Source organism: Bradyrhizobium sp. UFLA06-06 (assembly GCF_054820065.1).
Map to the genome: position 1 here is coordinate 1 of NZ_JADFUD010000031.1, position 57,671 is coordinate 57,671.

Below are 57,671 nucleotides of genomic sequence, written 5' to 3' on the forward strand. Positions count from 1 at the left end.
GCCCCCAGAAGCCACGCAAAAAAATGCCTGACACTGGCCTGCACCCGCGCACGCCCAATTGCGCAAAGCCCTCGCAAACGGGAGAGGTGCAGCCAGTCTGCCGCGAGACCGATTCAACCTGACTTGATCTTGCTCTAGGCCCGGGAGAACCGGGCACATTGCCGCTCATGTCAGAAATCGGTTGGCGTCCCAGTGTGGCGACGATAAGGATGCAATTGCAAGTATTTGAGACCTCCCAAGTCCTTGAGACCTCCGAAGGCGCATGGCATCCCTCGACTCCGTCAGTATAGCGATCCTGCTCGGTGCGGTGCTGGTGATGGCCGGCATCCTGTCGAGCCTGCTGGCCTTGCGGTTCGGCGCCCCCTTGCTGCTGGTGTTCTTGCTGGTCGGCATGCTGGCGGGCGATTCCGGTCCAGGCCGGCTGCAGTTCGACGACGTCCGCACCACCTATCTGGTCGGCTCGGTGGCGCTGGCGCTGATCCTGTTCGACGGCGGATTGAAGACGCGGTTTGCCAGCATCCGCACCGTGCTGGTGCCCTCGATGGTGCTGGCGACCGCCGGCGTGCTGTTGACCGCGCTGATCACGGCGCCGGTCGCCCGCTTTGTGCTCGACCTCAACTGGACCGAGTCATTGCTGGTCGGCGCCGTCGTGGCCTCGACCGACGCGGCTGCCGTGTTCCTGCTGGTGCACACCCAGGGCCTGCGCCTGCGGCCGCGCGTCGGCGCGACGCTGGAGGCGGAATCCGGCACCAACGATCCGTTCGCGATCTTCCTCACTTTGATGCTGGTCGAGTTCATCTCGATCGGCCAGAGCTCGGCCTCGCACATCGCGCTGGAGTTCATCCAGGAGGCCGTGTTCGGCGCCATCATCGGGGTGATCGGCGGCCGGCTGGTGGTGATCGCGCTGAACTATGTGGCGCTGCCGCAGGGCCTGCATGCGCCGTTCGTCACCACCGCGGCATTGGTGATCTTCGGCGGCTCGCAGATCGTGCATGCCTCGGGATTCCTCGCGGTCTATCTCGCCGGTATCATCATCGGCAACCGGCCGACCCGCGCGCATAATTCGGTGGTGACGTTCCTCGACGCCGCGACCTGGCTGGCGCAGATCGTGATGTTCGTGCTGCTCGGCCTCTTGGTCTCGCCGCATCGCCTGCTCTCCAGCGCCGGCGGCGCCGTGCTGGTGGCGTTCGCGCTGATGCTGGTGGCGCGGCCGCTGGCGGTGCTGATCTGCCTCGCACCGTTCAAGTTCAACTGGCGCGAGAAGGTCTTCATCGCCTGGACCGGGCTGCGCGGCGCGGTCGCGATCTTCCTCGCCTCGATCCCGATGCTGGTCGGGCTGTCGAAGGCCTATCTCTATTTTGACGTCGCCTTCGTCGTCGTCATCATCTCGCTGCTGTTGCAGGGCTGGACGCTGGCGCCGGCGGCGCGGCGGCTGCATGTCGCGCTGCCGCGCGCCGAACGCGGCCCGCGCCGTGTCGAGCTCGATCTGCCGGGCCAGCTCGAGCAGCAGCTGGTCGGTTATCCGGTGCGGCCGAAGAGCCTGTACTTCCGCCGCGGGTTGATCCCCTCCTGGTCGAAGCCGACGCTGGTGATCCGCGACGAGCGGATCCTGACGCCGACCGAGGCCGATCCGGTCGCGCCCGGCGACTACATCTACCTGCTGGCGCCGCCGAAGCGCGCCGAGGCGCTCGATCGCTTCTTCGTCGACATGGCGCCGTCGAGCGCGCCCGATCCGCATCTGCTCGGCGACTTCATGGTGTCGGCGGAGCATACGCTCGGCGAGCTCGCCGAGATCTACGGCGTCAAGGTCGACGAGCACCAGGCCAAGCTGACGCTCGCCGACTATTTCGACGTCAATCTCGACCGCGCGCCGAAGGAAGGGGCCGAACTGGCGCTCGACGAGATCGTGCTGGTGGCGCGCAGCATCAGCGGCGGCCGCGTCAACGTCGTCGGCCTGCGGTTGCCGGAGGAAGAGGAAAAGGTCGCGCCGCAAACGCGGATGCAGATCGTCAAGCGCAAGCTCGCCGATATCTGGGCGTCGGTGGCGGGGGTCTGAGCCGCGCCGTTACGTCTTGCGCAGGAAGTTCGAATCCGGGGCGAACTTCTTGATCATGTCGGACAGCCCGTCGTCCGGCGGACCGGATGGGCCCTTGGACGCTGAGTCCGGCTTGGGCTCGCCTTTGATTTTCTGACCGGAAATCTCGGCCAGCGCCGCGAGCAGCGTCTCGTCGAGATTGTCGGCAGGTGTCTTCCCAGGTGGTGTCTTCGCAGGTGGTGCCGGTGGAGAGGCAGGCGCGACGCTACCAATCTCGGGCTCGCGTTTCGCCGGCGACGGCGCGGGCTCCAGCGCCGGTTTGGGGGTGTCCTTGGCGTCCGCCCGCCGGACGGCGGCCTCGCTGACGGCGGCGATCAGCGATGCTTCGAGATCGGCGGGCGTGTCGGCCGGCATCGGCGGCGGTGCCGCTGGCATTGGCGGCGGCGAGGCTGGCACTGGCGGCGGCTCGGCGGGTTTGGCGTCCCGGGGGGCGCGACCGAATAGCGGTTGCCGCTGGCCCGCCGCCTGCGGCCGGCTGTCGGTTGCCTCGCCGGGCTCCTTGTTAAGCTCCTTGTTAATCTCCTTGGCAGGCTTGAAGAGACCCGCACGTTCGGCGGCGATCCTGGCGGAAGCCTCCTCGACCGTGGCGAGCAGGGACGCTTCCAGCGCATCGGCGGAATTGCTCGGCGAAGTCGCCGGCTTGGCGGCAGGGGCGGTCACCGGCTTCGGCGCTGGCCGGGGCGGCAACGGCGGTGGCCGCGATGCTTCGACTGGCGCGGGCGGCAGCGGGACCGCCTGACCGTCGCGGGCGCGCGCGATGATGCCGTCGACGATCGCCGCCAAACGGCCCTTGTCGGGGGCGGCCAGATAGCTCGCCGCCAGCTCATCGACATATTGCGGGCCGTAATCGGCGAGCACATTGGCGATTTGGGCGAGGTCGGGATCGCTCTCGACCAGCCGCCGCCACGCCTCGCGATCGTAGGGCGCGTCGTTGTTCTTGTCGGGCCAGGCCACCCGGCGCGGCTGACGCTGCCCGGTATCCTGGCCTGCGACCGGGTCGAGGGTCGGCGGCTGCAGCCCGTCGCTGAGGTGAGGCGGGGTAAATCCCGAGGCCCCGGCCGGCACGGCAGCATCGGCCGGACGCCGGCCCCGCTCGGCGACCTGCAGCGCGATCAGGCCGACGCCCATCAGCAGGAAGCCGAGCGCGGCCCACGAAATCGTGGCGCACAGCAGTCCGCCGATCAGCAGCAACACCCAGCCAGTCAGTCGCACAATTCAACCTTCCCCATGCCCGATCGGACGTCCCGATGGGGGCCTAGCAGACAAGATAGGCTATCTTATGCCGACTTTCGGAAAAACGGCCAGCTACGAGCCCGCCGTCAGCACCTTGACACCGCCGAACGCGGTCACCTGGCCGCGGCGCAGCATCACGATCTGGGTGGCGAGTTGGCGCAGCTCGGCCGCGTCGTGGCTGACATAGACCATCGGGACGCCGGCTTCGTCGCGCAGCCGGACCAGATAGGGCAGGATCTCGAGCTTGCGGCTTTCGTCGAGCGCGCCCAGCGGCTCGTCGAGCAGCAGCAGCCGCGGCTTGGACAGCAGCGCCCGGCCGAGCGCGACGCGCTGGCGCTCGCCGCCGGAGAGCTTTCCGGGACGGCGGTCGAGCAGGGCGCCGATGTCGAGTAGGTCGACGACGCGCCGCTGTTGCGCGGGATCCTCGGTGAGGCCGTTCATGCGGCGGCCGTAGTCGAGGTTCTGCCCGACGTCGAGATGCGGAAACAGCCGCGCGTCCTGGAACACGTAACCGATGCGGCGGCGCCAGGTCGGGACGTGGATGCCGGTCGCGGTATCGTCGACGGTCTCGCCGTCGATCACGATGGTGCCGCGGTCAGGACGCAACAGCCCCGCGATGGTGTTGATCAGCGAGGTCTTGCCGGAGCCGGACGCGCCGAACAGGCCGGTGACGCGGCCCTCGCTCGTGAACGAGGCCGCAAGCGAGAACTCGCCGAGCTGCTTGGTGATGTCGACGCGCAGCATGGCTATTGCCCGTGCAGGCGCGCGGTGGCGCGACGCGCGAACACTTCAGCCGCGACCAGTGCGCCGACCGCGAGCACGATCGAGATGATCACGAGCCGCGCGGCGGCGGTGTCGCCATCCGGCGTCTGGATCAGCGAATAGATCGCCGACGAAATGGTCTGGGTCTCGCCGGGAATGTTGGAGACGAAGGTGATGGTCGCGCCGAACTCGCCGATCGCCTTGGCAAAACCGAGCACCATGCCGGCCAGCACGCCGGGCAGCGCCAGCGGCAGCGTCACGGTTGCGAACACCCGCCAGGGCGCGGCGCCGAGTGTCTCGGCCGCCTGCTCGAGGCGGCGGTCGACCGCCTCGATCGAGAGACGGATCGGCCGCACCAGAAGCGGAAACGACATCACGCCGCAGGCGAGCGCAGCGCCGGTCCAGCGGAACGCGAACACGATGCCGAGATGGTCGGCCAGCCAGCCGCCGACCAGGCCGCGCTTGCCGAAGGTCAGCAGCAGCAAATAGCCGGTGACGACGGGCGGCAGCACCAGCGGCAGATGCACGGCGGCATCGAGCAGCGACTTGCCCCAGAAATCGCGCCGCGCCAGCAGCCAGGCGAGCGCGATGCCGAACGGGGTCGCCACCAGTGTTGCGACGACGGCGACCCGCAGCGACAGCAGGATCGCCGTCCATTCGGCCGGCGAGATCTCGAACACTAGCGTCTGTCCCCGAAGTTCGTATGCAAGTGCGGCTCCTCAGTTACGAACTTCGGGAACAGACACCAGTAAGAGTCAATAGGCCAGTGCCGCTGATCGATTTGACGTTCCTCACGGTGCGTGCGGGCTATCACTGGAGGAACGTCAAATCGGCGGCACTGGGCTTACGTCGTCGGGCTGATCAGGAACTTGAAGCCGTACTTCTCGAGGATCGTCTTCGCCGTCGAGGAGCGCAGGAAGGCGAGATACTCGGCGGTCTCGCCCTTCGCGGTCGTGGTCGCCGCGACCGGATAGATGATGGCCGGATGGGTGTCGGCCGGGAAGGTGCCGACGATCTTGACGCCCGGCTCGACCTTGGCGTCGGTCGAGTAGACGATGCCGAGCACGGCTTCGCCGCGTGCCACCAGCGTCAATGCGGCGCGGACGCTCTCGGCCATCGCGAATTTCGGCTCGGCCGCCTGCCAGGCGCCGAGCTTCTCCAGCGCGGCCTTGGCGTATTTGCCGACCGGCACGGCCTTGACGTCGCCGGTCGCGATCCTGCCGTCGCCGGCGAGCTTGGCGAGATCGAAGCCGGGTCCGATGTTGACGTTGTCGATCTTGGAATCCTTCGGCGCGATCAGCACGATCGAGTTGCCGAGCAGGTTCACCCGCGTCTGCTCATTGATGTTCTTCTGCTTGATCGCATAGTCCATCCAGTCGGTGTCGGCGGAGACGAACACGTCGGCCGGCGCGCCCTGCTCGATCTGTTTTGCCAGTGCCGAACTCGCGGCATAGCTGGCGGTGACCTTGACGCCGGTCTTGGCGGTGTAGGCTGCATCGATGTCGTCGAGCGCATTCTTCATCGAGGCGGCGGCAAAGACGGTGAGCGTCTTGTCCTCGGCGCTCGCGGGCGAATGCATCGCGCCGAGCACGATGAAGAAGGCGGTGAAAAGTCCGGCAAGTCGTGACATGGAAAGCGCTCCGTGCGAGTTCACGCGCGAACCGGCGCGCAAATCAGGCGTTGGGTGAGGTCTGGCCTGCGACGGACGGAAGCGCTGTTCCGCTGGTCCCCGACGGACTTACGGTCCTCAGGGATATCGCACTGCAAACATAGCAGGCTGAGGCTTACGGTAAAGGCGACCCTTTGTCTAACGCGTCCTATTCGTCCGACGGCTGGATCGCGATCGACAGCGAATTCTCTTTTGAGCCGCTGACCTGCAGCACGAAGGGGCTGGCGGCGAGGTCATATTTCACGGTCTTGCGGATACCGTCGCAATCGGTCGCGCCGCTGAACGCCTTGGGCTTCAGGAAATGCCCGTCCTGCACCAGGTCGACCCAGGCCCCGGCCGACAGGCTGACGGTATAGATCCCGGCCTTCGGCGCGGCCTTGAAGCTGGTGAAGCCGGCGAAGGTGCCTTCCTTCGGCGCGCGCTCCGGCGGGATCGGCAATTTGGCGTCGCCGGGGGCCACCAGCGCCAGCGTGATCGCGGTCGCCGGCAGCGCGGTCTGCTCGCTTCCCGATACGACCTTGGCATGATCGGGCGCGGTCAGCGCGGCGCGTGCGCGCTCGATCGACCATTTGAACTTGTCGCAGCCGCTCGGCTCCTCCGCCGCGAAAGCGGGAGCCGAGACGAGCAACAGCGATGCCGCGAGGAGCGATTTGCGCATGTCTGGTCCATTGATGATGACGGATAAATAGATCAGCCGCCCCGATCCATCGCCCGAACGCGCTTACGGCGCAACGGCACGAGATCATATCGCAGTTCGAAGCGGCCGGCATAGCCGCCTGACGAAGATGTTATTGCCCTGGCAGTTGCTGTTTGCTGTCGGGTGCGTTCAGCACGGTCCTGCAGTCCGCCGGCATCTGCGCCAGCGTCATCGGCGGGCGGGGTTTCGGCGGCTTCGGCGGAGGCTTCGGGTGCAGCACCGAATCCTTGAACCAGAAGGCGAGATCGGACGGCTTGCAGCCTTCGCCCTCCGCTTGCGGCTTCTGTCCCTCGCAGCCAGGGCTGCCGGGCGGACATCGCATGCGAATGTGGAAGTGGTAGTCGTGGCCCCACCACGGCCGGATCTTCGACAGCCAGCCGCGATCGCCCTTGGCCTCGCGGCACAGCGCCTTCTTGATCGCGGGATTGACGAAGATGCGCTGCACCGCCGGCTCCCGCGCCGCGTCGCGGATGACCAGCACATGGCCCGGCGTGAAGACGCGCGGATCGATGTCGAGCCGGTCGTCGCGCACCATCATCACCGCCGACATCTCCTCGCGGTCCTCGCGCGACAATTTGCGATCGGGCATCGGCGTCAGCCAGATATCGGCGTCGAGTCCGATCTGGTGGCTGGCATGACCGGAGAGCGCGGGGCCGCCGCGCGGCTGGCCGATATCGCCGACCAGGATACCCGGCCAGCCGGCGTCCTTGTGCGCGTTGGCCGCCAGCCGCTTGAGCAGCGCGATCATGTTGGGGTGACCCCAGTAGCGGTTGCGCGACAAGCGCATCACCTGCCAGGTCTCGCCGTTGAGCGGCATCTGCGCGGCGCCGGCGAGACAACCCTTGGTGTAGCCGCCGATCGACCGGGTCGGCAGCGCCGCCGGCAAAACCTTGCGCGCGAACAGCTGCTTCGCCCCGATCTTTGGATCGTCAGGGTTGGCGAGCGGCGGCAGCGGCTGTGGATTGAGCGAGCCCCTGTCCTGCGCCCGCGCGGAGATGGTGCAGGCGACGAGGGCTAAGATCAGGAGTGGGAACAGACGCAGGCGGGGTGTCATGCGGATCACTCTGTCGGCGCAAGGCTAGCATGGATTCGGAGCAGGCGGACCGCGCTTTCATCCCATTCGCTTGATCGCCCACAGGGTGGATTAAGATTACCCGCGGCTTCCAGGCTCCGACGTGAGCCACGCCACTTTACAAGCGCACGTTGTGGGCGACATCATGTCCGCAATAATTTCAGGGTAGGCGTAATTGTGACAAGCGTATCGTGCGTACGGCCGGCATTTGCCGCCGCGATAGCTGCGTCGATATTGGCGCTCTCCCCGGCGCGGGCCGACGTCGTCGTTCACATCGATAAATCATCGCAGCGCATGGCGGTCAGCGTCGACGGCGCGAGACGCTACAACTGGCCGGTGTCGACCGGCCGCCGCGGCTATGGCACGCCGAGTGGAGTGTTCCGCCCGCAGATGCTGGCGCGCCGCTGGTACTCGAAGAAGTACTATAACTCGCCGATGCCGCATTCGATCTTCTTCCATGGCGGGTTTGCCATCCATGGAACATACGAACTCACGCGCCTTGGCGGGCCGGCCTCGCATGGCTGCGTGCGCCTGCATCCCTCGCACGCCGCAATGCTCTATGGATTGGTCGAGCGCAATGGCCGCGGCGGCACGCGGATCGAGATCACCAACTAAGGTACGATTCGGCAAAAATGCGAAGGCTTAAGCGCACCGCGGCTTAACCGCACGATAACCCTGCCGCACGCTGACAAACATTGGTGCGCTTGAAGCGTCTTCGGCGCATTCATTGTGCAATCGCGCGCCGGTTTACGCTTCCTTCACCAAGCGCAGGCGCTTCCATGCTGCGATTCTGTGCCGTGCGCCGCTGGCGCGCCGCAACCAAACTCACGCCCGGCGTGAATTCGCCTGCAAAGCAGGCATGCAAGGCTTCTCAGGCAGCGCAGCTACTCGCCAAGAGATACCAATTTTTCAGAGACTTATCGCAGATATATCGCCGAACTGGAATGCGCGTGGGGCGTGCGATACCGATGATGCGGCCGAAGAAAAACACCAAGAAACCGAACCAGGCCAAACTGTCCCGTCCTCGGGGCCGTCGGCCCACACCGATGCCGAAAGTGTCGGGCAGATCGCGCCGCCCCGCGGTCGAGATCGGCGAACTGGTGCGCCAGCGCGCGCAGGCCGAGGCCGCGATCGCCGAGGCGCGCAAATCCAACGCGCGGCTGCGTGAGGCGATCGACATCCTGCCGCAGGGCATCGTGTTCCTCGACCCCGAAGGCCGCTACACGCTCTGGAACAAGAAATACTCGGAAATCTACAAGCGCAGCTCCGATCTGTTCGAGCACGGCGCGCGCCTCGAAGACACCATCCGCGTCGGCGTCGCGCGCGGCGACTATCCCGAGGCTGCCGGCCGCGAGGAGGCGTGGATCGCCGAGCGGCTCAAGAAGATGTACCAGCCCGGCGAGCGGCACGAGCAGGTGCTGGCCGACGGCCGTGTGGTGCTGATCGAGGAGCGGCTGACCTCGGATGGCGGCATCGTCGGCCTGCGCGTCGACATCACCGAACTGAAGCAGCGCGAGGCGTCGTTCCGCCTGCTGTTCGACGGCAATCCGGTGCCAATGATCCTGTGCGTGCTCGACGGCGAGCGGATCCTCGCCGTCAACGACGCCGCGATCGCGCATTACGGCTACGTCCGCGCCGAATTCGAGCGGATGACGATCAGGAGCCTGCAGGCGTTCGATGCCGAGCTGCCCTGGGCGGCGGGCCGCAGCAGCGACGAGCAGGCGGCGCGGACCTGGAAGCATGTGCGCGCCGACGGCACGCTGATCGACCTTGCGATCTATTCGCGCCAGCTGATGCATGGCGACCAGCCGGCGATGCTGCTCGCGCTGATGGACATCACGGAACGCAAGCGCGCCGAGGCGCGGCTCGCCTTCATGGCCCAGCACGACAGCCTGACCGGCCTGCCCAACCGCAATCTGCTGCGCCAGCAAATGGACGAGATGCTGCAGCACACCCGCCGCTCCACCGACAAGGTCGCGGTGCTGATGCTGGGCCTCGACAATTTCAAGGCGGTCAACGAGACGCTCGGTCATGGCATCGGCGACAAGCTGCTGCGCGCGGTCGCAAAGCGCCTGCGCTCGACGCTGCGCGAGGAAGATGCGCTGGCTCGTCTCAACTCCGATGAGTTCACCATCGTGCAGGGCGGCGTGATGCGGCCCGAGGACGCGGTGCTGCTGGCGCGGCGGATTTTGGACGCGATCGGCGAGCCCTATCTGCTCGAGGGGCATTCGGTGGTGATTGGCGCCAGCATCGGGATCGCGATGTCGCCCGGCGACGGCGAGGATTCCGAAAAGCTCCTGAAGAGCGCCGACATGGCCTTGTCGCGCGCCAAGAGCGAATTCCGCGGCACCTTCTCCTTCTTCGAGGCGGAGATGGACGCGCGCGCCCAAAGCCGCCGCAAGATCGAGATCGATCTGCGCGATGCGATCCAGAACGAAGGCCTGCGGCCCTATTACCAGCCGCTGGTCGATCTTGCGACCGGGCGCATCACCGGCTTCGAGGCGCTGGTGCGCTGGCCGCATCTGGAGCGCGGCATGATCTCGCCGGGCGAGTTCATCCCGGTGGCCGAGGAGACCGGGTTGATCAATCCGCTGGGCGCGCTGATGCTGCATCGTGCCTGCATGGACGCGGCGCAATGGCCTGACGACGTGCGCGTCGCGGTCAATCTGTCGCCGCTGCAATTCCGTACCGGCAATCTGCTGGCGCTGGTCACCGACGCGCTGCGGCAATCCGGCCTGCCGGCGCGGCGGCTCGAGCTTGAGATCACCGAGACGCTGCTGCTTGAGAAGAGCAGCCAGGTGCTGGCGACGCTGCATGCGCTGCGTGCGCTCGGGGTGCGGATGTCGATGGACGATTTCGGCACCGGCTATTCGAGTCTCAGCTATCTGCGCAGCTTTCCGTTCGACAAGATCAAGATCGACCAGTCGTTCGTGCGCGACCTCGGCGCGAACCCGGACGCGCAGGCGATCGTGCGTTCGATCGTCAGTCTCGGCATCGGGCTCGGCGTCACCATCACCGCCGAGGGCGTCGAGACCGAGGCAGAGTTGAGCTGCCTGCGCGCCGAAGGCTGCCACGAGGGCCAGGGCTTTCTGTTCAGCCGCGCCCGGCCGAACGCCGAGGTTATCAGCCTGCTCAAGGCGCAGCGCGTCGCGACCGCGCTGGTGGCGTAGGCTGGACCGTTGCCACAGCGTCATTGCGAGGAGCGAAGCGACGAAGCAATCCATCGTCCCGCATACGCTGAAGCATGGATTGCTTCGCTGAGCCTGTCATCCGGCGGCGCTTCGCGCCGACCGGGTGGCTCGCAACGGCGATGAGCAGGTATCAGCGGTCGGTTTTCCGCCTTAGATGATAAGTCAGCGCCAGCGCCACGCAGTGGCGCAGCGCGGCCTCCGGCAGCTTGCCCGCGACATCGAGCAGGATGGCGCGGTTGCCGCTGTAGCTGAGCTCGGGATAGAGCTCGCGGAAGGTCTCGACCAGATCAGTCTGGCAGTGGAAGTAGACCGCGACCCGGTCGGCGGCCGGCTTCACCTGATCGATCCGGACCGTGCTGCCGCTGCCGGTCTCCGGCGTGAGGTAGCTCGGCTGGCCCCATTTCAACGTCTCTTCCAGCGCGCCGACGCCTTTGGTCGCCTTCGCGGTCTCGAAGATCAGGCGCCGCAGCGCCAGCAGCCTGGCCTTAACCGGGGCAGGGTAAGCGTCGAACAGCGCAGCGGCCGGTTTCGGGCGCGACCGTGATGCCGCCTTGCTGGTCGATGTTGCCGGCTTGCGCATGGTGGGCTCCGCGAGGAGGACGTGCCACCTCTATCTACCACAGCGCCTTGAAGGTCATATAGACCGCCATCAGCGAGACGAAGACGATCATCGCGCGGCGCAACCGCGCGCGGTCGATGCGGTTGGCGGCGCGGGCGCCGAGATCGGTGCCGGCGAGCAGGCCGACGATCACGCCCGCGAGCACCGGCCAGGACGCCAGCGAGCCCTCGCTCCAATAGATCCAGGCCGAGGGGATCGTGGTCGGGATCAGCGACATCACGAGGCTTACCATCTGCGCCTGATGCTGCGGCATGCCGAGCACGGCGCTCAGTCCAACCACGGTCGCCAGTCCGCCGCCGATGCCGAGAAAGCCCGACGACAGGCCTGCCAGCAGCCCGACTACGAGCAGCGCCGGCCAGGATATGTCGCGCGCTGTGCCTTTGCCGTCATGCTTCGCCTCGTCGCGTCCGCCGCGCAGGATCAGCATCGCGTCGAGCACGACGAGATAGGCCACATAGGTCCAGCGCAGTGCGGGCTCGGCGACATGGTTGGCGGCGAGCGCGCCGGCCGCGCCGCCGGCGACGAAGCCGACTGTCAGCAGCGCGATCCAGCGCAATGGCGTGCGGTTGCCGCTTTGCCAATAGCGCCTGATCCCGGTGAGGCTGGTCGGCGGCACTTGCGCGACCAGCGAGATGCCCTGCGCGACATGCTGCCCGGCGCCGAGCAGCAGCACCGAGAACACGACCAGTCCGCCGCCGGGGCTGACGCCGAGCAGCCCGGCGGTCAGACCGCCGGCGAGGCCCGTGGCGATGCCGGCGAGGAGGTCATGGACGATCACCGCATCCCCCGTCAGCGCCTGGCGGCAAGGCCGGCGAGGAAGATGTCGAAGGCGTGCATCGCCTCCGCGGTCGAGACGGTCTCGCCCCACAGCCGTTGCAGCACGATACCCTGGAACATCGCGACCATCGCCCGCGCCGCACCGCGCGGCTGTACGTGAGGATCGATCGCGCCGCTCTTCTGGCCGCGTCGCAGCAGGTCCACGATCAGGGCGATCGGCTGACGGATTCCGCTCACCACCTGGTCGCGGACCACGTCGTCGCGCAGCGCCTCCGCCCAGAGCTGCAGCGCGACGCGGCGGGCGCGCAGGCCTTCTTCCTTCTGCAGGTCGCCGAGAAAGGCGCGGGCGATCGACCGCAGGCTCTGCAACACATCGTCCGACGGATCCTTGAGTGCCAGCAGCGCGCTGTCGCGGCCATGGCGGCTCTCGCCGATCGCCTGGATCAGCTCTTCCTTGCCGGTGAAATGCCCGTAGATGCAGCCGGCGCTGAGCCCGGACTGCTTGATCACGTCCTGGATCGTGGTCTGGTGAAATCCCTGGCGCGCAAAGCAGATTTCTGCCGCCTGCAGGATCTCCTCGCGGCGGATCGCCAGCGTCTCGGGTTTCACCTTCGGCATTGTCGGGTCCTTGTCAGGTCGCAGCCGGCCGACGCGGCGGGCTTGACGATCATTCGCCGTCTTTATAAAGAACGAATATTCGTTTTGTAAAGAGGGAGGCTATCGGCATGATCGGCTTTGCAAAGCTTCTGTGGCATCCGGGCGCGGCTGAGATGGCTCACGTCGAGCTGCCGTCGACCGGCGCGCGGATCGCGTTCCTGCTCGCGTCGTTCGCCATCGTGCTGCTGTTCGAGGCCGCGTTTCCGCTGTTCAGCTATGCGCGCGGTGACCGGCTGCGCAATATCGGCCGCAACGCCGCCGTCACCGTGATCTTTGTCGGTGTGAACCTGCTGCTCAGCCCGCTGTCGCCGCTGGCCGCGCAATGGACGCTGGATGCGAAATTCGGCCTGTCCTGGTGGCTCGGCCTGTCACCCCCGAGTCAGCTGCTGCTTGGAATCGTGGGGCTCGACCTGTTCGCCTATTTCGCCCACGTCTCGATGCACAAGCTCGGCTGGATGTGGCGCTTCCACCGCATGCACCATGCCGATCGCTTCGTCGACGTCACGACGGCGTTCCGCGAGCATCCCGGCGAGACGCTGTGGCGGATCGGCTGGCACATCGCCGGCGTGGTCGTGTTCGGAACGCCGGCCTGGGTGCTGGTCAGCTATCTGACGCTGTCGGCGCTGAACGCCCAGTTCGAGCACGCCAATATCCGCCTGCCCGAGCGGCTCGACCGCTGGCTGCGGCTCGTCTTCGTGACGCCGAACATGCACAAGATGCATCATTCGCGTCATCAGCCGGAGACCGACAGCAATTATTCGAATCTGCTTTCGATCTGGGACCGCCTCGGCGGCACCTATAATCGCGGCCCGCGCTTCGCGGAGCTGCGCTATGGCCTCGACGGCTTCGACGATCCCGAGAAGCAGTCGCTGCGCGGCCTGCTGAAGATGCCGTTCATGCGCGATTGGGGGCGGGCTGGGGCAGGGCCGGACAAGACGGATCGATCCGTTCCGCCGCCCATGTTGCCGTGGCCATGATCGCGGCCTGGTCCTGCTGCGTCATAGCTCCGAGGCGTATGCTTTCTGTCCCGTCATCCTGAGGAGCCGCGTAGCGGCGTCTCGAAGGATGGATCGGCCCCGCTGGTGGCCGTCGACCCTTCGAGGGCCGCTGAAGAAGCGGCCACCTCCAGCGGCAAAGGCGAAGCCTTTGCGCGGGGGTGACGGATGACGGGTATTGTGCCTATGACAAGGCAAGATCAGGCCGCATTGCGCAGTCCGGCGAGGAAGGTGTCGACGCTGTGCGACAGCGCGGCGGCGTGATCGCCGAGCTGGCCGGACGCATCCAGCACATTGCCGGTGAGGGCCCGCGACTGGCCGGCGGCCTCGCTCGCGCCGGCGATATTGGCGGAGACCTCGACGGTCCCGGTGGACGCCTGCTGCACGCTGCGGGCAATCTCCCGCGTCGCCGAGTCCTGCTGCTCGACGGCGGCCGCGATCGCGCTGGCGATACCCGAGATCTCGCGGATGGTGCCGCTGATGTCGCCGATCGCGCTGACGCAATTGCCGGTGGCGGACTGGATCGCGCCGACCTGGCCGGCGATCTCCTCGGTCGCCTTCGCGGTCTGGCTCGCCAGGTCCTTCACCTCCGCGGCGACCACGGCAAAGCCGCGGCCGGCCTCGCCGGCGCGCGCGGCCTCGATGGTGGCGTTGAGCGCCAGCAGGTTGGTCTGGCTGGCGATCGCGCTGATCAGGCGCAGCACGTCGCCGATCTTCTCTGCCGATGCGGCAAGGCTCGTCACCATCTCGGTGGTCTCCATGGCCTTGGTCACGGCGCTGTCGGCGACGCGGCTGGAATGGGTGACCTGGCGGCCGATCTCGGTGATCGAGGACGCCAGCTCTTCGGTTGCGGCTGCGACCGCATTGACGCTGGCCGAGGCTTCCTCGGACGCGGCGGCTGCCGCCGAGGTCCGTTCGGAGGCGCCGTTGACGCTGGCCGTGATCTCGTTGGCGACGCGCTGCATGTCGCCCGAGGACCGTGCGACGGCGGCGACCATGCCCTTGACGTCGGCTTCGAAACGGTCGGCCATCTGCCGCTGCAATGCCTGCTTGTCGGCCTCCGCCTTCACCTTGTCGGCCTCCTGCGCCTCGCGCAGCGAGGAGGTTTCGACCATGCTGCGGCGGAATACGTCGACCGCCTTCGCCATCGTGCCGAGCTCGTCGCGGCGCTCGCTGCCGGGTATCGTGACGCTGGTGTCGCCGCTGGACAGGCGGTTCATGACAGCGGTGATCGCGGTGAGCGGCCGCGACAGGCCACGGCCGAGCAGGAACGCGAGCAGCACGGCTGCGGCCAGGATCACGACCGTGCCGAGGATCAGATTGCGCTGCGCACTTGCCGCGGCGGCTTCGTAGTCGCTGGTGTCCTTGACGATCTCGAGCACGGCCACCGGTTCGCCGGCATAGTTCTTGATCTGGCCGAGATAGAGCTCCACCGCATGGCCGTCGAGAACAGCGTCGCGCAGCAGGGCCGAACCGTTCATGACCCGCTTGAGCTCGTCCTGGGTCGCGACCACGGTGTCGCCGAATGTCGAGGACAGCCGCTTGAAGCTCTGGCCGTCGAAGGAATGCACGGCAAGGTCGATGCCGAAGCGCTTCTTGGCGCGGTCGACGAATTCCTTGCCGAACGCGGCGCCGACGTCGACATTGGCCAGTGTCTTGCCCTCGTGCATGATCGGGGTCATGCCGAAGATCGAAAGCGCCTCGCGGCCGGGCTCGACGCCGACGATCGGCTTGCCGGTCCTGTTCGATTCCACCACCGTCGTGCGCCGCGTCGAGGCGTCGTCGCCGAAAGTCTTCGGCGCATGGACCCGGTAGAAGCTGGTCGCCGGGGGCTGCCAGAACGAGATCAGCGGGATGCCCTGCGCCTTCATCGACGCCCAGGGGGCGCCGAGCAGCTTTCCGAGGCCGTCGCGGTCACCCTTGGCGATGGCATCTTCGACCGGCGGCAAGGCGGCGATGACCGCCGAGACCGCGAGCGCGGCGCGGCCCTCGTAGTCGATGGCTGCAATCACGCTGTCATATTGCAGCTTGAGCTGCTGATCGAGCGCGAGCCGCGTCAGCGCCCGCTGCTGGCTGATGGAGAAGCCGCCGAGGATGGCGCAGGCCACTGCGACGGTCAGTGAAATCGCCAGGATCAGGCGGGCGGCAATCGATCGAAGCGTGAACATGGGACCAGCGGAACTCCAGGCATTAGCGCCGTCCGCAAACTCCCAGAAAAAGCTTAACAACCGGATGTTGCGCCGCCGGTATTCGTGCCGCGACCATGGTCGCCGGTGCTACTTTCGTACCATGCAGCTCAATCGAGATCAGGTTGGGCTCGAAGCCGACCTTGCCGCTTGTGGGCCGACGCTAATCTCCCCGGACGAAGAGGCTTAAACAGTAACCCGCCAAACAAGAGCGCGGAAAACCGAGAGCCATTGATAGGCGACGCGGCTATTCGTGTTAATGTCGGAAAATGAGATGGATGCGGTACTGGCTTTTTCAGCTCGCAATCACGCTTGGTTTCACGGTGGCATCCGCAGCGCTGTACTTCGCCGTTGGAAGGGGCGCAAGCATCGTCATTATGTTCATGGGTTTTTCGTTGGTCTTGGCGCTTTGCTTGGCCGTGACCGGCATTTTGCTCGGCGTACGTCAGCTCTTGCGAGGACGAAAAACCTCGAAGGTCTGGGAGCGCTGAGACACACAGCCGTATCAAGAGCTTTAGCGTCGTAGGATGGGTGGAGCGAAGCGATACCCATCAACCTTTATCCGCGCGGAGGGATGATGGGTATCGCTGCGCTCCACCCATCCTACAGACTGCGTTGGTGATTGGGTGATCCATTCAGGCTGGTCACCTTTTTGAAACGTGTCACGCCGCGCAAGGCTGTTCTGCTTCTGGCCCAAAACCGGGATGCCGTATCTGACTTGATCGCGCCTCAGCGCGCCGACGGCGGGGCGCCCAGATTGCCCGCCAGGATCGCTTTGCCGGCGTCCTCATACTGCGTGTCGCGCGCCTGGATCTGCTGCGCGATCGCGTGCATGTCGCGAAACCGTCGCTCGAACGGGTTCCTGGCGAACACGGCCGTCGCTCCCGCCATGTGATAGGCGATGTCGACCACGGCGGCCGACTGGTGGATGGTCCAGGTCGAGGCGATGCGGATCGCGACGCGATGCGCCTCGGTGATGGGATCGCCGCGGACGAGATCGCTCCAGACGTCGTGGGCTGTCGCGTAGAGATAGGCGCGCGCGGCGCGCAGGCTCGCCTCGGTGCGGCCGATCTGGCCCTGCACGGCGTTGTTGTCGCGCATCGCCTTGAGGCCTTGCGGGGTCTTGCCGCGGGCAAGCTCGGTCGCCGCGTCCAGCATGGCGCGGGCGACGCCGAGCGAGGTGGCGGCAAAGCCCATGCTGAACACCATGTTGGTGGAGAGCTTGTAGAGCGGACCCGGCTCGCGGCACGCACTGGGATCGTCGCGCAGCGCGGCGAATTTTTCCGGAATGAAGAGGTTGTCGACCGAATAGGAATCGGTGCCGGTGCCTTTCAGGCCGATCACGTCCCAGACGTCATACATTGTCGCTGACGACATCGGGAACAGGATGGTCCGGATCTCCGGCGAACCGTCGGCCTTCTTGCGCGGTGAGCCGTCGGCCTCGACGACGCGGACATGGGCGCCGAGCCAGCTCGCCTGCCGCGAGCCCGAGGCGAAATCCCAGCGCGCGCTGGCGCGATAGCCGCCGGGCTCGGCGCGGACCTCATGGGCGATCGCGCCCCAGGCGAGGATGCCGGGCGCGGTGTTGAAGATCTCGTTCGCAGCGTCGGGTTCGAGATAGGCCGCGGTCATGGCGCAGACGCTGCACTGGCCGAGGCACCACGCCGTGGATGCATCGGCCTTGGCGATCTCCTCTTGCATCTGCATGAAGGCGTCCAGCGTCGCCTCGGCGCCGCCAAAACGCTTCGGCAGCAGCGCGCGATACAGCCCGTTCTCGACCAGGGCCGCGGTGACCGATGGCGTCAGCCGCCGTGTCCGTTCGATCTCGTCGGCTTCGCTTGTGATCAGCGGCGCCAGCGCGCGCGCCCGCTCGACAAGGTCGAATCCCTGCGGCTTGTTCATGCGTGTCCTCGGCGCCTTCTGTCATTCTTGTTGGGCAGGCCAGGCGATGGTGGCTCATCCGGCAAAAGAGGGCAAGGCGGGACGGCGCCGATGCAGATCAGCTATCCATCCGTTATGCCGGTGCGCGCGAGCGTGACGAATGCGTCCGCGCTCAGGCGGCGGCGCGGCCGAGATCGAGCGACGGCTGGCGCTTGGTGGAGAAGCTCAGCGCCACCGCGACCGCGGCAAGGCCGATCGCGAACGAACCGGCGTGAAGCCACGTATAGCCGTGGAACGTGTCGAACACGTAACCGCCGGCCCACGGCCCGAGCGCCATGCCGAGGCTCGCAAAGGCCGACACCGCGCCGAACACCGTGCCCATGATGCGCGCGCCGAAGAACTCGCGCACCAGCACGGCGTAGAGTGGCATCACGCCGCCATAGGCGAGGCCGAACACCACAGACAGCGCGTAGAATTCGCCGAGCTGTGCCACCGCGAGATAGGTCGCGATCGACAGCGCCTGCACCAGCAGGCCGCCGACCAGGACCGGCTTGGCGCCGAGCCGGTCGGCGAGCACGCCGAGCAGCAGCCGTCCGCCGAGCCCGGAGAAGCCGGCGAGGCTGTAGACCGTGACCGCGGTGAGCGGCGCGATGCCGCAGACCATGGCGTAGGACACCATGTGGAAGATCGGTCCCGAATGCGCCGCGCAGCAGGCGAAATGCGCCAGTGCCAGCGTGATGAATTGCGGCGTGCGCAGCGCCTGCGCCGCGGTCCATTCGGTTTGCGGCGCGTTCGCGGCGGTTGGGATTGCGACGTCCGTTCCCTGCGGCGCCGGGCGCACCAGGAACGACGCGGGGATCAGCAGCGCCCATGCGGCGATGCCGATGACGAACATCGCGAAGCGCCAGTCATAGGCCGTGATCAGCCAGCTTGCCGACGGCGCGACGGTCAGCGGCGATACGCCCATGCCGGCCGACACCAGCGCGACCGCGAGGCTGCGATGCTTGTCGATCCAGGCGCTGGCAAGCGCCATCATCGGCGCATAGAAGCTGCCGGCCGCGATCCCGATCAGCACGCCGAAGCAGAGCTGGAATTGCCACAGGCTCTGCGCCTGGCTTGCCGTCACGAGGCCAAGCCCGAGCAGCAGGCTGCCCGCCAGCACCACGATGCGGGTGCCGAAGCGGTCCGACAGCGCGCCCCAGGCGAACGCTGCAAAACCCATGCAGAGGAAATCCAGCGTCGCCGCGGCCGAGATGCCGGCGCGCGACCAACCCATTGCATCCGAGATCGGTTGCAGGAACACCGCGAGCGACAGCATGGTGCCGAAGCCGACGCAGGTCATCAGCGCACCCGCGCCGACGACGACCCAGCCATAATCGAACCGAGCGGCCTTGCTCATGCGTTTCCCCCGGCGCTGTTGTTTTTTGTGGTGCGCGCAGGGAGGATGGTGGCCTATCCGAGGCCCAGGGGCAACATGACGGGCAACATGCCTCGCATTCCGGGATCAGCGGATTGTGAGTTGCGTGCGCAGGATGTCGCAGCGAGGCGCGGCTAGAGCCTTTTCCGTTCCGATAGAATCGGAACGGGGCTCTAGATTCTTGCTTTGACGCGTTTTCTTCACGCGAACCGGGAGCCACTTCGCTCGAAAACGCTCTACCCGCACTGCCAGGCCCGCCCGATCGGCGTCCAGGTCCAACACGGACCAAAGCTGCCGCCATTGTAGCGGCCGCGGTAGAATCCGGGGCGGCCGAAATAGTACCAATCGCCGCCATACCAATATTGCGGCGAATAGTCCGGGTAGCCGCGCGCGGCGCCGCGCGGGCCGAACACCGGAATGGTTTGGTTCGGCGGCTGCCGGTAGCCGGGCAGGAAGCCATAGCCGTGCCAGCGGGCGCCGTGCCGCTTCTTCGAGGAGGCGGCCGAGCTCAGGTCCGGCTGCAGCAGTGCGAGGATGACGATAAGGAGGAACAGGATGCGCAACATGATCGCAGTCTAGTCGGAGCGCGATGCAGTGGCGATTCAAATCATGGTGCGTTTTGTTGCTGGGACAAGAATGCGCAACAGTCGCGCCGGCGGCTCCGCCTCAGCTATCCACCTTGAGCGCGGCGATGAAGGCTTCCTGCGGGATGTCGACCTTGCCGAACTGCCGCATCTTCTTCTTGCCTTCCTTCTGCTTCTCCAGAAGCTTGCGTTTGCGCGTGATGTCGCCGCCGTAGCACTTCGCGGTGACGTCCTTGCGCAGCGCGCGGACGGTTTCGCGCGCGATCACCTTGCCGCCGATCGCCGCCTGGATCGGGATCTGGAACATGTGCGGCGGAATCAGCTCCTTCATCTTCTCGACCATGGCGCGGCCGCGGCCCTCGGCGCGGGTGCGATGCACCAGCATCGATAGCGCGTCGACCGGCTCGGCGTTGACCAGGATCTGCATCTTGACTAGGTCGGCCGGCTTGTAATCGGTCAGATGATAGTCGAACGAGGCGTAGCCCTTGGAGACCGACTTCAGGCGATCGTAGAAGTCGAACACCACCTCGTTGAGCGGCAGGTCGTATTTCACCATCGCGCGGGAGCCGACATAAGTGAGCTCCTTCTGCGAGCCGCGGCGGTCCTGGCACAGCTTCAAGACGCTGCCGAGATATTCGTCGGGGGTGAGGATCGTCGCCTCGATCCACGGCTCTTCGATCTCGGCGATCTTGACCACGTCGGGCATGTCGACCGGGTTGTGGATCTCGAGCTCGGTGCCGTCGGTCAGCTTCATCTTGTAGATCACGCTCGGCGCGGTCGCGATCAGATTGAGGTCGAATTCGCGCGACAGCCGCTCCTGGATGATTTCCAGGTGCAGCAGGCCGAGGAAGCCGCAGCGGAAGCCGAAGCCGAGCGCGGCGGAGGTTTCCATCTCGTAGGAGAAGCTGGCGTCGTTCAGCCGCAGCTTGCCCATCGCCGCGCGGAGCGTTTCGAAGTCGTTGGCGTCGACCGGGAACAGGCCGCAGAACACGACCGGAATCGCCGGCTTGAAGCCCGGCAGCATCTCGCTGATCGGCTTCCTGTCATCGGTGATGGTGTCGCCGACGCGGGTGTCGGCGACTTCCTTGATCGCCGCGGTGATGAAGCCGATCTCGCCGGGGCCGAGCTCCTCGACCTGCTCCATCTTCGGCGTGAAGAAGCCGACGCGCTCGATGTCATAGGCGGCGCCGGTGCCCATCATGCGGATGCGGCTTCCCTTCTTCATCACGCCGTCGACCACGCGGATCAGGACGACCACGCCGAGATAGACGTCGTACCAGCTGTCGACCAGCAGCGCCTTCAGGGTCGCGTCGCGGTCGCCCTGCGGCGGCGGCAGGCGGGTGACGATCGCTTCCAGCACGTCGGGCACGCCGACGCCGGTCTTGGCCGAGATCATCACGGCGTCGGACGCATCGATGCCGATCACGTCCTCGATCTGCTGCTTGACCTTCTCGGGCTCGGCGGCCGGCAGATCGACCTTGTTCAGGACCGGCACGATCTCGTGATTGTTGTCGAGCGCCTGATAGACATTGGCGAGCGTCTGCGCCTCGACGCCCTGGCTGGCGTCGACCACCAGCAGGGAACCCTCGCAGGCCGCCAGCGACCGCGAGACCTCGTAGGCGAAGTCGACATGGCCGGGCGTGTCCATCAGGTTGAAGATGTAATTCTTGCCGTCCTTGGCGCGGTAGTTCAGGCGGACGGTCTGCGCCTTGATGGTGATGCCGCGCTCGCGCTCGATATCCATCGAATCGAGCACCTGCTCCTTGCCCGCCATTTCACGATCCGACAGGCCGCCCGTCATCTGGATCAGGCGGTCGGCAAGGGTCGATTTGCCATGGTCGATATGGGCGACGATGGAGAAGTTGCGGATGTTCGAAATCGGGGCAGTTGTCATGGGCGCGGGATAGCATCCGCACCCCCGCGCGGGCAACCAAATTGCGGTATTTTGCAGGGGTGTGACGGCGAATCACCGCGCCGTTTCCGGCAGGGTTGCCGTGATCGATCTTCGGGCATGTTCCTGGCAGGTCCGGCGGCCTGAAAATCGTCTTTCGCGTTGCCGGCACCGGGCGGATGAGCATGCATGGCTACGCCGCCGCCATAGACCTCAACCTGAAAGTTAGGGATGACCGGCTGTGGGCCGGCAAGGGCAAGACATTCCCTGCAACAACCGGATGCCGCGCGAGATCGTCGACATCGTCGCGCGCCACGGCTTCATCTGGGGCGGCAAATGGTATCACTACGATACCATGCATCTCGAGTCCCGGCCGGACTTCCCGGAAAGTGAATCCGCTTGCTGGAGGCGTTCTCACGCCAAGCTGATTTCACTGGCCACAAAAACGCGCTAAAGCGCGCTGAAATGCAGATGAGCACCCATCTGCGCTTCCGCTTCCATTCGGGCATGATCCTTCCGGGAAACCGCTTCCCACTTTTCCGGGGCATGCCTCAGGCACAGGCCATGTCGACCGCCTCCACGCTCCCCGCCGCCCGGCGCACCAACCGCAAGCTGACGATCCGGCGGATCGCCGCCTGGATCGCCTCGCGCGCCACCGATCCCGGGACCAGCCTGTGGTTCGTGATCGGCTTCGTACTGGTTCATGCGGTGCTGTGGACGCTGATCCTGGTCAAGCTCAAGGCCGCGCAGGACATCCATATGGATGTTGCGGAAGCCTATGCCTGGGGCCAGCGCTTCCTGCTCGGCTATGGCAAGCACCCGCCGCTGTCGGGCTGGATCGCCGGGGTCTGGTTCAGGATTTTTCCCGTCACCAACTGGTCGACCTATGCGCTCGCGATGACGACGGTCAGCTTCGCGCTGGTGGTGTGCTGGCTGATCGCGCTGCGCGTCGTCGATCGCCGCCGCGCGTTCTTCATGGTGGTGATGCTCGCGCTCTACCCGATCTTCAATTTCAAGGGCTTTAAATACAACGCCGATCTCGCGCAGCTGGTGCCGCTGCCGCTGCTGGTGCTGGCCTATCTGAACGCGTTCGAGAAGCGCAGCTTCAAATCGGGTCTCTGGCTCGGCTTTGCCGGCATGCTGGCGCTGATGACCAAGTACTGGGTGGTGACGATGATCGGCGCCGTCGGGCTGGCCGCGCTGATCCATCCGCAACGGACGCAATTCCTGCGCTCGCCGGCGCCATGGGTTGCGATCGGCACGATGGCGGTGGCGATGATTCCGCATCTGGTGTGGCTGGAGGAGGTGGACTTCGTGCCGTTCACCTATGCCGGTGACGTCTACGCGCTGTCGAGCCGCGCACTCAACGTGCAGCTCGTGATCGGCTATGTCGTGCACAATCTCGGGCTGCTCGCGATTCCCGTCGTGCTGGGCCTTGTGGCGCTGCTGCTGGGGTCGGTGCCGTGGCGTCCGTCGGACGTGCTGGCGCGGATCTGGTCGCGCGGACCCAATCCGGCCGTCAACCTTCCGCAGGCGCTCAACGTCTGGATCATCCAGCTGATCGTCGCGATCGGGCCGCCGCTCGGCGCGCTGGCGTTCACCGTCTATATCAAGACCGATTGGGGCATCCCGCTGTTCTTCCTGGTGCCGCTGGCGCTGGTCGCGATCCCCTCGCTTCGCTTCCCGCGCATGGCGCTGTTCTCGATCACCGCGATCTGGTTCATGGCCACGGTCGTCACGTTGATCGCCGCGCCCAGCATCGCGACGCAGGAGATCGCGTCCAACCATATCGGCGGCTCGACCTATGCCGCGCGCTCCGAGCTCGCGCGCGAACTGACCCAGACCTGGCAGGACAGATTCCATTCGCGCTGGGCCGTGGTCGTCGCGCGGTCCGATATCGGCGAGCCGATGACGTTCTACAGTCCGGATCATCCGGCATCGCTGGTGCCGGGCGAAGCCTGGTCGTCGGGGCTGACGTCGCTCGACGAAGCCAAGCGTCTCGGCTTCATCGGCGTCTGCGACACCACCGATCCGGTGTTCCTGAAGCCCTGCGAGGCGTGGATGGCGGAGCACGCCAAGGATGCCGAGCCGCTGGTGATGACCACCATGCGCTTCTTCAACGGCCATCCCGGTCCGTCGACGGTCTGGAAGGTCTATCTGGTGCCGCCGGCGAAGTAGCGCTGCGGCATTTTTGCTGCTTCCGTCATCCCCGCGCAAAGGCTTCGCCTTTGTCGCTGGAGGTGCGAGCTCTTGCGAGCCTCGAAGGATGCACGGCCACAGTCGGGCCGTCGACCCTTCGAGACGCGCGCGATGCGCGCTCCTCAGGGTGACGGTGATAGCTTGGCGTAGCGGCGGACGAGCGCGCCTTACGTGCCTTCCTCGTTGAACTTGCTGGCGACGAGCTCGGCGATGGCGTCGAGCGCCCGTTGCGCTTCCTCGCCCTTTGCGGAGACCACGACCGTGGTGCCGGGCCCGGCGGCGAGCATCATCAGGCCCATGATCGAGGTGCCGCCGACGGTCTCGGTGCCGCGGGTGACCCAGATCTCGGCGTTGAAGCGCTCGACCAGCTGGACGAACTTGGCCGATGCCCGCGCATGCAGGCCGCGCTTGTTGACGATCAGCAACTCACGGGAAATAGCGCCCGCTGGCACGCCCGGGCCGATTTGATTTCCGCCCGGAGCCTCGTCGCTCATTTGCCTGCGAGAACGCGGCTGGCGATGGTGACGTATTTGCGGCCGGCTTCCTGGGCCATCGCGATCGCGTCGGGCAGCGAACGCTCCTCGCGAACCTTGGCAAGCTTGACCAGCATGGGAAGGTTGATGCCTGCGAGCACTTCCACCTTCGGGCGGCTCATGCAGGAGATCGCAAGGTTGGACGGCGTGCCGCCAAACATGTCGGTGAGAATCGCAACGCCGTCGCCGCTATCGACGCGGTTCACCGCCTCGATGATGTCGCTTCGACAGAGATCGGAATCGTCCTCGGCCCCGATCGTAATCGCTTCAATTTGTTTCTGCGGACCCATGACGTGTTCGAGCGCCGCTCGGAACTCGTCGGCAAGGCGCCCATGGGTCACCAGCACTAGACCAATCATCGGAAACTCCTCGCGGGCGCCCTTTGGTGCACCGCACGAACGCGCCACTTTGACCATCCAGAGGCCCTGCGCAAGAGGGCATCTTGGCTAGTCTCCCGGTTCCTGGCGGTAGAGAGGGGAGGCTGCGCCGGCAAAATCCGACGCGATAGTGGATGTGATATGGTTACCAATTCCCTTCCCACAATTGGCCGCAAGATTACGGGAACATGAACTTTCAGGTTGTCGTCAGCGCAGCGACAACCAGCGGCAGGGGTTGGAAGCCGATGCCGACGGGAATTCGCGGTATTAAAACACCATTAAGGCGAATCGTGAGCGCCTCGGGCGACGGCAGCCGCTCGGCGTCGTCGGCGGCGAGGTCGACGATCAGCCCCACCACGGCCTCGCCTGCGAACGGACAATGGCGGATTCCGAGGCCTCGGATCTCGATCAGACCGGCCAATTGCTGAACCGGACGAACCCACAATTGTTCGCCGGCTGTGTCGAGATGGACACGGTCATCCCCCACCAAAATGGCCGGCGGAAGCGCTCCGGTGCGCCCGGCGAGAATCAGGTCGAAGGCAAGACGCGACTTGCCGGCGCCCGACGGGCCGCGGATCAGCACCGCACGCTCGCCGACCAGAACGGCGGATGCGTGCACGCTCGAATTGTCGCTCATAGTGTTGGCAGCCTAACCACGAAACGCGCGCCGGCGACGGTGGGCTTGCCGTCTGCGTCCGCAGGGCCAAAGCGGTTCTCGGCCCAGATGCGTCCGCCATGCGCTTCGATGATCTGCTTGGAGATCGAAAGCCCAAGGCCGGAGTTCTGGCCAAAACCCTGGTGCGGCCGGTCGGTGTAGAAGCGCTCGAAGATCCGCTCCAGCGCGTCCTCGCCGATGCCGGGCCCGTCATCGTCGACCACGATCTCGACCTCGCCGCGGGTGCGGCGGCAGACGATGCGCACCTTGTCGCCCGGCTTGGAGAATGATTGCGCGTTCGACAGCAGGTTCGAGATCACCTGGCCGAGCCGTGAATCATGGCCGGGTACCGACAGCGTATCGGTCGGTCCGCGGCCCTCGAAGCGGGCTTCGACGGCGACGTCGTGGCCGAGCCTTGTCTCGTTGGCGACGCCGGTCAGCGTCGTCAGCAGCCGCCGCAGATCGACCGGCGCCATGTCCTGGCGCTGCAATTCGGCATCGAGCCGGCTGGCGTCTGAGATGTCGGAGATCAGCCGGTCGAGCCGCCTGACGTCATGCTCGATCACGGCGAGCAGCCGCGCGCGGCTGTTCTCGTTGCGCGCCAAAGGCAGCGTCTCGACCGCGGAGCGCAGCGAGGTCAGCGGGTTCTTCAGCTCATGGGCGACATCGGCCGCGAACATCTCGATCGCCTCGATGCGGCTGTAGAGCGCGTTGGTCATGTCGCGCAGCGCGCCGGAGAGATGGCCGATCTCGTCGCGGCGCCCCGTGAAGTCGGGAATCTCGACGCGGGTCTGGATGCGGTGGCGGACGCGCTCGGCGCCGTCGGCGAGCCGCCGCACCGGGCCTGCGATCGTGCTCGCCAACAGCAGCGACAGCATGATCATGACGGCGGATGCGACCCCGCCGATCTTGAGGATGGCGAGCCGCTCGGACATCACCAGCTGGTCGATGTCGTCGCCTTGCGTCGTCAGCATCAACGCGCCGCGCACGGCGCGGAAATGCTGCACCGGGACGGCAACCGACACGATGATCGCGCCGCGTTCGGTGACGCGCACCGCGCTGCCCTTCATTCCCTCGAGCGATTGCGCGACTTCGGAATAGCCCTTGCCGCCTTCGGGACCGAGCTCGCGGTAGATCGGCAGGTCGCCGCGGTTGAGCCAGGTCTTGATCGTGGCCTTGGTCTTCTCATAGAGCGACGGCTTCTCGGACGGCGGCGGCAGCTCCATGCGAAGCACGTCGCCGCGCGCGAACAGATTGCGGCTGTCGAGGATCAGCCCGCCGTCGCGGTCGAAGATGCGGGCCCGCGTCTTGGTCGGTGCGATCAGGCGGCGCAGGACCGGCGCGACCCGCTCGGGATTGATCGGGAAGTCAGCCGATTCGTCCGGCTGGCCATAACTCTCGCCGGGCTTGAGGTCGAGCAGGCGATCGGGATCGATGGTGACGGTATTGCCTTCGACGGTCGCGGACGCCGCGATCGCCTCCGAGATGATCTCGGCATAGACCAGAAGGCTCTGCGTGCGCGCCTCGATCAGGCCGGCGCGGAACTGCGAGAGATAGAGGATGCTGGCGACCAGCGCGACGAGGCCGGCAAGGTTGAGCGAGACGATGCGGCGCGTCAGGCTCGAGAACGACAGCGCGAAGAAGAACTGGCCGGCGCGGCGCAGCCAGCCGAGCGGACGGCGCCAGCCCTTGTCCTGCGCCAATTCGTCGGCAACGGCGTCCTGATCGAGGAGCTGTGACGCGTCCTCGGTGTTCAGGCCTTGCTCGAGCTGCGTTCGATCAAGCACTGGCAAAGCTGCCGGTTGGTATGGATGTCGTCCCGCGAAGCAATCGTTCGCCCGAGCTTACCCCAGCCGTGCGGAGCCTGTCAGTTAACAAGCCGCCCGGGAAGCGCAGATCAGGCTTCCTTGAAGCGATAGCCGACGCCGTACAGCGTCTCGATCATCTCGAAGTCGTCGTCGACCACCTTGAACTTCTTGCGCAGCCGCTTGATGTGGCTGTCGATGGTGCGGTCGTCGACATAGACCTGGTCATCATAGGCCGCGTCCATCAGCGCGTTGCGGCTCTTCACGACGCCGGGGCGGGTGGCGAGCGCCTGCAGGATCAGGAATTCGGTCACGGTGAGCGTCACCGGCTCGTTCTTCCAGGTGCAGGTGTGGCGCTCCGGATCCATCCGCAGCAGGCCGCGGTCGAGTGCGCGGGCGTCCGGCTCCTTCGGTGCGGCGGTCGGATCCTTCGGCTGGCCGCGGCGGAGCACGGCCTTGACCCGCTCGACCAACAGGCGCTGCGAGAACGGCTTGCGGATGAAATCGTCGGCGCCCATTTTCAGGCCGAATAATTCGTCGATCTCCTCATCCTTCGAGGTGAGGAAGATCACCGGCAGGTCGGACTTCTGGCGCAGCCGGCGCAGCGTTTCCATGCCGTCCATGCGCGGCATCTTGATATCGAGGATCGCAAGATCGGGCGGCGACGTGCGAAACCCATCCAGCGCCGACGCACCGTCCGTGTAGGTCATGATGCGATAGCCTTCGGCTTCGAGCGCGATCGAAACCGAAGTGAGAATGTTGCGGTCGTCGTCGACCAGGGCGATTGTGGGCATGTGCTGCTTTCACAATGAGAGTGGCTTAGACGGCGGGCACTCTGGCGACGCGCCGTAGAATTGGGCTTCGAACGCGGTCAACGAGCAATGCAAGCTGGGCTGAAGTGTGACCGAGTTCCGCAAAAATCCGCTTCTGCGACCCACGCGATGGGTCCCCATATAGCACCCTTAGACCATGAGAAAAGGCCCTTTTTTCATAGGGAACCCGCCCGATTCGCCCCCAAAATGACCCGATAGGCCCATGCAACCGACCGCCGACTTCGATCCTGCCCACCTTGCCCGCTCGCTGCTCCGCCGCAGCCGCCAGGGCGCCCTCGCCACGTTGATGGCCGGCACCGGCGATCCCTATTGCTCGCTGGTCAATCTGGCCAGCCATCCCGACGCCTCGCCGATCCTGCTGATTTCCCGGCTGGCGCTGCATACCAAGAACGTCCTGGCCGATCCCAGGGTGTCGCTGATGCTGGACGAGCGCGCCGAGGGCGATCCGCTGGAGGGGGCCCGGATCATGCTGGCCGGTCAGGCGGAGGAGGTCGCGGAGGCCGGGCGGGAGCTCGTCCGCCGGCGCTATCTCGGCGCCCATCCGTCAGCGGAAGCCTTTGTGGAATTTAAGGATTTTTCGTTTTTCCGGATCAGGCCGAGCGGTGCCCATCTGGTCGCCGGGTTTGGCCGCATCGTGGACCTCAAACCCGCGCAATTCCTGACCGATCTCGGGGGAGCCGAGGAGCTGCTCGAAGCCGAGCCCGACGCGGTGGCGCATATGAACGAGGATCACCGCGAGGCCATGAACCTCTACGCCACGCGGCTGCTCGGCGCGGAAAGTGCCGACTGGCTCTGCACCGGCTGCGATCCGGATGGCATGGACATGCAGGCCGGCCACGACACGCTGCGGCTGGATTTCCCCGAGCGCGTCACCACCGGCACCGAGCTGCGCAAGATGCTGGTGCGGCTCGCCGGCGAGGCGCGCGCCAAGGAATAGGAAGCGATCAAAGAAAACCACCTGTCCGCACGGCGGCGCTGCGGCCGTGGCGAGGCATGGTGTCGCATGGGTGCGGCGGCGCGATTGCGCAGTCCGGGTTTGACAGCGCGATCATTTCGCACGGGCGCGTCTCGTCATCGCCCGTCGGCTCGATGTGCATGCAAGAACGTCTGGCGCGGCTGCCTCGGAAAATCAGTCGGATCGCGATGTCGACCGCGATGACGCGCGCGTGCGACCGCGCTGATTGCGTTATCATCGATCGCCGGGGTCAGCGACCGTCTCGCCGCCGAACGCCACGCGTTGCGGAACATTCATCGCAGTTGAGCATTGATACAATCGGGCTTCGACGAAGGCGTGTTGAGCGCAATCGAAACTGCTCGTCAGCAGCTCTCATCTGCAGCTCAACGCCGATCAGGTGGTGCCGCGTGCAACACGATGGTGGTCATGCTCAGCCGTGCAGCGCTGCGTCAGCGCGCGGCGGCCCATCTCAACGATACATCCTCAGCGCGAAATGCATACCCGGCATTCTCCGCGCCGTTCGCCTCGATCGGCGAAGGCGCTGCCCGCCGGCTGGCACTTTTTGTGCATCGCAAAGCTCCGTGCGCGGCGGGAAAGGCGATGAAACGTCGCTCGACTGTCGGGAAAACAACGAGAAAACGAAAGCAAGACGAAAGGGTTTCGCGCTGCGGTATTTGCGCCAGATGATGGGCCTGCCTTGGAATCAGCCAAAAGCCGTTCGATTGGCTTGGCAAGCCCGGCGATCCCCACTATTAGGTCGCCGGACCGAAGCCGAGAGGCTATATTCTGATCACGGTCACCGCGGCGGGGCGCGACTAGCGACATTCGCGCGAACAAGGATACGCGGGTTCGAGGAGGTTCTTCGTGCAAGAGACGGGCGTGCATAACGGTGCCTTCGGCGCCGATAAATTCGGCTTAAAAAATCTCAAGGGCGTGCATTGGAATTATGGCGCGCCTCAGCTTTACGAGCATTCGCTGCGTAATGGCGAAGCGGTGCTGTCGGCCGATGGCGCGCTCTGCGCGGATACCGGTGAGTTCACCGGGCGCAGTCCGAAGGACAAGTTCACGGTCCGCGACGGCCTGACCGACAAGAGCATGTGGTGGGCCGGCAACCAGTCGATCACCTCGGAGCAGTTCGCTGCGCTCCATGCCGACTTCCTCAAGCATGCCGAAGGCATGACGCTGTTCGCGCAGGATCTCTATGGCGGCGCCGATCCGAATCATCGCATCAAGACCCGCGTCTTCACCGAGCTGGCCTGGCACTCGCTGTTCATCCGCACGCTGCTGATCCGCCCCGAGGCGTCGGAGCTCGCGAGCTTCGTGCCCGAACTCACGATCATCGACCTGCCGAGCTTCCGTGCCGATCCGAAGCGCCACGGCTGCAAGTCGGAGAACGTCGTCGCGATCGATTTCGCCCGCAAGATCGTCCTGATCGGCGGCTCGCAATATGCAGGCGAGATGAAGAAGAGCGTGTTCACCACGCTGAACTTCTATTTGCCCGAGAAGGGCGTGATGCCGATGCACTGCTCGGCCAATGTCGGCGCCGACGGCGACACCGCGATCTTCTTCGGCCTGTCCGGCACCGGCAAGACCACGCTCTCGGCCGATCCCAAGCGCACGCTGATCGGCGATGACGAGCATGGCTGGAGCGAGGACGGCGTCTTCAATTTCGAAGGCGGCTGCTACGCCAAATGCATCAAGCTGTCCGGCGAAGCCGAGCCGGAAATCTACGCCGCCAGCAAGCGCTTCGGCGCGGTGCTGGAAAACGTCGTGCTCGGCGCCAATGATCGCGTGCCCGATTTCGACGACGGCTCGAAGACCGAGAACACCCGCTCGGCCTATCCGCTCGATTTCATCCCGAACGCCTCGCGCACCGGCTGCGCGCCGCATCCGAAGAACGTCGTGATGCTCGCCGCCGACGCCTTCGGCGTGATGCCGCCGATCGCCAAGCTGACGCCGGCGCAGGCGATGTATCACTTCCTGTCCGGCTACACCGCGAAGGTCGCCGGCACCGAGCGCGGCCTCGGCAACGAGCCACAGCCGGAATTCTCCACCTGCTTCGGTTCGCCGTTCTTGCCGCGCGATCCGTCGGTCTACGGCAACATGCTGCGCGAGCTGATCGCCAAGCACAATGTCGATTGCTGGCTGGTCAACACCGGCTGGACCGGCGGCAAGTACGGCACCGGCCGTCGCATGCCGATCAAGGTGACCCGCGCGCTGCTCACCGCGGCGCTGAACGGCTCGCTGCGCAACGCCGACTTCCGCACCGACAAGTATTTCGGCTTCGCGGTGCCGACCTCGCTGCCGGGCGTCGAGCCGCACATCCTCGATCCGATCAAGACCTGGGCCGACAAGGTCGAGTTCGACAAGACCGCGCGTGCGCTGGTCGGCATGTTCCAGAAGAACTTCGCCAAGTTCGAAGCGCAGGTCGACGCCGAAGTCCGCGCCGCCGCGCCGGAAGTGAAGCTGGCGGCGGAGTAAGCTGCGCAAGCAGTACGCGATTGGAAAAGGCGGCCCTCGTGGCCGCCTTTTTGATTTTTGACGTAGTCAACGAAGCGCGCACCTTTTCGATCCGACAAGCTGAGCAGCCGGCGGCGCCACATACTCCAGTGTCGTCCCGGCGAAGGCCGGGACCCATACTCCGCAGCGGATGTTGTGGTTGGGACTCGTCATTCCACCGGCGCGCAACAATGACCATCGGTGGTTATGGGTCCCGGCTTTCGCCGGGACGACATCGCCTGTTGCTTCGCTACTCCCCCATCTCCGGCAGCACCGCGTTGCTCGGGGTCTGGCGGTCGGTGATCTGCAGGCCGAACAGGCTGCCGATCAATTCGACCGCGACGCGCGCGGTGCGGCCGCGCTCGTCGAGGAAGGGATTGAGCTCGACGATGTCGAGCGAGCGCACCAGCCCGGAATCGTGCAGCAGCTCCATGATGAGATGGGCTTCCCGATAGGTCGCGCCGCCCGGCACCGTGGTGCCGACGCCGGGCGCCACCGCCGGATCGAGGAAGTCGACATCGAACGAGACGTGCAGCACGCCGTTCTTCGCCCTGACGCGTTCGATGACGCGGCGCGTGAGCACGGCGACGCCGAACTCGTCGATCTGGCGCATGTCCGCGATCGACACGTTGCGCTGCCGCAGCAGCTTGCGCTCCAGCGGATCGACCGAACGCGTGCCGATCAGGTCGAGCTGATCGGGCGGGATCGAGGCGCGCGGCAGCCCGCCGAGCAAATCGTCGAGACCGGGCTCGCCGCACAGGAACGCGGCCGACATGCCGTGCATGTTGCCGGTGATGGTGGTGGCCGGCGTGTTGTAGTCGGCATGCGCGTCGACCCACAGCGCAAACAGCGGCCGGCCCTTTTCCTGCCAGTAGCGCGCGACGCCGTTGATCGACCCCATCGACAGTGAGTGATCGCCGCCCATGAAGATCGGGATCGCGCCGGAATGCGCCAGCCAATAGGCGCGCTCGGAGAGCGCACGGGTCCAGGTCTTCACTTCATCGTAGAACCTGGTGTTGGCCGGCACCGGGCCGTCGGCGACGACCTGGGGAATCGCAAGGTTGCCGTGGTCGTCGACCTGGAAGTCGAGCTGCTCGAGCAGGCGCGCGATGCCCGCGGTGCGTAGCGCGTCCGGTCCCATCAGCGGGCCGGCCTGCGACGCGCCGATCTCGATGGGAACGCCAAGCAGGGCGATGCGCGAGGGCTTTGACGTGTCGGCTTCGGACATGCAGCAGTGCTCCCAAAGGTGTGGAACAGAAGCGACGTGCCAATGTTCCCTCAACCCTTGAAATAGGCAATGCGGTCCTGACAGACCAATGTGGATATTTGCCTACGCCTTGAAATAAGCGATCTGCGTCGTGGTCGCGAGCAGCCGGCCGGAAGGCGACCACAATTCGCCGTGCTGGTCGCCGTAGCTCTTGTGGAAGGTCTTGGCGTCGGCTGTGGCGAGCACGCGGGTGATGTCCTCCGCATCCAGGTCGGCCGCGTCGGCGTGGAAATAGGTCGTCAGCGACACGGTGCCGAACGGCACCAGCTCGTGCCTTGCGTGGAAGACGCGGCCGAAGAACGCGTCCGACATCGACATCAGCGACAGCGCATCGAGCTTGCGCGGCACACGATCGGCGATCCAGAGCTTTGAATAGGGGCTCGACGGCTGCTGCGCGCCGCCGCCGCCGGCGAACATCGGCTCGCCCTCGGCGAAGCGGAAATCGTACTGGTTGGCCCAGGTCATCTTGAGCTTCGGAAAGGAGCGCAGCTCGTCGAACGGCACGGCGCCCGGAAACCCGGCGGGCTGGTGCGACCAGGACGGGCGACGCTCGGCGAACACGGCCGTCGCCAGCGTCGCGACCTCGCCGCCGCCCTGCGTCATCTCGACCGACCAGTGCTGGCTCGAGCGGTTGGCCTTGACCAGGCGGACATCGAGATCGAACACGCCCTCGGCGACCGGCGCGCAGTAGTTGACCGTCAGCGCCAGCGGATCGCCCGCGCGCTGCGGGTGCTGCATCAGCGCGCGCAGGATCGTCGCGGCCGTGCAGCCGCCGAACGGACCGACGAACGCCCAGTAATCGGGACTGGTCCGTCCCTGCCAGCGGCTGTCGCCTGCGGTCACGGCGGTTGCTTCATCGAAAAGGTGCGGGGTCTTGGTGAGCATGCGGGTCTTTCAATATCGACTGGCGCTTCCGTATCGCCATACGCAATGACGAGCAATGACGTTCGTCATGCAATATCGCGAGCAATTGCGCTGATTTCAATGACGTCGGGCGTAATCGATTTCCGCGTCCCGGGATTAGCCCTTCGCCTCGCGCTGGTTGCCGAGCTGCGGCGAGGCGCCCGGATGCACCGGCACGTGCCAGATGTCCTCGGCATATTCGCGGATGGTGCGGTCGGAGGAGAACCATGCCATGCGCGCGACGTTGAGGATCGAGGCGCGGGTCCAGGCGGAAGGCACGCGCCAGCGCGCGTCGATGCCGCGCTGCGCGTCGTAGTAGGAATCGAAATCGGCCGAGACCATGTAGTGGTCGAGGTAGCGCAGCGCGTGCCCGATCGAGGCGAAGCGTGCGGGATCGCCGGGCGAGAACTCGCCGCTCTCGATGGCGCGGATCGCGCGCTCGAGCCGCGGCGATTTGCGGATCGCGTCGCTGGCGTCGAGCCCCTGCTTGCGGCGGACCATGACGTCGCCGGCCTCGAGGCCGAAGATCGCGATGTTCTCCTCGCCGACATTGTCGCGGATCTCGATATTGGCGCCGTCGAGCGTGCCGATCGTCAGTGCGCCGTTCAGCGCGAGCTTCATGTTGCCGGTGCCGGAGGCCTCCATGCCGGCGGTCGAGATCTGCTCGGAGAGATCGGCGGCCGGAATGATCACCTCGGCGAGGCTGACATTGTAGTCGGCGAGAAAGGCGACCTTCAGCCTGCCGCCGAGCGAAGCGTCGTTGTTGACGACCTCGGCGACGTCGTTGATCAGCTTGATGATCAGCTTGGCGTAGCGGTAGCTTGCCGCCGCCTTGCCGGCGAAGATTTTCACGCGCGGCACCCAGTCGCGCCGCGGCTCGTCCTTCATCGCGTGATACAGCGCGATCGTCTCCAGGATGTTGAGCAGCTGCCGCTTGTATTCGTGGATGCGCTTGATCTGCACGTCGAACAGCGCCGAGGGGTCGACCTGGATGCCGTTGCGCTCGCGAATCAGCCGCGCCAGCGCCAGCTTGTTGTGATGCTTGACGTCGCGGAAGCGCTTCTGGAATTCCAGATCGCTCGAATGGGTCTCGAGGCGCTCGAGCAGCGAGAAGTCGTCGAGCACGGCCTCGCCGCAGGTTTCGCGCAGCAGCGCGGTCAGTCGCGGATTGGCCAGCATCAGCCAGCGGCGGAAGGTGATGCCGTTGGTCTTGTTGGTGATGCGCGACGGATAGAGATGGTGGAGGTCGTGGAACACGGTCTCCTTCATCAGGTCGGAATGCATCGCGGAGACGCCGTTGATGCGGTGCGAGCCGACGAAGGCGAGCTGGCCCATCCGCACGCGGCGGCCGCTGCGCTCGTCGATCAGCGAGACCGAGGCGCGGTATTCGATGTCGCCGGGGAAGCGTTCCTCGGCGAGCGCGAGATGGGCCACGTTGATGCGGTAGATGATCTCGAGATGCCGCGGCAGCAGCCGCTCGAACAGTTCGACCGGCCAGGTCTCGAGCGCCTCCGGCAGCAGCGTGTGGTTGGTGTAGGACAGCGTCGCGACCGTGATCTTCCAGGCCTCGTCCCAGCGGAAATTGTGCAGGTCGACCAGGATGCGCATCAGCTCGGTGACCGCAAGGCTCGGATGCGTGTCGTTGAGCTGCACCGCCGCCTTCTGCGCGAGGTTGCGCAGGCCGCCGTCGGAGGCGAGATGCCGCTTCACGAGATCCTGCAACGAGGCCGAGACGAAGAAATATTCCTGGCGCAGCCGGAGCTCGCGGCCCGCCGCGCTCTCGTCGTTCGGATACAGGAATTTGCAGATCGCTTCCGCGCGGGCCTGCTCGGCGCTGGCCGAGACGTAGTCGCCGGTGTTGAAGACGTCGAGCTCGAGCGGGTCGGGCGCATGCGCCGACCACAGGCGGAGCGCGTTGACGTGCTGGCCGCGCCAGCCGACGATCGGCGTGTCGTAGGCCATGGCCTCGACGGTTTCCGCCGGGTGCCAGGTGGCGCGGTCGCGGCCGCGATCGTCGACATGCTCGACATGGCCGCCGAAGTGAACGTTGTACACCACCTCCGGCCGTTGGAATTCCCAGGGATTGCCGAAGGCGAGCCACTCGTCGGGATATTCCTGCTGCCAGCCATGGTTCATGATCTGGCGGAACAGGCCGAAATCGTAGCGGATGCCGTAGCCGGTCGCGGGGATCGCCAGCGTCGCCATGCTCTCCATGAAGCAGGCTGCAAGCCGGCCGAGGCCGCCATTGCCGAGCGCCGCATCCGGCTCGCATTTGCGCAGGTCCGAGAGATCGACGCCGAGGTCGCCGAGCGCCGCCTCGAACAGCGGCAGCAGTCCCATATTGTTGAGTGCGTCGGTGAACAGGCGCCCGATCAGGAACTCGAGCGAGAGATAATAGACGCGCTTGGCGCCGGCGTCGTAGCTCTGCTTCTCGGCCGTCAGCCAGTGGTGCACGATGCGGTCGCGAAGCGTCAGCGCCGCGGCCTTGTACCAGTCGCGTCTGGTCGCAACGGTGGCGTCCTTGCCGATCGCAAGCCGGAGCTTGGCCAGGATCGCGCTCTTGATCTCGGTCAGCGCCAGCTCGTCGATCGGCTGGTTCAATGCCGGGTAGTTTGTCTGTTCCTGCAACGCGCCCAATCCCTGCCGTTCAAACCGGAACATGATGCGATGATCGGCATCATGACCCCATTTCATTGGTGGAGCATGGTTCCCCCGGAAATCCCGGTTCCGCGGCCTTCCGATCACGCTCCGGCGCAATGATACCCGCGTTGCATGGCAATCGAAACCGTCAGGGACGATGCCATACACAGCGCTGCCGTGATTTTATGCAAGGACCGGGCCGCTTCGGGAACCTTCCGGACCAGCCGTCATGGGTGCTACGATGGCATTGCAGAAGCCGGGATTTCGCGACAATTGACCGGAGGATGCGTGATGAGACTCTTGATCGAGATCGCGGCCGCGGCGTTGCTCGTGGTGTGCATCACGGCGACCAGCGCAGCCGATGCAGCGGGCAGACCGGGCCGCAGCGCCGACGGCCTGAGTTGCGGCTTCAGCGTGGCGCAGAACGCATCGCCCGTCGCGCGCTGCGCCGCCATCAAGCGGCAATGCGGCGGCAAGTTCTACGCAAATGCCTGCGGCGACAAGCTGCTCTCGGCGGCGAACTAAGCGGCCGCGCAACGCGCTTTCACGCGCGATCCGAAACACCGTGGTGATACGGATTTCCAAGGCTTAACGGAGCCTTTACAAACACGGCTGTCGCTCGTGGGGCGGGCACATTTTTCAGCTCCGACGCATTTCATTCCGACGCATTTCATTCCGAAGCCATTTTCAACGGGCCGCTGACCTGGTCAGCGGCCCGAATTGCTTTACGGGCAGCGTCCGCGCGCAACGGGGCGACGATACTCGCTCGCGCCACATCGTCGTCCTGGCGAAAGCCAGGACCCATTGCCCCAATTGTCAGATGAGGCCCGACAGGTCGTTCCAATCCGGATTTTCTGCTTCGATCAGCTTGATCTTCCAATCGCGCTTCCAGAACTTCAGCTGCTTCTCGCGTGCGATCGCCTCCTGCGGCGTGGCGAATTCCTCGACATGGACGAGGCGGAATATTTTGTACTTCAGCACAAATCTGGAGCCGCGCCCGGAACGATGCAATTCAAGCCGCGCGCCGACATCGTTGGTGACCCCGATATAGATCGTGCCGTGATGCCGGCTTGCGAGGATGTAGACGTAATAGCTGCCAGCGGTGCTCATTCGTGGCCCAGGCTCGCGAGATGTCGGCCTATTGGGGTAATGGGTCCTGGCTTTCGCCAGGACGACGTCCGGGGGCGGTCTGTAAACCAATCAGGACGAATTAAGAACACTTTAGCAAGTCTTTGATATATCATTGTGATTCGGCGCCTGTGCCGACACAATATCTATGGTCTCTCAGTCTCCGTGAGGACTACATGTCCACCATCGCTTTTGATCAATTCGCTCTGACCCGGATTGCCGATTTCGCGAGGTCGCTGTCGCGGCTGCACCAGGCCTCGCGGCGCCAGCCGATCGATGACGACCAGCTCGATCGCGAGTTCAACGCGGTCTGCATGTCGATCTGGGGCTACACCACGGACGATTTCAGCGACGAGCTGTTCTCGGACGAGGATCACGCCTGGCTCGATTCGCTCGATGAAGCGCATGCGCGGATTTTCGCCGGCGAGCAGGGTTACGATCTCGTCGACGATCACGGCATGCTGACGGACTGGTGGGGCTATTGCTGGATGATCCTCGCCGAGAAGCGCGGCATCCTCAATCCGGAGAACCGCGCGGCCGCGCGGGCCGCGATCGAGGAGAAATACATGGCCGCGCCCAATGTGATCGGCGTGATCGTGGCGCGGTAGCAATTTGTAACAGCGTCATTCCGGGGCGCCTCGAAGAGGCGAACCCGGAATCTCGAGATTCCCCGATGCGCAATTGCGCATCTGAGGTCTGGTGCTTACGCACCATCCCGGAATGACGGGCTTACGCCCGTCAGTTCGCCTCGGCCCGCTTGGCGGGCTTCGCGGCGTTGCCCTTCGGCGCAACAGACGACGGCGCGACATCGCGGCCGGTTTCCGGCAGCGGCGCATCGCCCGCGATCTCGGCGCTGACGGGGGCGACCTTCATTTCGCCGAGCCGCGCGCGGACCGCCGAGGTCAATCCGGGATAGGAGGCGACCGGCGTGAAGTCGAAGGACTGCTCGTTGCCGACACGGATGCCGGTGTAGGCGACGAGGCCGTCGGTGGTCGCGATCACGTCGCCGGCACGCAGCGAGGCATCGAGCGCGAGGTCGACCGGCGCAAGCCCCGCCGGGTCACGGCCGTTGCAGGTGCAGTCGGCGCGCAGCGCCTTGCGGTAGGCGAAGGCGTTTTCGCTGTCGGCGTAGCGTTCGCCGGCGGTCGATGCGGCGCTGTCGATATGGCTGCCGTAATAGACCTTGGTCGCGCTCGCCGGACAGAAGGCCTGGCAAAGCTGCGCCGGCGTGGCGTTGCCGCGCATCGTCAGCGGAAAATATTTGCCGTCGCAGCTGCGCACGCAATACGCCGGTCCGGAACCGGCCACGCGCGGCGCCGAGATGGGGGCGGACGGTTGCCGCTCGGCCTGCTGGTTGAGGCCGAACGGGTCGGCGAAGAAATTGGCTTGCGGCGGCGCCTGCCGGCTCTGCTGCTTCTGGGAACCGCCGAAGAAGAAGTCGAGCAGCCCTTCGGCTGACACAGGCGCGGGCACCACAAGGATGGAACCCGCAACGGCTGCGGCGGCAAGCATCACGCGGCGCTGCGTGCGCCGATCACTCAACTCTGTACGCAACGCCAACTCCACCCGACGCGCCACGCCGCGGCGACAAGCTGCCCCGGCGGATTCACCTTAAGGCGGGATGGTAAACGAGCGATTGATCTGGGGTGACGGCGTCACATGAAACGCGCACCGCGCGGCGATACGCGAAGACGGGAGATAGCCGCCAAAGCGCCTCAGTCCTTCAGGAACTCGCCCGCCTTGTAGAGCGCGCGGAACGGCAAGCCGGCTTCGGCAAACGTCTCGGTCGCGCCTTCCTCGCGATCGACCATGGTGAAGACCAGCGCGATCTCGCCGCCGGCCTCGCGCACGGCTTCCACCGCCTTCAGCGCCGAGCCGCCTGTCGTGGTGACGTCCTCGACGATGACGATGCGCTTGCCCGCAAGGCTCTCGCCCTTCGCAAGCCCTTCGACGGAAAGCTTAGCGCCATGCTCCTTCGGCTTCTTGCGCACGAAGAACGCCGCGATCGGGTGGCCCTTCAGCCAGGACAGTTGCGCGATGGCGCCGGCGAGCGGCACCGCGCCCATCTCGAGCCCGCCGACGAAATCGAGCTTGTCGTCCTTCAGCGCTTCATAGGTGAGCTCGGCAAGCAGCGCCGCGCCCTCGGGATCGAGCATCGTCGGCTTCAGGTTGAAATAGAAGTCGCTCTTGCGGCCCGACGCCAAGGTGATCTCGCCGCGGCCGAACGAGCGCTTGCGGATGATCTCGGCGAGGCGGGCGCGGGAGGCTGATTTGGACAAAGACTTTTTCCCTTGAGGGTTTGAGGCGGGCGGCAATCTATCCACGCTTACCGGCACATTCCAGCGTGGAAATTCCGCCGTCAACAGTGCCCAAGCCGCGATTTCCGCGGGCGTGCTTTCCGGAAAGCGCGGTTGTGCGGCCGTTCCGTTCCCCGTAAGCAGGCGCCAAACACTCGGCCAAACACTTGCACGGGAAGCGGAAATGACCATCGAGCTGCACACCTGGAACACCCCCAACGGCCGCAAGATCTCGGTGGCGCTGGAGGAAATGGGGCTGCCCTACAAGGTGATCCCGGTGAACATCAGCAAGGGCGAACAGATGGCGCCCGCCTTCCTTGCGATCAGCCCGAACAACAAGATCCCGGCGATCGTCGATCCGGATGGCCCCGGCGGCAAGCCGGTCAGCATTTTCGAGTCCGGCGCGATCCTGCTCTATCTCGGCGAGAAGACCGGCAAGTTCCTGCCGAAGCCGCTGGCGGAGCGGATCCCGGTCTATGAGTGGTTGATGTGGCAGATGGGCGGCTTCGGCCCGATGCCGGGCCAGGTGCACCATTTCATCGCGCTGGAGAACGAGCAGGACCGCGCCTACGGCCTGAAGCGCTACATGGCCGAGACGCGGCGGCTCTACGGCGTGCTGGACCGCCGGCTTGATGGGCGCGAATTCGTCGCCGGCGATCTGTCGGTCGCCGATTTCGCCATCCTCGGCTGGGCCTGGCGCCATCCGCGCCACAAGGTCGACCTGGCCGACTTCCCCAACGTCAAGCGCTGGTACGAGACGCTGATGGCCCGCCCGGCGACGAAGCGGGGGATGGAGGCGAAGCTGGATTGAGGGTTGCTGAACCGTAGGATGGGTAGAGCGCAGCGAAACCCATCACTTCGAATCCGCGGTGGTCAGGATGGGTTTCGCTGCGCTCTACCCATCCTACGCGCTTACTTCCCTTCTCCCCTTGTGGGAGAAGGTGGCGCGAAGCGCCGGATGAGGGGTTGTCCCCGCAGACGAACTCGTGGAAACAACCCCTCACCCGGCTTCGATGCGAAGCATCGAAGCCACCCTCTCCCACAAGGGGAGAGGGTACTCGCTAGGCCCGCCGCGCCTCGAGCGCCATCTTCATCGCCAGCCCTGCGAGCACGGTGCCCATCAGCCAGCGCTGCACCAAAAGCCAGGTCGGGCGGGTGCCGAGGAACACCGCGATCGAACCGGCGGCGAGGGCGATCATCGCGTTGACGCTGACGCTGATCACGATCTGGATCGAGCCGAGCGCGAGCGACTGCGTCAGCACGCTGCCGCCGGCGGGGTCGATGAACTGCGGCAGCAGCGCCAGATAAAGCATCGCGATCTTCGGGTTCAGCAGATTGGTGACGAAGCCCATCGCGAACAATTTGCGCGGGCCGTCGACCTTCAGCGCCTTGACCTGGAACGGCGAGCGGCCGCCGGGCCTCACGGCCTGCCATGCCAGCCAGAGCAGATAGCCCGCGCCGGCAAAGCGCAGCGCGTCATAGGCGTAGGGAATCGCAAACAGCAATGCGGTGATGCCGAACGCCGCGCACAGCATGTAGAACACGAAGCCGAGCGCCACGCCGCCGAGCGAGACGATGCCGGCCGCCGGCCCTTGCGTGATCGAGCGCGAGATCAGATAGATCATGTTCGGCCCCGGCGTCAGCACCATGCCGAGGCAGATGAGCGCAAAGCCGAGCAAAGCGGATGTGTGGGGCATGACGGGTCTCGCGAGGGATGCGCACACTTCTAGCGTGTCGTCCGCGGCGCGGCCATGCCGGAATTGCTCTCGGAGCAATGTGGCGGCGAAGGTGGTGCGCTCCCTCGCCCCGCTCTTGCGGGGAGAGGGTTGGGGTGAGGGGTTCTCTCAACGTGCAAGGACCGAGGTGAGACCTGTACCCCCTCACCCGGATCGCAAGAGCGATCCGACCTCTCCCCGCAAGCGGGGAGAGGTGAGGAAGCGCTAATGCGCCTCGTCCCAATTGTTCGCGGCGCGGGCATCGACCTGCAGCGGCAGCGACAGGAGCACCGCCGGGAACGGCGCATCCTGCATCACCTTCTGCACCACCGGCAGCGTCGCCGCGACCTCATCGTCCGGCACCTCGAAGATCAGTTCGTCATGCACCTGCAAAAGCATCTGCGCCGAGAGCTTCTTCTCGGTGAGCGCGTCCTCGACGCGGATCATGGCGCGGCGGATGATGTCGGCCGCGGTGCCCTGCAGGCGCGCATTGATCGCGGCGCGTTCGTTGAAGGCGCGCACCGAGGCGTTGGAGGCCTTGATGTCGGGGTAGTAGCACTTGCGCCCGAACAGCGTCGTCACATAGCCGTTGCGGCGGCAGAAATCCTTGGTCTCGTCCATATAGGCGCGGATGCCCGGGAAGCGCTCGAAGTATTTCTTGATGTAGGCCGAGGCCTCCTCGCGGGCGATGCCGAGTTGGTTGGCGAGGCCGAATGCCGAGATGCCGTAGATGATGCCGAAGTTGATCGCCTTGGCGCGGCGGCGCACCTCGCTCGGCATGTCCTTGATCGGCACGCCGAACATTTCGGATGCGGTCATGGCGTGAATGTCGAGCCCGTCGCGGAATGCCTGGCGCAGCACCGGCACGTCGGCGATCTCGGCGAGCAGCCGCAACTCGATCTGTGAGTAGTCGGCCGACACCAGCTTGTGGCCCGGCGTCGCGATGAAGGCGCGGCGGATCTTGCGGCCGTCCTCGGTACGAACAGGGATGTTCTGCAGATTCGGCTCGTTCGACGACAGCCGGCCCGTGGTGGTCGCGGCCAGCGCGTAGGTGGTGTGGACGCGATGGGTCTGCGGATTGACGTAGGTCGGCAGCGCGTCGGTATAGGTCGATTTCAGCTTCGAGACCTGGCGCCACTCCAGGATCTTCTTCGGGAATTCGTGGCCCTGCTCGGCAAGCTCGTCGAGCACCTGCGCGGTGGTCGACCACGCGCCGGTCTTGGTCTTGCTGCCGCCGGGCAATCCCATCTTGCCGAAGATGATGTCGCCGATCTGCTTCGGACTGCCGACATTGACCGGCTCGCCGGCGATCTCCTGGATCTCGGCCTCGACGCGCGCCGCGGTCTGGGCGAAATCGCCCGACAGCCGCGACAGCACCTGGCGATCGATCGAGATGCCGCGCCGCTCCATCCGCGCCAGCACCGAGACCAGCGGCCGCTCCAGCGTCTCGTACACCGTCGCCATCCGCTCGGCGACGAGGCGCGGCTTCAGCACCCGCCACAGCCGCAGGATCACGTCTGCGCTTTCGGCCGCATATTCGCTGGCCTTGTCGATCGTGACTTGATCGAAGGTCAGCTTGCCCTTGCCGCTGCCGACGAGGCCGCCGTAGTTGACGACGGCGTGGCCGAACCAGCGCTCGGCGAGCGCCTCCAGCGCATGCGAGCCGCGGCCCGCATCGAGCGCGTAGCTCATCAGCTGCGCATCGTCGATGTTGCGCAGCGTGATTCCGTGCTGCGCCAGCATGACCGAGGTGAACTTGACGTCGAAGCCGACCTTCTGGATGCCGACGGACTCCAGCAGCGGCCTGAGCGCCGCCAGCGCCTCGGCAGTCTTGATCTGGCCGGGTGCGAGGCCTGCATCGAACAGGCCCGCGCCACCGCCGGCCTGCCTGTGGCTGAGCGGCACGTAACACGCATCGTTTGGCGCCAGCGCCAGTCCAAGGCCCGAGAGCTCGCCCTGCATCGGGTCGATCGATTCCGACATCGCCTCGATCGCGACATAGCCGGTGTCGGGCACGCGGGCGATGAAGGCCTTGAGCTGATCGAGGCTGCCGATCGCCTGATACGCCTTGCGGTCGAAGCCGGTCTTGCGGATCGCCTCGCCACGGGCCTCGGCCAGCGTCGCCGGCGTGCCCTTCAGGTTTGAATTCTTGTCGTCACGCGCACCGGTCGGCTTGGCTTTCGGCAGCGGTGCCGCAGATGTCGGGGCGTCTCCGGGCGCCGGCGTCACATCGGATGGCGGCAATGGCGAGAACACGCTCGCGCCGCTCTTGTTGCCGGGATCGGCGTCGACATTGGCCGGGTCGATCTGCGCGTAGTCGGCGACGCGGCGGGTGAGGGTGGTGAACTCCATCGCCTTGAGGAAGGCGATCAGCCGGCGCGAGTCGGGGTCGTTCACGGCGAGGTCGTCGAGCGGCACTTCGAGGTCGACCTTGTCGTCGAGCAGCACGAGCTGGCGCGAGATGCGCGCCTTCTCGGCGTTCTCCAGCAGCGCCTCGCGCCGCTTCGGCTGCTTGATCTCGCCGGCGCGGAACAGCAGTTGATCGAGATCGCCATATTCGATGATCAGCTGCGCGGCGGTCTTGATGCCGATGCCGGGCACGCCGGGCACGTTGTCGGTGGAGTCGCCGGCCAGCGCCTGCACCTCGACCACCTTCTCCGGCGGCACGCCGAATTTCTCGATCACCTCGTCGCGGCCGATGCGGCGATCCTTCATCGTGTCGTACATCACGACCTTGTCGTTGACGAGTTGCATCAGATCCTTGTCCGATGACACGATCGTCGTGGTCGCGCCGCGCTCGCTGGCGAGCCGCGCATAGGTCGCGATCAGATCGTCGGCCTCGAAGCCGACCTGCTCGAGGCAGGGCAGTTCGAAGGCGCGCACCGCCTCGCGGATCAGCGCGAATTGCGGGATCAAATCGTCGGGCGCCGGCGGCCGGTGCGCCTTGTAGTCGGGATAGAGCTTGTTGCGGAACGTGATCTCCGACTTGTCGAACACGATCGCCAGATGCGTCGGCCGGTTGTTCTCGGGCATGTCGCGCAACAGCTTCCACAGCATGTTGCAGAAGCCGAGCACGGCGTTGACCTGCAGCCCGTCGGATTTGCGGTTCAGTGGCGGCAGCGCGTGGTAGGCGCGGAAGATGTAGGACGAGCCGTCGACCAGGAAGACATGGTCGCCCTTCGCCGTGGCCTTGGCGGCGACGGGCTTGGGGTCGGTCTTCGATGCGGGCTTGGCGGGGGCTTTGGAGGCTGTTTTCGGCATGGCCGAAACTTAGGGATTTTTGCGCGGATTGACAGCCTTTGTGTCGCTGAATCCGCCGGTGCCACACAACGATTTGTCGTCCTGGCGAAAGCCAGGACCCATTACCCCAAATGATCGTTGTTTGAGCCCGCTGTGGGTCCAGCCTACCCAACCCGGGCAGTCGTGGTTATCGGTCCTGGCTTTCGCCAGGACGACATTGCGAGGCGGGACAGCTTTCGCAGCGCTACGCCTTGTCCCCGGTCGGCGAGAACAGGTAGCCGCCGCCGCGGATGGTCCGGATCACCGACGGCTTGGTCGGGTCGAATTCGATCTTGCGGCGGATGCGCATGATGCGGAGGTCGACGGCACGGTCGAAGGCTTCCGCGTCGCGCGCATTGGCGAGTTCCAAGAGCCGCTCGCGCGACAAGACCCGCTTCGGGTTGGCCGCGAACACCTTCAGGAGGCCGAATTCGGAGGCCGTCAGCGGATGCTCATTGCCCTCGTCGTCGCGCAGGGCCTGGGCCTCGAGATCGAGCCATTTGGTGCCGAACCGCACCAGCTGCTCTTTTTCGGCCTTGGCGCTCGCCGGTTCCGGCGCCGCCGCTTTCGCCGGCCCGCTCCGCCGCAGCACCGAGCGGATGCGCGCCATCAGCTCGCGCAATTCGCAGGGCTTCGCCACGTAGTCGTCGGCGCCGAGCTCCAGCCCGACCACCCGGTCGATCGGGCTGGCAGTAGCTGTCAGCATGATGACGGGGACGTTGATCTTGCTCTTGAGGTCGCGAATGATCGACAGCCCGTCTTCCTCGGGCATGTTGAGGTCGAGCACCACGAGATCGGGCGTGCAGCCCTCGATCTCCTTGCGCAGGCTCTTGCCGCCATCGCACAGCGTCACGCCGAAGCCGTGCATCTTGAGGTAATCGCCGACCATTTCGCGGGCCGGTGCCTCATCGTCCACGATGAAGATATGCGGGTTCTGGCTCATGATGTCTCTGTCGCCGGCAGTGTAACCGTAAAGGTCGACCCCTGTCCGGGGCCCGGGCTCTGCGCGGTCACATGGCCGCCATGCATGTCGATGATGCGCTTGACGATGGAAAGGCCGAGGCCGGTCGAGCTCTCGCCCGCGGTCGGCTTGGCCGACAGCCGCTGGAACCGGCCGAACAGCCGGCCGAGATCCTCCGGGCTGAGGCCGGGACCCTGGTCGACGATGCGGATCACGGTGTCGTCGCCCTCATGGCTGACCGTGACCGTGATCTTGCCGCCGATCGGCGAGTACTTGATGGCGTTGCTGACGAGGTTGTCGATCGCCTCGCGGATCCGGTCGGCGTCGCACATCGTGACGAACTGCTGCGGCCCCGAGACCGAGATGCTCTGCTGCTTGTTGACGGCCGAGGGCAGATTCGCCTCGGTGACCTCGTTGACCAGGGCCGCGACGTCGACCGGTTCGCGGCGGATGGTGATGTCGAACGCATCGGCCATCGCGTCCGAGATCAGATGATCGACCATCGAGGTCAGCCGCTTGGTGGCGTCCCGGATGTGCTCGACCTGCGACGTGACGTTTTCCTTCGGGGAGCCGGCGCCGATCAGCTCGGTCAGCATCTCGGTGCGGCCGAGGATCACGCCGAGCGGGTTCTTCAGATCGTGGGCGACGGTGCCGAGGATCTCGTTCTTGAAGCCGTTGGCGCGCTGCAGCCGCAGCCATTGCGCCGAGAGCCGCCGGTTGGCCTGCATCAGCGCGCGGGTGCGCTGCGCGACGCGGTCCTCGAGCTGGGTGTTGGCCTCGTGCAGCTGCTGGTAGAGGATCACATTGTCGAACGCGATCGACAGCCGGCTCGAGAAGATCTCGACCAGCGCACGGTCGGTGTCGGAGAGCTGGCGCTCGGCTTGCAGCAGCACCACGACCTCGCGGCCGCTGCCGGTGCGCGAATAGAGCACGCTGCGGTGGTCGGCGAACTCGTTCTTGCGGCGCTGGAATGCTTCCTCCACCATGTGCCGCAGGTCCGGATCGAGCGCCTTCGACGAGGTGGTGCCGATGAAGCGGCTGTAGCAGCCCGAGCAGGCCAGCACCGAGAAATCGGCCGCCGCCGAATTGCCGTCGTCGCGCAGCACCAGAATGCCGGCGCAGTCGACGTTGAGCAGCGAGGCGAGCTGGGTCAGCACGCCCTCGGCCAGCCGCTGCATCGACTTGAAGTCGTACAGCGTCGAGGCCGCGTCGATGATGATCTCGAGCCCGCGCCGCGTCTGCACCATGCGCTCGAGCTGCTGGTAGCTGCGCAGCGCGGCCGTCAGCGACGTGAACAGCTTGTCGGCGGTGAGCTCGGTCTTCGCCTTGTAGTCGTTGATGTCGTATTGCACGATGACGCGCCGTTCCGGCGCCTGGCCGGGCTGGCCGGTGCGCAGGATGATGCGCACGGTCTCGTTCTTGATCTCGTTGCGGATGAACTCGACGAGCTCGAGGCCGGCGACGTCGGTCTCCATGATGACGTCGAGCAGCACGGCTGCGATGTCGGGGTTGTCCCGCATCAATGTGCGGCCTTCGGCCGCAGAGTAGGCGGAGAGGATCTCCAGCGTCGAACCGTTCAGGTTGTAATCGCTCAGCGCGAAGCGGGTGCCTTCATGGACGGCGTGATCGTCGTCGATGACGGCGATCTTCCATTTGCGGGCCGACGAGTCCTCCGGGGGGCTCTCGGTATCGTCGATCAGTTGGAGGACATCGTCCTGTTCGGCCATTGACTGGTTCCGTCGGCTGCTGCGTCAGTGATCGTGGGCTCGCCCTTGGCAGCCCCCTTGGCGATCCTGGGCATGATAATGCGAAAAGTGGTGCCTTGTCCTACCCTTGACTCCAGCATCATGCGTCCACCGAGCTGCTGGGTGACGAGGTTATAGACGATGTGGAGGCCGAGGCCCGTACCACCTTCGTTGCGGCGCGTCGTAAAGAACGGGTCGAACGCCTGCCGCTGCACGTCCGGCGTCATGCCAGCCCCGTCGTCCGCGAAGATGATCTCGACATCGTCGGCGCCGCGCCCGCGCGCCGAGATGGTGATGGTGCCGGAGCGGCCATCGGCGAAGGCATGATTGACGGCGTTGAGGAAAAGATTGGTTAAGATCTGCCCATAGGCGCCGGGATAACCGTCGATCAAGAGCCCCTCGGGCACATCGACCGACAGCGCGATCGCGGCCTTCTTCAGCACCGGCCGCAGGCTCGCCACGATCTGGTCGGTGGATTCGCTCAAGGCAAACTGGCGGCGCTCGGCATGCGAGCGATCGACTGCGACCTGCTTGAACGACTGGATCAGCTCGCCGGCGCGCGTCAGGTTCGCGACCAGTTGCTGCGATGCGTCACGCGAGGCGCGCACGAACTCGTCGAGCTTGGAGCGGCGCAGCGGCTCGGTCTTCAGGTCATTCTCGAACATCTCGCTGCGGCGGGCGAAGCTCGAGGCCACCGTCAGGCTGATGCCGATCGGATTGTTGACCTCGTGGGCGACGCCGGCAACGAGGCCGCCGAGCGCGGCGAGGCGTTCGGCATCGATCAGGTTCTGCTGCGCGGTATTGAGCTCGAGCAGCGCGCTTTCGGCCTCCTCCTTGGCGGTGCGCAGCTCGTCCTCGGTCTTGCGCTTGGCGATCGCGTTTTCGCGGAACACTTCAACCGCACGCGCCATGGCGCCGACCTCGTCCTTGGCCGAGGTGCCCTGCACCGGCCGGTCGAGATCCCCCGAGGTGATGGTGCGCATCGCGGCCATGATCTGCGCCAGCGGCAGGCGGATCGACAGCGCGATCATGACGCCGGCCGACATGATGACGCCGAGGAAGATCACGGCGATCGACAGCACCCGGCGCGAGATCGAGGTCAGCGTCTTGTCGAACGTCTCCTGCGCCTTCTGCTCGCGCTGGCGCATCTTCACCGAGAGATCGTCGATCGCGCCGATCGCATCCGCCTGGCTGGCGTCGATCGAGTTGCGCAGCAAATCGGTGCGGTTGGTGAGCTGCTCGCTGAGCTTGCCGAGCCCGTCGCGCAGCTCGGCGGTCTTGACCTTGAGCCGCGCCAGCGCCATCCGCTGCAGATCGTTCTCGGCCAGATCGGTCATGACGGGAATCGTCCTCTCGATCGTATCGATGTTGCGGCGGGCTTCCTCGGCCGACGAGGAGGCCAGCGAGAGATAGTAGGCGTTGGCGGCGACCAGCAGCGAGGTGAACGCTTCGCGCGACTTGCCGAGCGCGGGCCAGATCAGTGCATCGCGATGGCCGGTCGCGCCCTCGATGATCGAATAGAGCCCGGCCATGTCCTTGGTCGGCGACAGCACCTGCTCATCATAGGTCTTGGCGATCCTGGTCTGCACGGTGCGCAGTTCGCCGAAGCCGTCGAGGAAACGGCTGGTGACGCGCTCCAGCTGCTCGACCGAGCCTGACAGCATCGGGTCGGTCGAGGCCCGGTTCGTCAGCGTGCCGAGCACGGCCTCGCGGAGCAGCAGGATTTCCGCGAACAGGTCCGGGCTCGGCTGGTTGATGTAGCGATGGATCAGGTTCTGCAGGCGGCTGGTCTCGCTTTCGAGCTTGGCCAGGATCTTGTCGGATTCCCGCACCTGGCGGACGTCCTCCCAGGCCGAGCCGAGCACCTTCGCGCCGTTCCAGATCAACACCGCCAGCACGATCACGACCGCGGAGTTGAGCAGGGCGATCGAAAGGATGCGCCAGCGGATCGGCACCGCACGCAGCAGCTGGACGATGCGGAAACGGCCCTGCGGCCCGAAGGCCGCCCGCCGTCGCATCGTCCCGTCCTGCTTTGATGCGTCCAAGATCCGGTTACTCCATGTTGCGGATGCGTTCGATCAGCGCCGATGTCGCGGGATCGCGCTCGGCCCTGGCGTAGATGCCGGCCATTGCAGCTTCGAACGGCTTGCGGTCGATATCGGTCACGATCTCGACGCCCGCCAGCTCCGCCTGCTTGCGCGAGCGCGCCTCGAGCTCCCGCCACCTCTCGCGCATGTAGACGCTGGAGCGCTGCGCGGCCTCGCGGAAGATCGCCTGCTCCTCCGGCGAGAGGCTGGCCCATGCCTTTTGCGACATCAGCAGCACGTCCGGACTGAAGGTGTGTTGGGTCAACGTGTAGTAGCGGGCATGTTTGTAGTGACCGGTGGTGACGAAGGACGCCCAGTTGTTCTCGGCGCCGTCGATCAGCCCGGTGGCGAATCCGGTCAATACCTGGCCGTAGGGCATCTGGACCGGCTGGGCGCCGAGCGCGCGCATCACGTCCGACATCCGTTCGGATTGCTGCACGCGCAACCGCAGTCCCTTGACGTCGTCGAGCGAATGGACCGGGTGGATGCTGTTGTAGATCGAGCGGGCGCCGGAATCGTAGAAGGCCAGCCCGACGAAGCCGTGAGCCCCGAGACTGTTCAGGATCTCGCTGCCGATCGGTCCATCCAGCACGTTCTGCAGGTGTTCGGGCGATCGAAACAGGAACGGCATTGCCAGCACGTTGACCGACGGCACCATTGTCCCGATCAGCGCGACATTGGTCCGGTTCAGGTCGATGGCGCCGGCCCGGGTCTGCTCCAGCGTCTCCTTTTCCTCACCGAGCTGGCGGGAATGGAAGACCACGATGCGGTGCCGGCCGGCGGTGCGTTCAGCGATCAGGCGGTCCATGTAATTCAGCGCCTGGACGGTCGGATAGTCCTCATTCTGGGTATCGGCGGTACGGAATTCGCGCGCAAAAGCGCTCGCCGGGACCGCTGCCCATGACAGCGCGACGGCAAGCATCGTTATCCGCGAAAGGCCGGCGCGGCGGTACACAGGCTACAATTCCCCTTGTGATTTGTGTCCAGGGCGGGAAGAAAAGGTTCAACGCAATTTTAGCAGAATGGCGCTGGTTCGCCATCGGCCAAACGTTAAATCCGCGGTGCAACCTGTGGTGTCGGTTGAATCTGCGGTTGTAGCGCCTTATGAGGGCGTGTTGGCATCCGGGAACGGCTCGTCGTGAAGTTCGCTTTGAAGCTCGCCTTGAAGCTTTTGCACCTCGTCGTCGCGGCTCTTCTGCTTGTGTCGCCGGCGCGAGCGGCCACCGAGATCATGTGGTGGCACGCGATGTCGGGCGAGCTCGGCAAGCAGCTCGAGAAGCTTGCCGCCGATTTCAACGCCTCGCAATCCGACTACCGGATCGTGCCCGCCTACAAGGGCAACTATACCGAGACCGTCACCGCGGCGATCTTCGCCTTCCGCTCGCGCAGCCAGCCGGCGATCGTTCAGGTCAACGAGATCGCGACCGCAACCATGATGGCGGCCCGCGGCGCGATCTATCCGGTGTTCGAGCTGATGCGCGATCAATCCGAGGCATTCGCGCCGTCGGCCTATCTGCCCGCGGTGGCCGGCTACTATGCCGATGTCGACGGCAACATGTTGTCGTTCCCCTTCAATGCCTCGACGCCGATCCTCTACTACAACAAGGATATGTTCCGCTCCGCCGGGCTCGATCCGAGTGTGCCGCCGAGGACCTGGCCGGAGCTCGGCGTCGTGGCCAAGCGGCTGCGCGCGGCGGGCGCGATGTGCGGCGTGACCACGTCGTGGCCCTCCTGGATCAATGTCGAGAACTTCTCGGCCTTCCACAATCTGCCGATCGCAACCAAGGCCAACGGGTTTTCCGGGCTCGACGCCCAGCTGATCTTTAACAATCCGCTGGTGGTGCGCCACATCGCGCAGCTCGCGCAATGGCAGGCCGACAAGACCTTCGACTATAGCGGCCGCGGGCAGGCGGCCGAGCCGCGCTTCCAGAAAGGCGAGTGCGGCATCTTCATCGGCTCGTCGGGTACGCGCGCCGACATCAGGGCCAATTCCAAATTCGAGGTCGGCTACGGCATGATGCCGTACGAACCCGACGTGCAGGGCGCGCCGCAAAACTCGATCATCGGCGGCGCGACGCTGTGGGTGTTGCGCGACCGGCCGCGCGCCGAGTATGCCGGCGTGGCGAAGTTCTTCGCCTATCTGTCGCGGCCGGAGGTGCAGGCCGCCTGGCACCAGAACACGGGCTACCTGCCGATCACCCGCGCCGCATTCGATCTGACCCGTGCGCAGGGTTTCTACGATCGCAATCCCGGCGCCTCGATCTCGATCGAGGAGGTGACGCTGAAGCCGCCGACCGACAATTCGAAGGGCATCCGCCTCGGCTCGTTCGTCCTGATCCGCGACGTGATCGAGGAGGAGCTCGAGCAGGTGTTCGCCGGCAAGCGTTCGGCGCAGGCCGCGATGGACAACGCCGTCGAACGCGGCAACCGCCTGCTGCGCCAGTTCGAGCGCGCCAATCCGGATAGGTGAGGGGCATCCAGGCTGCTCAACTGTTTCTCCGTCATCCTGAGAGGATGTGAATGTATCGCTCGCAAGCGGCGCCACACACTCAGGGTCGTCCTGGCGAAAGCCAGGACCCATTACCCCGGCTGCTCATCGTTGCGCGAGGCTAGGGCCGCGATCCCGCTTACAATCAAATTCGGTGGTTATGGGTCCTGGCTTTCGCCAGGACGACAGCGTTGAGAGGCCGCGCGCGAATGCATCTTCCTTCCCTGACCGACTACGACACCTACCGCGCCTGGCGCAGCGACACGTCGCGCTGGCTGCCGGTCGCGCGCGATATTGCCGATGGCCACGGGCTGTCGTGCGCCGCGCCGCATGTGTTCTCGACCGGCACCAACCTCGTCGTCGCGTTGGACGATGGCCTGATCCTGAAACTCTTCCCGCCGTTTCTGCGTCCGCAATTCGTGTCCGAACGCGGCGCGCTCGCGGCGTTGCGCGGACGGCTCGGCATTCCGATTCCCGACCTGGTCGCAGAGGGCGAGCGTGACGGCTGGCCCTATCTCGTCATCACGCACCTCGCCGGCACCGTCGGTTTGGAAGTCTGGCCGGCGCTGTCGGAAGCCGAGCGGGAGCGCGTGCTCGCCGAGATCGGGGCCGTGATCGCCGAGGTGCAGCGCGTGCCGCCTGGCAACCTGCTTGCGATCGGGCCGCGCTGGGAGGCCTTCATGCGCACCCAGATCGCGCAGTGTCGGGCGCGGCACCAACGGCTCGGCCTGCCGGCGAAATTCCTCACCTCGCTCGGCGATCTCCTGCGTGACGCCACTGAGTTGATCCCGATGAACGCGCCGCCGGTGATCCTGACCGGCGAATACATCCCGGAGAACTTTCTGCTCGGACGCCGGGCCGACGGCTGGCACGTCGCCGGCCTGTTCGACTTCGGCGACGTCCGGACGGGGTGGGGTGAGTACGACCTGCTCGGCCCCAGCGCCTTCATGGCCGCCGGGCATCCGCGCCGGGTGCGCAGCCTGTTCGACGGTTTCGGCATCTCGCGCACTGACGTGACGTTCACGCTGAAGCGGCGGCTGATGGCGCTCTTGATGCTGCACTCTGCGAGCGATCCGCTCCGGCACATCTGCATCGAGCGTTGGCCGGACCAGGTCGATGATCTCGTGCAGTTGCAGGAGCTGATCTGGCCCGATTAGCGCGCTTCAGCGCGCGACATCCATTGCCGGCCACAAAGCAAGCAGGAGTCATTTCTTGCTCATTCATTGAGCATATCGCCCGTCTTTGTATGCAATTGGCGATGGAGGGTTTTGCCCGACCGGGATACCCGTCGGCGTTTTCTCTCGATCCGGCAAGGCATTAGCAGGACATAAGACTTCGTTAAGCGTTGGCACAATCCTTGCGATCCGAGTTCCAAGGCCGTTCTCAAGGGCGTTGGAGCATCACATGAAGCGTCGCGATTTCCTCAAATCGGTGTCCGGGCTGGCCGCGGGCGCCCTGGCGCCGACCGCGCCCGCGATCTGGTCACCGGCCAAAGCCGACGCGCGCTCCGAGACGCTGCTGATCGTCTCCGAAGGCGGTCCCAACAATCTCGATATCCACGGCGTCGGCACCAACGTGCCGGGCTACGAGGTGTCGTGGAATTGCTACGACCGCCTCATCAGCCACGAGATGAAGAGCGGTCCGGGCGGCGTGCCCTATTACGACCGCGACAAGTTCAAGCCCGAGCTCGCCGAGGACATCAACATCGGCGACATGTCGGTCACCTTCAAGCTGCGCAAGAACGCCAAATTCCACGACGGCGCGCCTGTCACGGCGAAGGACGTCAAATGGTCGCTTGATCGCGCCGTCTCTGTCGGCGGCTTCCCGACCTTCCAGATGAGCGCGGGCTCGCTGACCAAGCCCGAGCAGTTCGTGATCGTCGACGACACCACGGTGCGCGTCGACTTCCTGAAGAAGGACAAGCTGACGATCCCCGACCTCGCGGTGATCGTGCCCTGCGTCGTCAATTCCGAACTGGTGAAGAAGAACGCCAGCGAAAAGGATCCGTGGGGCCTCGAATTCACCAAGCAGCAGACCGCGGGCTCCGGCGCCTACAAGGTGACCAAGTGGACCGCCGGCACCGAAGTCGTCATGGAGCGCAACGACGATTGGGTCTGCGGTCCGCTGCCGAAGATCAAGCGCGTGATCTGGCGCATGGTGCCGCAGGCCGGCAACCGCCGGGCGCTGCTCGAGCGCGGCGACGCCGACATCTCCTACGAGCTGCCGTTCAAGGATTTCCAGGAGATGAAGGCGAACGGCAAGCTCAACGTGGTCTCGCTGCCGTTCTCCAACGGCATCCAGTATATCGGCATGAACGTGACCAAGCCGCCGTTCGACAATCCCAAGGTGCGGCAGGCGATGGCCTACGCGATGCCGTACCAGAAGATCATGGATGCGGTGCTGTTCGGTCTCGCCAACCCGATGTTCGGCGCGGCAAAGGACAAGCCGACCGAGGTCGCCTGGCCGCAGCCGACCAAGTATTACACCGACATGGAGAAGGCCAAGGCGCTGCTCGCGGAGGCCGGCTACGCCAACGGTTTCGAGACCACGATCTCGTTCGACCTGAATTTCGCAGGCGTCAACGAGCCGCTCTGCGTGCTGGTGCAGGAGAGCCTCGCGCAGCTCGGCATCAAGACCACGATCAACAAGGTGCCCGGCGCCAACTGGCGCACCGAGCTCACCAAGAAGGAAATGCCGCTGTTCACCAACGTGTTCTCGGGCTGGCTCGATTACCCCGAGTACTTCTTCTACTGGTGCTACCACGGCAACAATTCGATCTTCAACACGATGAGCTACAAGTCGCCCGAGATGGACAAGCTCATCGACGGTGCGCGCGTCGCCGCCGCGAATGGCGACACCGCGGCCTACGACGCCGACGTGAAGGGTTTCGTCGATCTCGCCTTCGCCGACATCCCGCGCATCCCGCTCTATCAGCCCTTCGTCAACGTCGCGATGCAGAAGAACGTGACCGGCTACGAATACTGGTTCCACCGCCGGTTGGACTATCGCGCGATGGCGAAGGGGTGAGGTCATGATGAGCGCGCGCGACGCACTCGCGTGTGTCGACCTCGTTAGTGAGGTGAGCACGCTTCTCAGGCTCCCTCTCCCGCTTGCGGGGGAGGGCGGGGTGGGGGTGCTTCCACATTGGGAATCCCTGAGTGGAGAGAGCCCCCACCCGCCGCGCTCTTCGATCGCGTCGGCCTCCCCCGCAAGCGGGAGAGGCGAAGTAAGCCAGCCGATAAGCTCGTGCGTCCCATATGCGATTGTCCTGCCTTGTGGGGGAGGGAGCCCCTCCAGTCCCGTTGTGGCTCTTCGCGATGTGCTTAGGAGCACGCCATGCTGACCCTGATCGGCAAGCGGCTGCTGTTCGCGATCCCCTCGCTGATCGGGGTCGTGATCGTGACATTCCTTTTGACGCGTGCGCTGCCGGGCGATCCCGCGGCGTATTTTGCCGGTCCGGCGGCCACCAAGGAGGCAGTCGACCAGATCCGGAAGAAGCTCGGCTTCGACAAGCCGCTGATCGAGCAGTTCGTCCGCTACACCAGCGATCTCGCCCATGGCGATCTCGGCACGTCGCTCACCACGGGCCAGCCGGTGGCAGCCGAGCTGCGCAACCGCCTGCCGGCGTCGGCCGAGCTCACCCTGCTCGGCCTTGTCGTCTCCATCGTGATCGCGATCCCGCTCGGCGTGCTGGCGGCGACGCGGCCGGGCTCCTGGATCGACCATCTCTGCCGCGTCACCACCACGGCCGGCGTATCGCTGCCGGTGTTCTTTATCGGGCTCGTGCTGGTCTATGTGTTCTATTTCCGGCTCGGCTGGTCGCCCGCGCCGCTCGGCCGGCTCGACGTGTTCGCTAGCGCGCCGCCGACGGTCACCGGCTTCTATCTCGTCGACACGCTGATCGCGCGGGACTTCGAGGCGTTTCGTTCCGCGCTCAGCCAATTGATCCTGCCGGCAGTGACGCTCGCGATCTTCTCGCTGGCGCCGATCGCGCGGATGACGCGCGCCTCGATGCTGGCGGTGCTGGCGTCCGACTTCGTCCGCACCGCGCGCGCCAGCGGCCTGTCGCCCGGCAAGGTGATCGTGACCTACGCCTTCCGCAACGCGATGCTGCCGGTCATCACCACGCTCAGCATGGTATTCTCCTTCCTGTTGGGCGCCAACGTGCTGGTGGAAAAGGTGTTCGCCTGGCCCGGCATCGGCTCCTACGCGGTCGAGGCGCTGATCGCGTCCGACTTCGCGCCGGTGCAGGGCTTCGTGCTGACCATGGCGGTCATGTACGTGCTGCTCAATCTGATGATCGACATCCTCTACGGCGTGATCGATCCCCGCGTCAGGCTGGAGGGCTAAAGCATGAGTACCGTAGCTCCAACCGTCGAGCCCGCAGGCCCCGCCCGCACGTCGGGGCTTGCCGCTGCTTTTGAGCAGACCCGCTACGTTCTGAGCGAAAACAAGGTCACCGGCTTTGCCTTCGCGCTGCTGGTCCTGATCCTGTTTGCCGCGCTGTTCGGGCCGTATGTCGTGCCGTACGATCCGCTCGCCTCCGACACCGCGGCAGCATTGAAGCCGCCATCCGCCGCGCACTGGTTCGGCACCGATCAGCTCGGCCGCGACATCTTCAGCCGCGTCATCGTGGCCACGCGGCTCGACACCTTCATCGCGGTTGCCTCCGTCGTGCTGGTGTTCCTGATGGGCGGGCTGGCCGGCATCGCCGCCGGCTATTTCGGCGGCTGGACTGACCGCATCGTCGGCCGCATCGCCGACACCATCATGGCGTTTCCGCTGTTCGTGCTGGCGATGGGCATCGTCGCGGCGCTCGGCAACACCGTGCAGAACATCATCATCGCGACCGCGATCGTGAACTTCCCGCTCTACGCCCGCGTCGCACGCGCAGAAGCAAACGTCCGCCGCAACGCCGGCTTCGTGCAGGCGGCGCGGCTCTCGGGCAACGGCGAATACCGCATCCTGCTCGGGCACATCCTGCCGAACATCATGCCGATCATGATCGTGCAGATGTCGCTGACCATGGGCTATGCGATCCTCAACGCCGCGGGCCTTTCCTTTATCGGGCTCGGCGTCCGGCCACCGACCGCCGAGTGGGGCATCATGGTCGCCGAGGGCGCGGGCTTCATGGTGTCGGGCGAATGGTGGATCGCGCTGTTCCCGGGCCTTGCGCTGATGATCGCGGTGTTCTGCTTCAACCTGCTTGGCGACGGCCTGCGCGACATCGTCGACCCGCAGCGGAGGACATGATGATGATCTCCAGCCTGTGCCACCTCTTCCTTCGCCTCGCCCCGCCTGCGGGGAGAGGCCGGATCGCATGGAATGCGATCCGGGTGAGGGGGGCTCTCCGCGCACTCCTCAGCCAGTTGAGTTCGCTACTAGAGGCCCCTCACCCTAGCCCTCTAAGAGCGAGCTTCGCTCGTCTCGACCCCGCAAGAGCGGGGCGAGGGAACAAACCGCGTCAGCGGAGGACGTGATGCCTGTCCCGGCCCGGTGTCATGCCACCGCTTTCCTCCTTTGCATGGGGTTGTTTTGCGGATTTTTGGATGACGCATCCCATGAGGGGAGGTGCGCAT

Annotated in this window: 50 protein-coding genes (1 of these 50 running past the window's edge); 19 read left to right on the plus strand and 31 right to left on the minus strand. The window is 65.5% G+C overall.

The annotated features are described in order from the left end of the window. The first annotated feature begins 262 nt into the window (after positions 1-262). Complete coding sequence (locus IF803_RS24765; protein WP_028340443.1) at positions 263-2,056, plus strand: potassium/proton antiporter; 1,794 nt, start codon at positions 263-265, stop codon at positions 2,054-2,056. A gap of 9 nt (positions 2,057-2,065) precedes the next feature. Here IF803_RS24765 and IF803_RS24770 read toward each other — a convergent pair whose 3' ends face one another. The 6 genes from IF803_RS24770 to mepA all read right to left on the minus strand — a co-directional run bounded on the left by IF803_RS24770 (position 2,066) and on the right by mepA (position 7,510). After that, complete coding sequence (locus tag IF803_RS24770; RefSeq protein WP_461193782.1) at positions 2,066-3,286, minus strand: hypothetical protein; 1,221 nt, start codon at positions 3,284-3,286, stop codon at positions 2,066-2,068. Positions 3,287-3,400: 114 nt separating this feature from the next. Beyond that, entirely contained in the window at positions 3,401-4,072 is a 672-nt protein-coding gene (gene modC, locus IF803_RS24775; protein ID WP_304498382.1) for a molybdenum ABC transporter ATP-binding protein, read from the minus strand. A 2-nt stretch (positions 4,073-4,074) separates the two neighbouring features. After that, positions 4,075-4,770, minus strand: a complete 696-nt coding sequence (gene modB, locus IF803_RS24780; RefSeq protein WP_461193783.1) for a molybdate ABC transporter permease subunit — start codon at positions 4,768-4,770, stop codon at positions 4,075-4,077. Positions 4,771-4,934: 164 nt separating this feature from the next. Continuing rightward, positions 4,935-5,720, minus strand: coding sequence for a molybdate ABC transporter substrate-binding protein (modA, locus tag IF803_RS24785; RefSeq protein WP_461193784.1), 786 nt, complete (start codon positions 5,718-5,720; stop codon positions 4,935-4,937). A 187-nt stretch (positions 5,721-5,907) separates the two neighbouring features. Continuing rightward, positions 5,908-6,417: a hypothetical protein gene (locus IF803_RS24790; protein WP_028340447.1), complete on the minus strand. Its 510-nt coding sequence runs from the start codon at positions 6,415-6,417 to the stop codon at positions 5,908-5,910. 130 nt (positions 6,418-6,547) lie between these two features. Then, a complete protein-coding gene (gene mepA, locus IF803_RS24795) occupies positions 6,548-7,510 on the minus strand; it encodes a penicillin-insensitive murein endopeptidase (RefSeq protein ID WP_461193785.1) in 963 nt (320 codons plus the stop codon). 195 nt (positions 7,511-7,705) lie between these two features. Between mepA and IF803_RS24800 the strand changes: the two genes are divergently transcribed. Beyond that, positions 7,706-8,143, plus strand: coding sequence for a L,D-transpeptidase (locus IF803_RS24800; protein WP_276469627.1), 438 nt, complete (start codon positions 7,706-7,708; stop codon positions 8,141-8,143). 356 nt (positions 8,144-8,499) lie between these two features. Beyond that, positions 8,500-10,698, plus strand: a complete 2,199-nt coding sequence (locus tag IF803_RS24805) for a putative bifunctional diguanylate cyclase/phosphodiesterase (protein ID WP_461193851.1) — start codon at positions 8,500-8,502, stop codon at positions 10,696-10,698. A 151-nt stretch (positions 10,699-10,849) separates the two neighbouring features. Here IF803_RS24805 and IF803_RS24810 read toward each other — a convergent pair whose 3' ends face one another. From IF803_RS24810 to IF803_RS24820, 3 genes are read right to left on the minus strand one after another with little or no spacing between them, the layout of a single operon-like run. After that, positions 10,850-11,299, minus strand: coding sequence for a DUF1801 domain-containing protein (locus IF803_RS24810; RefSeq protein WP_461193786.1), 450 nt, complete (start codon positions 11,297-11,299; stop codon positions 10,850-10,852). A 34-nt stretch (positions 11,300-11,333) separates the two neighbouring features. Then, positions 11,334-12,116 (minus strand): sulfite exporter TauE/SafE family protein, encoded by a 783-nt coding sequence (locus tag IF803_RS24815; protein WP_461193787.1) that lies wholly within the window; start codon positions 12,114-12,116, stop codon positions 11,334-11,336. An 11-nt stretch (positions 12,117-12,127) separates the two neighbouring features. Further along, positions 12,128-12,733, minus strand: a complete 606-nt coding sequence (locus tag IF803_RS24820; RefSeq protein WP_461193788.1) for a TetR/AcrR family transcriptional regulator — start codon at positions 12,731-12,733, stop codon at positions 12,128-12,130. A gap of 107 nt (positions 12,734-12,840) precedes the next feature. Here IF803_RS24820 and IF803_RS24825 point away from each other — a divergent pair, with 107 nt between their 5' ends. Further along, positions 12,841-13,749 (plus strand): sterol desaturase family protein, encoded by a 909-nt coding sequence (locus IF803_RS24825; protein ID WP_461193789.1) that lies wholly within the window; start codon positions 12,841-12,843, stop codon positions 13,747-13,749. 218 nt (positions 13,750-13,967) lie between these two features. Here IF803_RS24825 and IF803_RS24830 read toward each other — a convergent pair whose 3' ends face one another. Further along, the gene (locus IF803_RS24830; protein ID WP_461193791.1) at positions 13,968-15,935 is read right to left on the minus strand and encodes a methyl-accepting chemotaxis protein; all 1,968 of its coding nucleotides are present in this window, start codon (positions 15,933-15,935) and stop codon (positions 13,968-13,970) included. A 296-nt stretch (positions 15,936-16,231) separates the two neighbouring features. Between IF803_RS24830 and IF803_RS24835 the strand changes: the two genes are divergently transcribed. Beyond that, positions 16,232-16,444, plus strand: a complete 213-nt coding sequence (locus IF803_RS24835; RefSeq protein WP_461193792.1) for a hypothetical protein — start codon at positions 16,232-16,234, stop codon at positions 16,442-16,444. 238 nt (positions 16,445-16,682) lie between these two features. Here IF803_RS24835 and IF803_RS24840 read toward each other — a convergent pair whose 3' ends face one another. The 4 genes from IF803_RS24840 to lepA form a co-directional block, all read right to left on the minus strand. Then, complete coding sequence (locus IF803_RS24840; protein WP_461193793.1) at positions 16,683-17,855, minus strand: acyl-CoA dehydrogenase family protein; 1,173 nt, start codon at positions 17,853-17,855, stop codon at positions 16,683-16,685. 151 nt (positions 17,856-18,006) lie between these two features. Next, positions 18,007-19,233, minus strand: coding sequence for an MFS transporter (locus tag IF803_RS24845; RefSeq protein WP_461193794.1), 1,227 nt, complete (start codon positions 19,231-19,233; stop codon positions 18,007-18,009). 254 nt (positions 19,234-19,487) lie between these two features. Further along, positions 19,488-19,817 carry a hypothetical protein gene (locus tag IF803_RS24850; protein ID WP_461193795.1) on the minus strand — a complete coding sequence of 110 codons (330 nt, stop codon included), beginning with the start codon at positions 19,815-19,817 and terminating at the stop codon, positions 19,488-19,490. Between the two features lie 100 nt (positions 19,818-19,917). After that, a complete protein-coding gene (gene lepA, locus IF803_RS24855; protein ID WP_461193796.1) occupies positions 19,918-21,729 on the minus strand; it encodes a translation elongation factor 4 in 1,812 nt (603 codons plus the stop codon). Between the two features lie 277 nt (positions 21,730-22,006). Between lepA and IF803_RS24860 the strand changes: the two genes are divergently transcribed. Next, positions 22,007-22,180: a M15 family metallopeptidase gene (locus IF803_RS24860; protein ID WP_461193798.1), complete on the plus strand. Its 174-nt coding sequence runs from the start codon at positions 22,007-22,009 to the stop codon at positions 22,178-22,180. Between the two features lie 110 nt (positions 22,181-22,290). Then, the gene (locus IF803_RS24865) at positions 22,291-23,904 is read left to right on the plus strand and encodes a glycosyltransferase family 39 protein (RefSeq protein WP_461193800.1); all 1,614 of its coding nucleotides are present in this window, start codon (positions 22,291-22,293) and stop codon (positions 23,902-23,904) included. Positions 23,905-24,092: 188 nt separating this feature from the next. On the opposite strand, the gene IF803_RS24870 is transcribed toward IF803_RS24865, so the two are convergent. From IF803_RS24870 to IF803_RS24890, 5 genes are all read right to left on the minus strand, one after another. Continuing rightward, on the minus strand, positions 24,093-24,419 hold the full coding sequence (locus IF803_RS24870; protein WP_461193802.1) for an HPr family phosphocarrier protein: 327 nt from the start codon (positions 24,417-24,419) through the stop codon (positions 24,093-24,095). After that, on the minus strand, positions 24,416-24,817 hold the full coding sequence (locus IF803_RS24875) for a PTS sugar transporter subunit IIA (protein ID WP_021076632.1): 402 nt from the start codon (positions 24,815-24,817) through the stop codon (positions 24,416-24,418). Before IF803_RS24875 ends, IF803_RS24870 begins: the two co-directional genes overlap by 4 nt. A 214-nt stretch (positions 24,818-25,031) precedes the next feature. Next, entirely contained in the window at positions 25,032-25,472 is a 441-nt protein-coding gene (locus IF803_RS24880; protein WP_304498397.1) for an HPr kinase/phosphorylase, read from the minus strand. Beyond that, positions 25,469-27,277, minus strand: coding sequence for a stimulus-sensing domain-containing protein (locus IF803_RS24885; RefSeq protein WP_461193804.1), 1,809 nt, complete (start codon positions 27,275-27,277; stop codon positions 25,469-25,471). The genes IF803_RS24880 and IF803_RS24885 overlap by 4 nt, the downstream gene beginning before the upstream one ends. Before the next feature lie 110 nt (positions 27,278-27,387). Next, complete coding sequence (locus IF803_RS24890; RefSeq protein ID WP_016843287.1) at positions 27,388-28,089, minus strand: response regulator transcription factor; 702 nt, start codon at positions 28,087-28,089, stop codon at positions 27,388-27,390. Positions 28,090-28,330: 241 nt separating this feature from the next. Here IF803_RS24890 and IF803_RS24895 point away from each other — a divergent pair, with 241 nt between their 5' ends. From IF803_RS24895 to IF803_RS24905, 3 genes are all read left to right on the plus strand, one after another. Continuing rightward, a complete protein-coding gene (locus IF803_RS24895) occupies positions 28,331-29,065 on the plus strand; it encodes a HugZ family pyridoxamine 5'-phosphate oxidase (RefSeq protein ID WP_461193805.1) in 735 nt (244 codons plus the stop codon). 357 nt (positions 29,066-29,422) lie between these two features. Continuing rightward, positions 29,423-29,770 (plus strand): hypothetical protein, encoded by a 348-nt coding sequence (locus IF803_RS24900; RefSeq protein WP_461193807.1) that lies wholly within the window; start codon positions 29,423-29,425, stop codon positions 29,768-29,770. Positions 29,771-29,947: 177 nt separating this feature from the next. Then, positions 29,948-31,564, plus strand: coding sequence for a phosphoenolpyruvate carboxykinase (locus IF803_RS24905; protein ID WP_461193808.1), 1,617 nt, complete (start codon positions 29,948-29,950; stop codon positions 31,562-31,564). A gap of 268 nt (positions 31,565-31,832) precedes the next feature. Here the strand turns inward: IF803_RS24905 and rocF are convergent, their stop codons facing one another. From rocF to IF803_RS24920, 3 genes are all read right to left on the minus strand, one after another. Continuing rightward, on the minus strand, positions 31,833-32,810 hold the full coding sequence (gene rocF, locus IF803_RS24910) for an arginase (protein WP_018269556.1): 978 nt from the start codon (positions 32,808-32,810) through the stop codon (positions 31,833-31,835). A 102-nt stretch (positions 32,811-32,912) separates the two neighbouring features. Continuing rightward, positions 32,913-33,734, minus strand: a complete 822-nt coding sequence (locus IF803_RS24915) for an acyl-CoA thioesterase (RefSeq protein ID WP_461193809.1) — start codon at positions 33,732-33,734, stop codon at positions 32,913-32,915. 135 nt (positions 33,735-33,869) lie between these two features. After that, positions 33,870-36,413: a glycogen/starch/alpha-glucan phosphorylase gene (locus tag IF803_RS24920; protein WP_439711140.1), complete on the minus strand. Its 2,544-nt coding sequence runs from the start codon at positions 36,411-36,413 to the stop codon at positions 33,870-33,872. A 270-nt stretch (positions 36,414-36,683) separates the two neighbouring features. Here IF803_RS24920 and IF803_RS24925 point away from each other — a divergent pair, with 270 nt between their 5' ends. Beyond that, entirely contained in the window at positions 36,684-36,917 is a 234-nt protein-coding gene (locus IF803_RS24925) for a hypothetical protein (protein ID WP_461193812.1), read from the plus strand. Between the two features lie 291 nt (positions 36,918-37,208). On the opposite strand, the gene IF803_RS24930 is transcribed toward IF803_RS24925, so the two are convergent. Then, the gene (locus IF803_RS24930) at positions 37,209-37,502 is read right to left on the minus strand and encodes a GIY-YIG nuclease family protein (RefSeq protein WP_461193814.1); all 294 of its coding nucleotides are present in this window, start codon (positions 37,500-37,502) and stop codon (positions 37,209-37,211) included. A gap of 194 nt (positions 37,503-37,696) precedes the next feature. Here IF803_RS24930 and IF803_RS24935 point away from each other — a divergent pair, with 194 nt between their 5' ends. Further along, a complete protein-coding gene (locus IF803_RS24935; protein ID WP_016843277.1) occupies positions 37,697-38,128 on the plus strand; it encodes a hypothetical protein in 432 nt (143 codons plus the stop codon). Between the two features lie 130 nt (positions 38,129-38,258). Here IF803_RS24935 and IF803_RS24940 read toward each other — a convergent pair whose 3' ends face one another. Continuing rightward, positions 38,259-39,032 (minus strand): DUF2865 domain-containing protein, encoded by a 774-nt coding sequence (locus IF803_RS24940; protein WP_461193852.1) that lies wholly within the window; start codon positions 39,030-39,032, stop codon positions 38,259-38,261. A 203-nt stretch (positions 39,033-39,235) separates the two neighbouring features. Then, positions 39,236-39,799, minus strand: a complete 564-nt coding sequence (gene pyrE / locus IF803_RS24945) for an orotate phosphoribosyltransferase (RefSeq protein WP_018269561.1) — start codon at positions 39,797-39,799, stop codon at positions 39,236-39,238. A 202-nt stretch (positions 39,800-40,001) separates the two neighbouring features. Between pyrE and IF803_RS24950 the strand changes: the two genes are divergently transcribed. Continuing rightward, positions 40,002-40,628 carry a glutathione S-transferase family protein gene (locus tag IF803_RS24950; RefSeq protein ID WP_283067305.1) on the plus strand — a complete coding sequence of 209 codons (627 nt, stop codon included), beginning with the start codon at positions 40,002-40,004 and terminating at the stop codon, positions 40,626-40,628. Positions 40,629-40,878: 250 nt separating this feature from the next. Here IF803_RS24950 and IF803_RS24955 read toward each other — a convergent pair whose 3' ends face one another. The 6 genes from IF803_RS24955 to IF803_RS24980 all read right to left on the minus strand — a co-directional run bounded on the left by IF803_RS24955 (position 40,879) and on the right by IF803_RS24980 (position 50,526). Continuing rightward, entirely contained in the window at positions 40,879-41,514 is a 636-nt protein-coding gene (locus tag IF803_RS24955) for a LysE family translocator (protein WP_028333807.1), read from the minus strand. Between the two features lie 243 nt (positions 41,515-41,757). Then, entirely contained in the window at positions 41,758-44,793 is a 3,036-nt protein-coding gene (gene polA / locus IF803_RS24960) for a DNA polymerase I (RefSeq protein WP_461193815.1), read from the minus strand. A gap of 223 nt (positions 44,794-45,016) precedes the next feature. Continuing rightward, positions 45,017-45,754 (minus strand): response regulator, encoded by a 738-nt coding sequence (locus IF803_RS24965; protein WP_028333805.1) that lies wholly within the window; start codon positions 45,752-45,754, stop codon positions 45,017-45,019. Then, the gene (locus IF803_RS24970) at positions 45,751-47,499 is read right to left on the minus strand and encodes an ATP-binding response regulator (RefSeq protein WP_028340476.1); all 1,749 of its coding nucleotides are present in this window, start codon (positions 47,497-47,499) and stop codon (positions 45,751-45,753) included. Before IF803_RS24970 ends, IF803_RS24965 begins: the two co-directional genes overlap by 4 nt. Continuing rightward, the gene (locus IF803_RS24975) at positions 47,469-49,535 is read right to left on the minus strand and encodes a sensor histidine kinase (protein WP_461193816.1); all 2,067 of its coding nucleotides are present in this window, start codon (positions 49,533-49,535) and stop codon (positions 47,469-47,471) included. Before IF803_RS24975 ends, IF803_RS24970 begins: the two co-directional genes overlap by 31 nt. Before the next feature lie 34 nt (positions 49,536-49,569). Then, positions 49,570-50,526, minus strand: coding sequence for a TRAP transporter substrate-binding protein (locus IF803_RS24980; protein ID WP_461193818.1), 957 nt, complete (start codon positions 50,524-50,526; stop codon positions 49,570-49,572). A 228-nt stretch (positions 50,527-50,754) separates the two neighbouring features. On the opposite strand from IF803_RS24980, the gene ugpB reads away from it, so the two are divergent. The 6 genes from ugpB to IF803_RS25010 form a co-directional block, all read left to right on the plus strand. Then, positions 50,755-52,074 (plus strand): sn-glycerol-3-phosphate ABC transporter substrate-binding protein UgpB, encoded by a 1,320-nt coding sequence (gene ugpB / locus IF803_RS24985; RefSeq protein WP_028340479.1) that lies wholly within the window; start codon positions 50,755-50,757, stop codon positions 52,072-52,074. A gap of 227 nt (positions 52,075-52,301) precedes the next feature. Then, positions 52,302-53,249: an aminoglycoside phosphotransferase family protein gene (locus IF803_RS24990; protein WP_461193819.1), complete on the plus strand. Its 948-nt coding sequence runs from the start codon at positions 52,302-52,304 to the stop codon at positions 53,247-53,249. Positions 53,250-53,496: 247 nt separating this feature from the next. After that, positions 53,497-55,119: an ABC transporter substrate-binding protein gene (locus IF803_RS24995; RefSeq protein ID WP_461193821.1), complete on the plus strand. Its 1,623-nt coding sequence runs from the start codon at positions 53,497-53,499 to the stop codon at positions 55,117-55,119. 309 nt (positions 55,120-55,428) lie between these two features. Beyond that, positions 55,429-56,442, plus strand: coding sequence for an ABC transporter permease (locus IF803_RS25000; protein ID WP_461193822.1), 1,014 nt, complete (start codon positions 55,429-55,431; stop codon positions 56,440-56,442). 3 nt (positions 56,443-56,445) lie between these two features. Next, the gene (locus IF803_RS25005) at positions 56,446-57,345 is read left to right on the plus strand and encodes an ABC transporter permease (protein WP_253588692.1); all 900 of its coding nucleotides are present in this window, start codon (positions 56,446-56,448) and stop codon (positions 57,343-57,345) included. A gap of 324 nt (positions 57,346-57,669) precedes the next feature. Further along, on the plus strand, positions 57,670-57,671 hold a 2-nt sliver of the coding sequence (locus tag IF803_RS25010) for a dipeptide ABC transporter ATP-binding protein (protein WP_461193825.1). 1,849 nt of this gene lie beyond the right edge of the window; only 2 of the gene's 1,851 nt are visible here; only part of the start codon is in view: it crosses the right edge, with 2 bases visible at positions 57,670-57,671; the stop codon falls past the right edge of the window.

What these genes read in the sequence shown, in the direction of transcription:
- IF803_RS24810 (WP_461193786.1), bottom strand. Translation starts at nt 11,299, where the DNA reads ATGCGCAAGCCGGCAACATCGACCAGCAAGGCGGCATCACGGTCGCGC.
- polA (WP_461193815.1), bottom strand. Translation starts at nt 44,793, where the DNA reads ATGCCGAAAACAGCCTCCAAAGCCCCCGCCAAGCCCGCATCGAAGACC.
- IF803_RS24995 (WP_461193821.1), top strand. Translation starts at nt 53,497, where the DNA reads ATGAAGCGTCGCGATTTCCTCAAATCGGTGTCCGGGCTGGCCGCGGGC.
- IF803_RS24790 (WP_028340447.1), bottom strand. Translation starts at nt 6,417, where the DNA reads ATGCGCAAATCGCTCCTCGCGGCATCGCTGTTGCTCGTCTCGGCTCCC.
- IF803_RS24840 (WP_461193793.1), bottom strand. Translation starts at nt 17,855, where the DNA reads ATGAACAAGCCGCAGGGATTCGACCTTGTCGAGCGGGCGCGCGCGCTG.
- IF803_RS24895 (WP_461193805.1), top strand. Translation starts at nt 28,331, where the DNA reads ATGCAACCGACCGCCGACTTCGATCCTGCCCACCTTGCCCGCTCGCTG.
- IF803_RS24955 (WP_028333807.1), bottom strand. Translation starts at nt 41,514, where the DNA reads ATGCCCCACACATCCGCTTTGCTCGGCTTTGCGCTCATCTGCCTCGGC.
- IF803_RS24835 (WP_461193792.1), top strand. Translation starts at nt 16,232, where the DNA reads ATGCGGTACTGGCTTTTTCAGCTCGCAATCACGCTTGGTTTCACGGTG.
- IF803_RS24915 (WP_461193809.1), bottom strand. Translation starts at nt 33,734, where the DNA reads ATGCTCACCAAGACCCCGCACCTTTTCGATGAAGCAACCGCCGTGACC.
- IF803_RS24865 (WP_461193800.1), top strand. Translation starts at nt 22,291, where the DNA reads ATGTCGACCGCCTCCACGCTCCCCGCCGCCCGGCGCACCAACCGCAAG.
- IF803_RS24930 (WP_461193814.1), bottom strand. Translation starts at nt 37,502, where the DNA reads ATGAGCACCGCTGGCAGCTATTACGTCTACATCCTCGCAAGCCGGCAT.
- IF803_RS24870 (WP_461193802.1), bottom strand. Translation starts at nt 24,419, where the DNA reads ATGAGCGACGAGGCTCCGGGCGGAAATCAAATCGGCCCGGGCGTGCCA.
- lepA (WP_461193796.1), bottom strand. Translation starts at nt 21,729, where the DNA reads ATGACAACTGCCCCGATTTCGAACATCCGCAACTTCTCCATCGTCGCC.
- IF803_RS24890 (WP_016843287.1), bottom strand. Translation starts at nt 28,089, where the DNA reads ATGCCCACAATCGCCCTGGTCGACGACGACCGCAACATTCTCACTTCG.
- IF803_RS24925 (WP_461193812.1), top strand. Translation starts at nt 36,684, where the DNA reads ATGAGACTCTTGATCGAGATCGCGGCCGCGGCGTTGCTCGTGGTGTGC.
- rocF (WP_018269556.1), bottom strand. Translation starts at nt 32,810, where the DNA reads ATGTCCGAAGCCGACACGTCAAAGCCCTCGCGCATCGCCCTGCTTGGC.
- IF803_RS24765 (WP_028340443.1), top strand. Translation starts at nt 263, where the DNA reads ATGGCATCCCTCGACTCCGTCAGTATAGCGATCCTGCTCGGTGCGGTG.
- IF803_RS24860 (WP_461193798.1), top strand. Translation starts at nt 22,007, where the DNA reads ATGCCGCGCGAGATCGTCGACATCGTCGCGCGCCACGGCTTCATCTGG.
- IF803_RS24880 (WP_304498397.1), bottom strand. Translation starts at nt 25,472, where the DNA reads ATGAGCGACAATTCGAGCGTGCACGCATCCGCCGTTCTGGTCGGCGAG.
- IF803_RS24975 (WP_461193816.1), bottom strand. Translation starts at nt 49,535, where the DNA reads ATGCGACGGCGGGCGGCCTTCGGGCCGCAGGGCCGTTTCCGCATCGTC.
- IF803_RS24965 (WP_028333805.1), bottom strand. Translation starts at nt 45,754, where the DNA reads ATGAGCCAGAACCCGCATATCTTCATCGTGGACGATGAGGCACCGGCC.
- IF803_RS25005 (WP_253588692.1), top strand. Translation starts at nt 56,446, where the DNA reads ATGAGTACCGTAGCTCCAACCGTCGAGCCCGCAGGCCCCGCCCGCACG.
- mepA (WP_461193785.1), bottom strand. Translation starts at nt 7,510, where the DNA reads ATGACACCCCGCCTGCGTCTGTTCCCACTCCTGATCTTAGCCCTCGTC.
- IF803_RS24845 (WP_461193794.1), bottom strand. Translation starts at nt 19,233, where the DNA reads ATGAGCAAGGCCGCTCGGTTCGATTATGGCTGGGTCGTCGTCGGCGCG.
- modA (WP_461193784.1), bottom strand. Translation starts at nt 5,720, where the DNA reads ATGTCACGACTTGCCGGACTTTTCACCGCCTTCTTCATCGTGCTCGGC.
- IF803_RS24920 (WP_439711140.1), bottom strand. Translation starts at nt 36,413, where the DNA reads ATGTTCCGGTTTGAACGGCAGGGATTGGGCGCGTTGCAGGAACAGACA.
- IF803_RS25000 (WP_461193822.1), top strand. Translation starts at nt 55,429, where the DNA reads ATGCTGACCCTGATCGGCAAGCGGCTGCTGTTCGCGATCCCCTCGCTG.
- IF803_RS24805 (WP_461193851.1), top strand. Translation starts at nt 8,500, where the DNA reads ATGCGGCCGAAGAAAAACACCAAGAAACCGAACCAGGCCAAACTGTCC.
- modC (WP_304498382.1), bottom strand. Translation starts at nt 4,072, where the DNA reads ATGCTGCGCGTCGACATCACCAAGCAGCTCGGCGAGTTCTCGCTTGCG.
- IF803_RS24830 (WP_461193791.1), bottom strand. Translation starts at nt 15,935, where the DNA reads ATGTTCACGCTTCGATCGATTGCCGCCCGCCTGATCCTGGCGATTTCA.
- IF803_RS24850 (WP_461193795.1), bottom strand. Translation starts at nt 19,817, where the DNA reads ATGTTGCGCATCCTGTTCCTCCTTATCGTCATCCTCGCACTGCTGCAG.
- IF803_RS24875 (WP_021076632.1), bottom strand. Translation starts at nt 24,817, where the DNA reads ATGATTGGTCTAGTGCTGGTGACCCATGGGCGCCTTGCCGACGAGTTC.
- IF803_RS24940 (WP_461193852.1), bottom strand. Translation starts at nt 39,032, where the DNA reads ATGCTTGCCGCCGCAGCCGTTGCGGGTTCCATCCTTGTGGTGCCCGCG.
- IF803_RS24825 (WP_461193789.1), top strand. Translation starts at nt 12,841, where the DNA reads ATGATCGGCTTTGCAAAGCTTCTGTGGCATCCGGGCGCGGCTGAGATG.
- IF803_RS24970 (WP_028340476.1), bottom strand. Translation starts at nt 47,499, where the DNA reads ATGGCCGAACAGGACGATGTCCTCCAACTGATCGACGATACCGAGAGC.
- IF803_RS24935 (WP_016843277.1), top strand. Translation starts at nt 37,697, where the DNA reads ATGTCCACCATCGCTTTTGATCAATTCGCTCTGACCCGGATTGCCGAT.
- IF803_RS24980 (WP_461193818.1), bottom strand. Translation starts at nt 50,526, where the DNA reads ATGCTTGCCGTCGCGCTGTCATGGGCAGCGGTCCCGGCGAGCGCTTTT.
- IF803_RS24950 (WP_283067305.1), top strand. Translation starts at nt 40,002, where the DNA reads ATGACCATCGAGCTGCACACCTGGAACACCCCCAACGGCCGCAAGATC.
- IF803_RS24820 (WP_461193788.1), bottom strand. Translation starts at nt 12,733, where the DNA reads ATGCCGAAGGTGAAACCCGAGACGCTGGCGATCCGCCGCGAGGAGATC.
- IF803_RS24990 (WP_461193819.1), top strand. Translation starts at nt 52,302, where the DNA reads ATGCATCTTCCTTCCCTGACCGACTACGACACCTACCGCGCCTGGCGC.